Raw genomic sequence first — 57,671 nt, 5'->3', positions numbered from 1 at the left:
CTTGAAATGGATGGACCTGACGAGGCCGGCGATTTCGCTCGTCACGTCGACACCGCGCACGGCCACCAGGGTGCCCACGGAGGACAGATGCGGCTGCCAGTCGACCTTGCGGACGATGGTCGCCGACACCGTCTGCGGCGTGGGCTTGGGCGAACTGGCCATGAGCTGGCGGATGTGCAGGAAAAATCCCAGCGCCAGCAGGGCAATCAACAGCACCACCGCCCCCAGCATGATGAGCATGCGCTTATTGCGTTTCGTCATGGATGCGCTCCCCGTTTATTCCGGCGTCCAAAAGTCAATCCGTGCCTGCCGCCACCGGCAAGGTGGTCGTGGCGGGAACGTTGTCCAGCGCGGGACGGTTCCACCAGCCGCCGCCCAGCGCCTGGAACAGCGCTGCGCTATCGGCATAGCGGGCCGCCTGCGCCTGTACCAGGCCCACCCTGGCCTGCTGGTAAGTGCGCTGGGCGTCCAGCAAGGACAGGTAACTGATGGCGCCCAGCTTGAATTGCTGCGTACTCAGCGCCAGCGATTCGCTGGCCATGGCCTCCACCTCGGCTTGCTGCTGCAAGGCGGCGGCATCGGCCTCAAGCGCGCGCAGGCTATCCGCCACATTCTGGAAAGCGCCCAGCACGGTGGCGCGGTAATCGGCCGCCGCCCCCTCGTAGGCGGCGACGGCGGCACGCCGCCCCGCCCGCAGCGCACCGCCATTGAAGATGGGCTGGGCCAGCCCGGCCGCCACGCCCCACACGGAAGAACCGCCATGCAGCAGCGCGGGAAAACTGGTGGCCAGCGCACCCACATTGCCCGTCAAGGTGAACTGGGGATACATGGCTGCCGTGGCGACGCCGATCTGCGCGCTGGCCTGCTGCAGCAGCGCTTCGCTGGCGCGGATGTCGGGGCGCTGGCGCACCAGGGCCGACGGCAGGGAAACGGGCAAGTCCCGCGGCAAGCGCAGCGATGCCAGGTCGAATTCAGGCATGCCGGGCTCGCTGGGCAAGCGGCCCGCATACACGGACAGCTGGTGGCGCGTCAGGGCCAGGGCTTTTTCCAGCGGCGGCACGCTGGCCCGCGTCTGCGCCACCGTGTTGCGCTGGATCAGCACCGTGGCGCGGCTGATGGCGCCGAAACGCAATTGCTGTTCGATCAGGTCCAGCTGTTTCTGTTGCGCATCGAGTATCTCGCCGGTGGCTTGCAGCTGGGCGCGCAACGATGCTTCGCGGATGGCCGCCGTCACCAGGTTGGCCGTCAGGGCCACATACACCGCTTCCAGCTGATACTGCCGATAGTCAACCAGGGCTTGCAAGCCTTCCAGCTGGCGCTTGTTGCCGCCAAACACATCCAGCGCATACGACACATTCACCGAGGCATTGTACAAATTGAGGACGCCGCCCACGCCCTCCAGGCTGCTGTTTTTCTCGCGGCTGGCGCCCAGCTGGGCGCCTACCTCGGGATACAGCAGTCTGCCGGACAGGGCGCGGTAGTTTTCATCGGCCTGGCGCAAGGCCGCCTGGGCCGACGCCAGGCCGGGATTGCGCGCGAGGGCGCCGCGCACCAGCTGGTCCAGCGCCGGCGACTGGAACAGCGACCACCATTGCGCGGGAATATCCTGGCCCGGCACGAAGCGCTGCGCCTGGCCGGCGGGACCGGGCGCCGCCACCGTTTGCGCCGGCAACGGTGCCGGCGTGTAGCGGTCGCCACCGCCGGGGGCGGCGGGACGCCGGAAGTCCGGCCCGACGGCGCAAGCGGCCAGCAGGCATACCGTAAGAATGCCGAGTATGGGCTGCCGGAGGCTGGAGAACATGGTGCTGGTCCGATACGTTGCCGTGCCACATTGCCGTTGGAAAATATCGCAAAAGTATCGCGATACCAGGCTGGCGAACCCGCCCGCCCGTTCTACGATTGTAGAGCACCAGACGTAAAAAGAGCCTTCCGAAGAAGGCTCTTTGACCTGGCACAAGGATTGCGCAGCCGAGGCTGCCTGACTTACTTTTGCAGGCTGACCGACGCCGCCTTCGGCGCGCGGCGGCCCATCACGAACAGCACGGCCTTCTTCAGCATGCGGTAGACGAAGCGCACCATCAGCAGGGTCAGCACGCATTCGAGCAAGGTCAATATCATGGCCACGGCCACGGGCATGCGCGCGGCGCGGCGGTGGAACTTGGCCACGGCGCCATCGCGGGCGATTTCGATGCTGTCATAGAAGGTCGGCACGACCAGCAGGGTCAGAATCGTCGAGGTGATGGTGCCGCCGATGATGGCGATCGCCAGTGGACGGTAGAACTCACCACCCTCGCCCAGGCCCAGCGCCACGGGGAACATGCCGGCGATCAGCGCGAACGTCGTCATCAGGATGGGACGCAGACGCATGCGGCCCGCATACATCAATGCATCCTCGCGGCCATGGCCTTCTTCTTCTCGCTTGCGCGCCGCGTCGAGCAGCAGGATGGCGTTCTTGGCGACCAGGCCCATCAGCATGATGATGCCGATAAAACTCATCAGGTTGAGGGTGTTGTTGGTAATCACCAGCGCCACCACCACGCCGATCAGACTGAGCGGCAAGGACATCATCACGGCCACGGGCGCCGTAAAGGAACCGAACTGCATGACGAGGATCAAATACATCAGGCCGATACCCATCACCAGCGCGATCAGCATTTCCGTGAACAGCTCTTGCTGGTCCTGGCCCGCGCCGCCCAGCGCCAGGCCGTAGCCGGGCGGGAAGTCGATGGAGTTGGCCAGTTTCATGGCATCGCTCGTCACTTCGCCGTTCGAACGGCCCTGCGCATTGGCCGACACGGTGATCGTGCGCTTGCCATTCTTGTGCTCGATGCCGGACGGGCCCTTGCCCATGGTAATGGTGGCGATCTGGTCCAGCGGTACCATTTGCGACGTGCCCGTCACGCTGATCGGCAGGCGCTCGATGTTCTCGGACGCCACGCGGTCGTCGGGATGCAGGCGCACGGCCACGTCGCGCGTTTCGCCCGTCGGATCGACCCAGTCGCCCACTTCCACGCCGGCAAAGGCCACGCGCAGCGATTGCGCCGCGTCATTGACGGAAATGCCCATCGAGTTGGCCAGGCCACGGTTGAGCTCGATCTGCAGCTCGTTCTTCGGGTCCTGCTCCGACAAGCCCACGTCGACGGCGCCGGGAATGGCGCGCAGCTTGTCCATGTAGGCATTCGTGATTTCCATCAGCTTGCGCGAATCCGGGCCAGTGAATTCCACCTGGATGGGCTTTTGCGAACCGTTGCTCAAGTCATCCTGCACCACGTATTCGGCGCCCACCAGGCGCGACATCTTCTCGCGCAGCTCGACGGCGATTTCCTTGGCCGAACGCTTGCGGGTGTTGCGCTTGCCGATGTCGACATACACGCGGCCGCCACCGGCATTGATGGAGCTGTTGGTATCCTTGGTTTCAGGCAAAGTACGGGCCAGCACGGCCGCCGCTTCCAGTTTCAAGCGCGAATACTCGATGCTGCTCGACGATGGCGTGCGCACATTGATCATCAGATTGCCGGAATCGGATGCCGGCAAGAAACTCGTGCCGCCATGCGTGGAGTGCAGGACGATGGCGCCCACCAGGCTGCCGAAGGCGATCACGGCCATCCAGCGGCGGTGATGCAGGGCCCAGGCGATCACGCGGCCATAGCGGTCGGCCTGGTGGTCGAACCAGTGGTTGAATTTCTCCAGCACGCGGCCGATGCCCTTTTTCGGCGCCGCATGTTCCTCGACCGGGTCGCCCCAGTAGGCCGACAGCATGGGGTCGAGCGTAAACGAGATGCCCAGGCTGACGAGCACCGAGCACGTCACCGTCAAGGCAAACGGACGGAACCATTCGCCGGAGATCCCCGGCATGAAGGCGACGGGAATGAAGACGGCGATGATGGAGAAGGTCGTAGCGGCCACGGCCATGCCGATCTCGGCCGTGCCTTCCAGCGCAGCCGTGCGGCGGTCCTTGCCCATCTGCATGTGGCGCACGATGTTTTCGCGCACGACGATGGCGTCATCGATCAGCACGCCGATGGCCAGCGACAGGCCCAGCAGGGTCATGAAGTTCAGGGTAAAGCCGCACAGCCACACGGCGATGAAGGCGGCAATCACGGACGTGGGCAGGCTCAGCGCCGTGATCAGGGTCGAACGCCACGAGTTCAGGAAGGCGTAGACGACGAAGATCGTCAGCACGGCGCCCAGCACCAGCGATTCGATCACGTTGTTCAGGCTATGCTGGGCGTTTTCACCGCCGTCGCGCGTCACTTGCAGGATCGTGCCTTTCGGCAAGGTCTTGTTGATTTCCGCTACCATGTCGCGGATCTTGTTGGCCACGCTGACGGTGGAGGCGTCGCGCACGCGGGTAATCGAAATACCCACGTTGGGCTTGCCGCTGCGCATGCTCAGGCTGTTGACTTCGGCAAAGCCATCTTCGATGGTGGCCACTTGCGCCAGGCGCACGATTTCCTCGCCACGGCGCTTGATCACCACTTTTTCGAAGTCGGCTGGCGACTCGATGCGGCCCACGAGGCGGATGCTTTTCTCGTCCAGGGTGCCGCGCACCTTGCCCACGGGCGCGTTCGTGTTCTGGTTGCGCAAGGCGGTGACGACGTCGCTGACGGAAACATTGTATTCACGCAACTTTTCCGCCCGCAGCAGCACGGACAGTTCGCGCTTCAGCGAACCGCCCACGTTGACCAGCGCCACGCCGTCGACGGTGCGGAAGCGGTCCGACAGCACGTCTTCGGCCAGGCGCGAAATTTCCGCATGGCTTTGCGAGTTCGACGACAGCGCCAGCTGCATGATCGGTTCGGCGGCCGGGTCGATGCGCTGCAGGATGGGTTCGCGCATTTCCGTCGGCAACTTGTAGCGCACGGCGGCAATCGCATTGCGGATATTGTCGGACGCTTCGATCAAATTGGTATTGAAGGAAAACTTCAGGAAGATGCTGGCCGAACCTTCATTCGAGTCGCTGTTGACTTCGGTCACGCCGGAAATGCTTTGCAGCGACTTTTCCAGGCGGTTCACCACTTCGCGCTCGACCGTATCGGGCGATGCGCCAGGGTAAGGAATGCTGACGACGATGAACGGCACTTCGACGTCCGGATTCTGGTTGACGCGCAATTTCTTGAGCGCCAGCAAACCGACGCACATCATGGCCAGGATCAGGACGATGGTGGCGGTGGGCCGCTTGATACTGAAATCGGAAAGGAACATGGCTTAGTTTCCTTTACCGGCAACGGCGGTGCTGCTGCTGGCCACGGCGGCGGCTGGCACGGCCTTGGCGGCCGTCAACTCCACTTTCTGCCCATCCTTGAAGGTCGAGCCCGGCGTGCGCAGCACGGTGTCGCCGCTGGCCAGGCCGCTTTGCACTTCCCACTGGCCCGTGCGCACGTCGCGCGCGCCGATGCGCAGCGTGGCTTTATGCAAGGCCTTGTCCTTGACTTTCCACGTGTACGTGACGTCGCCCGCCTTCACCAGGGCCGAGTCGGGGATCATCAGCGCGCTGACGGTTTCCGTCTCGATGCGGCCTTCCGCATACAGGCCGGCCACGCGCGGCTGTTCCTTGTCGTTGAAATCGACCAGCACGGCCACCTGGCGCGTGACGGTGTTGGCGGCAGGGTCGACGCGGCGCACCTTGCCCGCGAAATCCTGTCCCGGATAACCATTGATGCGGAACAACACCGGCTGGCCCACCTTGACGACGCCGATCTTGTCGGCCGATACCAGGCCTTCCAGGCGCATGCTGGTCGGATCGATGACCTTGATCAATTCCTTGCCGATTTGCGCCGTATCGCCATTCGATACCTTGCGCTCGCTCACGATGCCGTCGAACGGCGCGCGCACGAGCGTGCGCTGCAGCTGCTGGCGCGCCTGGGCGGCGCGGCTCTTCGCGGCGGACAAGTCGCTCTGCGCATTGTTGCGGCGGATTTCCGCGTCTTCCAGCGCCTGCGTCGACGTCATGCCCGAGGCGCGCAGGGTTTTCATGCGCTGGAACATGCGTTCGGACTGTTCCAGCACCTGGCTGGCGGCGCGGCTGGCTTCTTCGGCCGAATTGAGGCTGTCGCGGATGGACGTTTCGTCCAGACGCACCAGCACGTCGCCCCGCTTGACGATTTCGCCATTTTCCTTCATGACCTGGATCACCACGGCCGATACTTCGGCGCGCAAATCCGCGTTGCGCTCGGGCTGCACGGAACCGGTGATCACGGGACCGGACGCCAGCGCATTGCTCTGGATGGTCAGCAAGTCTTCCGGGGACACCAGCAGATTGACGGCAGCGCCCGCCTGCTCCTTGGCATTCTTGCCGCCCTTGCCGGGATCTTTGGACTCTTTGCCGCAGGCGGCCAGGGCAGAAGCGATTGCCAGAACAAACAGGGTTTTGCGCAACATGGGTAATTCTCCGGATAGATAGCGCCACGACCGTCCCGATGGCCCGGATAGGGCCGGCAAGCGATGGCAGGCATTTATTTTTATTAAAACCACAAGCGCCAAAGTATCCATGAGCGCGTCTGGGCATGTCAATCGGCGGTTTCCTGTAATGCTTTAATCAATGGATGAAACGTAGTTTTTACGCCCTGAAACGCAAAACCCCGCCTTGAAGCGGGGTTTTGTGTTTCAGGAAAAAAATGCTTAGCGGGCAAACACGGAATTGATCAGGAAACCGATCGCCACGCCCGTGCACAGGCCGCCGGCGATTTCCACCAGGGTATGCCCCATGCGCTCGCGCAAGGTCTTATGTGCGGCGCTGACCGCCTCCCCCGCCAGGCGGTTGATGGCCGCCGCCTGCTTGCCCACGTGCTGGCGCAGGCTGTTGGCGTCGATGATGACGATGAAGGCCAGGGTCACGGCCACGCCGAAGGCGGGATGGCCTATGCCTTCGCGCAAGGCGATCAGGGTTGCCATACTGGAAACGACGGCGCTATGGTTGCTGGGAAAGCCGCCATTGCCGACCAGGCCGAACGCCCATTGCCGCGTGCGGACACTGTTGATCAGGAATTTGATCGGTCCGACCAGGATCCAGGTGATCAGGGGCGTGACGAGGTAAGCGATATCCACGGGGTATTCCTTCTTATATATATGTCGAGAGTGTGTAAGAAACTGCGGCAGCCGGATGGGCGCGCCGCAATTATCGCAGATCGTCCGCGCCAGCAGAACTGTCTGTTGCCGGTCTATAAAACGCCGCCCCCGGCGGCAACTAATATAAAATCATGGCATATACAACAATTGACGTATATCAACACTGAGTGCGGCGCGCACAGCGGCGCGGATAATCAAACGTCTTTCATACTTGCAACGGGGTACTCATGCGGCATTTCAGAATTTCCTTTTTAGTCACTTTTATCCTGATGGCAGTGTCGGGCTGGTGGGGTTACAGCCATGGCGGCATGTCCGGCCTGATCAATGCCCTGTGGATCACGGGCGTGCTGGGCGTCATGGAAGTGTCGCTGTCGTTCGACAATGCCGTGGTGAATGCCTCGGTCTTGCGCCACTGGAATGAATTCTGGCAAAAACTGTTCCTCACGGTAGGTATCCTCGTGGCCGTCTTCGGCATGCGGCTGCTGTTCCCGCTGGTCATCGTTTCCGTCGCCACGGGCCTGGGCCTGGTCGACGTGTGGACCATGGCCACCACCACGCCCGATGTGTATGCCAAGCACCTGACGGACAACCATGCGCAAGTGGCGGCCTTCGGCGGCGCCTTCCTGCTGCTGGTGTTCCTGAACTTCCTGTTCGACGACGAGAAAGAATTGCACTGGCTGGGCTGGGCCGAGGAAAAAGTCAACGCGCTGGGCACGGAAAGCCTGGCCGTACTGATCACCATGGGCGCCGTGGCCGCCTGCGTGGCGATGGGCCCCGCGGAAGCCAAGTACAGCGTGCTCGCCTCGGGCATCGTCGGCATCGCCGTCTACATCGGCGTGAACTGGATCAGCGGCTTGCTGGAAGAAGGCGAACCGGACTTGCAGGATGACGAGGAAGAAGGAGCCGCGCTGGCCAAAAACGGCAATGGCGGCCTGGTAAAAACGGTGGCGCGCGGCAGCATCGGCGGCTTCCTGTACCTGGAAGTGCTGGATGCCTCGTTCAGCTTTGACGGCGTGATCGGCGCGTTCGCCATCACCAACGACGTCGTCATCATCATGCTGGGCCTGGCCATCGGCGCCATGTTCGTGCGCTCGATGACGGTGTACCTGGTGCACAAGGGCACGCTGGACGAATTCGTCTACCTCGAGCACGGCGCCCACTATGCGATCGGCATCCTCGCCCTGATCATGCTGGCGTCCGTCAAGTACCATATTCCGGAGTGGTTCACGGGCCTGTCGGGCGTGGCCTTCATCCTGGTCTCGCTGTGGTCGTCCTTGCGTTATCGCAAACGGCACGCGGCACAAGCTTGAAATCGGGGGTTCCGCCCCCAATTGAGAGAGTAATGGCACGAGCGTCTCATGCGCTCATCCCATGAATGCATGATCGAGTTTAATTTTTTAAGGAGCACCACATGGCAATCAGTTTGCAAAAAGGCGGCAACGTCAACCTGAGCAAGGAAGCACCGAACCTGAAGAAGATCATCGTCGGCCTCGGCTGGGATCCTCGTTCGACGGACGGCGCCACCTTCGACCTTGACGGTAGCGCTTTCCTCCTGAAAAGCGACGGCAAAGTCCGTGGCGACTCTGACTTCATCTTCTACAACAACCTGAAGTCGACCGACGGCTCCGTCGTGCACACGGGCGACAACACGACGGGCGAAGGCGAAGGCGACGATGAACGCATCGAAATCGACCTGACCCGCGTGCCGGCCGACATCGACCGTATCAGCATCACCGTCACCATCCACGACGCCGACGCCCGCCGCCAGAACTTCGGCATGGTTTCGAAAGCCTTCATCCGCTGCCTGAACGCGGAAGGCGAAAAAGAAATCGCCCGCTACGACCTGTCCGAAGACAGCTCGACGGAAACGGCGATGATCTTTGGCGAAATCTACCGCTACAACGGCGAATGGAAATTCAAGGCCATCGGCCAGGGATTCAACGGCGGCCTGGGCCCCCTCGCCCGTTCTTTCGGCGTCAACGCTTGATTTTTTTCATGAGCTAAACGCAGCCGCCTGAATATCCTCAGGCGGCTTTTTTTTGGAGATTTATCATGCCAGTATTTAGTGTCACGGGCGACGTCGATCCCTTCCTCCACGTCAGCATGAAGCAGGGCGAAACCATCTATTGCGAATCCGATGCGATGGTGATGATGGAAACGGCGCTCGATTTGAAGGGCAAAATGACGGGCGGCCTGGGCAGCGCCATCATGCGCCGCTTCGCCAACGGCGAATCGTTCTTCCAGCAGCATATCGAAGCGGTGCGCGGCAGCGGCGACTGCCTGCTCTCGCCCACCCTGCCGGGCGCCATCGAAGTGGTCGACGTGGGCGCGCGCCAGTACCTGCTCAACGACGGCGCCTTTGTCGCCGCCACCTCGGGCACGGAAATGAAGGTGCGCACGCAAAGCATCGGCAACGCGCTGTTCGCGCAGTCGGGCGGCTTCTTCGTCATGGAGACGGCCGGCACGGGGCAAGTGGTGGTGTCGGGCTTCGGCTCCATGTTCCAGCTCGACGTCGAACCGGGCAAGGACGTCGTGATCGACAATTCCCACGTGGTGTGCTGGGACAATAGCCTGAAATACGAGATTTCCGTGACCACGGGCGGCGGTGCCAGCGGCGGCGGCATCGGCGGCTTCCTCGGCAATATCGTCAACAGCGTGACCAGCGGCGAAGGCATCGTGCTGCGCTTTTCCGGCTCGGGCAAGGTGTTCATCTGCTCGCGCAACCGCGATGCATTCCTCAAATGGACGGCCAGCGGCAAGGCCGGCTGATTCCCTCTCTATAAGGCCAGGTTAAGTTTTTCTGGCTACACTGCCCGCGCGCGCACCTGCGCGCCGCTTCCCCCTATTTCCACCCGGTCCCCGTACATGCAAAGAGTCTGGTTCAACAAAACATTTTCCTCGGTCGGCACGGCCATGCGCCTGATCCGCGAAGCCGATATTGCCGCGACCAATGGCGCGCCGCGCTATCACATCGTGTGCAGCAATACGAATGCGCATGCGGCCGCCTTTTTGTCGGCCCACGAATATGTGGTCGAACCGTCGGGACTGACGGGCCACAATTATGTCGAGTGGTGCCTGGAATTTTGCCGCGAGCGCGATATCACGATTTTCTGGCCCGGCAAGGAAGCGGGCCTGATCGGCAGCGCCAGCGCGCGCTTCGCCGCCATCGGCACGCGCGTGCTCAGCGTGGCCAGCGAAGAGACACTGACCTTGATGCACGACAAGGCGCGCTTCTGCGAAGGCCTCGACCTGCCCATGGCGCGCCCGGCCGACTACCGCGCCGTGACCACCATCGCGGAATACGACGCCGCCTACGCCGAACTGCGCCCGCTGCATCGCAAGCTGTGCATCAAACCGTCCGAATCCGTGTATGCGCTGGGCTTTGCCATACTCGATGAAGAGCGCACCAGCGCCCAGTTGCTGCTGGCCGGCGCCGCGTATCAGATCAATGCGCAAGAGCTGCGCAACGGCCTGGCGCAGATGGGTACATTTAAAACCCTGCTGCTGATGGAATACCTCGATGGCCACGAATACAGCGCCGACTGCGTCGCCGACCAGGGCAAGCTCATTTGCGCCGTGCCGCGCAAGAAGCTGCATGGGGGCGGCAGCGGCCAGCTGATCGAACTGCGCGACGACTTGCTGGCCGCCTGCGACAAGCTGGCGCGCGACTACCGCCTGAACGGCGTCTTCAACATCCAGTTCCGCGAAGGCGCGAACGGCCTGGCTTTGTTGGAAATCAACCCGCGCATGTCGGGCGGCATCGGCATGGCGTGTGTGGCCGGCCCCAACCTGCCCTACCTGGCGCTGGCCGGCTTCGACCAGGGCTTTGACAAGCTCGCCGTGCCCGCCATCCGCGAAGGCATGCGCGTGGGCGAAGCCGCCTGCGCCGTGGAGCTGCCATGAACCTCGTCAAGCAGCAGATGCCCACGGGCGAGCTGACCCTGAAAGTGGACGAGGCGCGCTTTCCGCTGGACTGGCTGATCGGCTTTGCCGCGCGCGCCAACGCCAAGCGGGGCTTTTTGTTCCTGTCCAAGGTGCTGGGCAAGCACTGGCCCGTCACGCCGCGCGCCATGCAAGCCATCCACGACGACCTGGCCGCGCAAATCCCCCCCAGCCTGCCCGGTCCCGTCGTCTTCATCGCCATGGCGGAAACAGCCGTCGGCCTGGGCCAGGGCGTGTTCGAGGCGTGGCTGCGCGCCAACCCGAATGGAAAAGCGCTGTTTTTGCACAGCTCGCGCTACCGCGTGGGCACGGTGCCCTTCTTCGAATTCGAGGAATCGCACAGCCACGCCCCGCGCCAGTTTTTGCATTTGTCCGACGCGGCCAGCGCGCTGTTTTCCACGGCGCGCAGCCTGGTGCTGATCGATGATGAAGCATCGACCGGCAACACCTTCGCCAACCTGGTGCAGGTGTGCCGCGCGCGCTATCCGCAGCTGGAAAAGCTGCACCTGGGCGTGATCACCAATTTCATGGGCCAGGCCGCCAACGCGGGCTTGAGTGAGCGTTTCGGCCTGCCCACCACCATCGGCGCGGCGCTGTCCGGCCAGTACGCCTTCCAGGCAGGCGCTGCGCCTGCTCCCGTGGCGGCCAGCGCGCAGCGCTTCGAGGCGAATGCGGAACGGGGCGCCAGCCCCGCCTTCGGGCGCATCGGCGTGGGACGCGCCCTGGTGCCGCCGCAAGGCCTGGCGGTGCAGCTGGCGCAGGAAATCGGCGCCAGCGACTCCGTGCTGGTGCTGGGCACGGGCGAATTCATGCACCCGTCGTTTTTGCTGGCGCGCGAGCTCGAAGCGCTGGGCAAGAACGTGGTGGTGCAATCGACCACGCGCTCGCCCATTTTGTCGTGGGGCTCCGTCGGCCATATCGTCCACTGCGACGACAATTACGGCGAAGGCATCGCCAATTACCTGTACAACGTGGCGCCTGGCCAGTACCAGCACGTGTTCATCTGCCATGAAACCCCGGCCAGCCCGGCCCTCATGCAACTCGCCGGCCAGTTGAATGGCCGCCTGTTCCACTTTCAGTCAGAGACCCAAATTGAAGAAATTCCTGTTTGTTGATCTGGACGACACACTGTTCCAGACCCCGAAAAAATGCCCCGGCGAGACCGACCTGCAGCCGGCCGCCTATCTGAAAAATGGCGACGCCTGCTCGTTTACGACGGCACGCCAGCGCGCCTTCTTTGATTTCGCGCAAAGCGGCATGACCCTGATCCCCGCCACGGCGAGGAATGGCGACGCCTTCCGCCGCGTCGACCTGCCGTTTACCAGCTACAGCGTGCTCGATTACGGCGGCATCGTGCTGCAGCCGGGCGGCGCGCTCGACGCGGGCTGGCTGGCCCTGATGCAAAACGACATGCAGACGGCCTTGCCCGGCCTGCGGGACGCCATGCGCATCATCGACGATTTTCAAATCAAGACGGGCATGCCCTCGCGCGCGCGCCTGATCGAAGACTACAACACGCCGTTCTACATCGTCGTCAAGGACCATGAAGCACGCGGCGAACGCCTGGCCGACATCGAAGAGCAAGTGCTGCAGCAGTGGATCGCCACGGAAGGCAGCGACTACTTCATCCACCGCAACGGCAACAACCTGGCCGTGCTGCCAAAAACCCTGAACAAGGCGCGCGCCGTGGCTTACCTGCGCGCGGAACTGGAAGCCGAACATGGCCCCATCGTCAGCTTCGGCATGGGCGACAGCCGCTCGGACGCGCGCTTCATGGCCGCCTGCGACTACGCCATCATCCCCAACGGCACCCAGCTGGCGGCACTCACGGTGGCGGCGCTATGACGCAAGACACGCAGCATTTCAGCGGCAGCTACCGCCAGGAAGACGTGGAGTTTCTGCTCACGCCGATGGCGCTCGAACCGATTCTCGATTTGGCAGAAAAAGAGCGTTTGATCCAGTCGGGCCAGCGCCACTACAGTGAAATGCTGTCGCCGGAGTCCCTGCCCTCGCCCGCCTACCTGGCCCTGTTCCAGAGCGCGTTCGCGGCCAACCGCCTGCAGATGGCGCGCGACTGCCTGCGCCTGGCCGCCCTGATTGCGGCGCGCCGCACTGGCCCCATCACTTTGGTGTCGCTGGCGCGCGCCGGCACGCCCGTGGGCGTCATCCTGGGCCACTTGCTGCGCCAGGTATTCCAGCGCGCATGCAGCCACTATTCCGTCTCCATCATCCGCGACCGCGGCATCGATGCGAACGCCTTGAAGCACATCCTGGCGCAGGGCCATGCAGCTGAATCCCTCGTCTTCGTCGACGGCTGGACGGGCAAGGGCGTGATTTCGCGCGAACTGCGCCAGACGGTCCACGATTTCAACGCGGCCAATGGCACGGCGATAGACGGCGGCCTGTTCGTGCTGTCCGACCTGGCCGGCACGGCCGCCTGCGCCGCCTCGGCCAGCGACTACCTGATCCCGTCGAGCATCTTGAATGCCACCGTTTCGGGCCTGGTCAGCCGCTCCGTGCTCAACGAAGCCATCGGCCCCGGCGACTTCCACGGCTGCGTGTACTACGCGCAGTTCGAGCAGCACGACCAGTCGCGCGCTTTCGCCGACGGCCTGGTGGCCGACGCCATGGCGATTGCCGCCAGCAGCGGCATCCCGCTGGCCGAAGCGAGCGATGCGCCAGCCATGGCGGCCCGCTCGCAAGCCTACATGGCGGCCGCGCAGCAGCAATACGGCATCAGCGACATCAATCTGATCAAGCCAGGCATCGGCGAAGCGACGCGCGTGCTGCTGCGCCGCGTGCCCGAGCGCCTGATCGTGCGCGACACGAATGCGCCGGACGTGGCACATTTGCTGCTTCTGGCGCAGGAAAAAGCCATACCCGTTACAGTAGAACCGGCACTGCCTTACCAGGCGGTCGCCCTTATCAGGAGCGCAGTCGATGGATAACAACTCCCTACACCCACAAAGTGAGCATAAAGCGGCGCTGGGCGCCTCCATGTATGTGCCGACCACGCACAAGGACTTGCTGGCGATCGCCAATGGCGACAAATTCAGTCATTTGCGTTCGGTCATCCTTTGCACCGAAGACGCCATCGCGGAACGCGACCTCAGTTACGCGCTGTTCAACCTGTCGCTGGCGCTGCAAAACATGGCCGACGAATCGGATACCTTGCGCTTCGTGCGCGTGCGTAACCTTGAGGTGCTGGCGCGCGTGCTGGCCATGCCGGGCGCCGACAAGTTGAGCGGCTTCGTGCTGCCGAAATCGACGCGCCACAACTTCGCCGCGTATTTCGACCTCGTGCGCCACACGCATCATTTGCTGATGCCGACCTTGGAAACGGCGGAAGTGTTCGACGACGAGGAAATGAAGCAGTTCCGCATCATTTTGTCGGCGCCGGAAGTGCGGCGCCGCATCCTGGCCCTGCGCATCGGCGGCAACGATTTATTGGCCCTGCTGGGCCTGCGCCGCCCCACCAGCGGCACCATCTACCAGACGCCGCTGGGGCAGGTCATCGGCCGCCTGGTGACGATCTTCAAGCCGCACGGATTCCAGTTGACGGCGCCCGTCTTCGAGCACCTGTCGCAGGGCAGCTGGCTCGACGCCGAAGTGGCGCAGGACATGGCGCACGGCATGATCGCCAAGACGGCCATCCACCCTGACCAGGTGCCGCAGATCGAGCGCCACTACCAGGTGGCGCAGTCGGACATCGAGCTGGCGCTGCGCATCATCGACCCGGACAGCCCGGCCGTGTTCCGCATGCAGGAATCGATGTGCGAAGTGGCCACGCACAGCAGCTGGGCCCTGCGCATCATCGAGCAGGCGCGCCTGTTCGGCATCCGCCACGCGGCCGACAACGCCGCCGCGCACCTGCCGACTATCTCATTGACTCAACTCTCAAGCGACGAAGGGATTGCACGACCATGACCAATTTCACACGCGGACAAAAAGGCAAACTGGCTGACCTGGGCTTGAATGGCCCGTTTGCCGTCACGCTCGATATCGTATCGGGTTCGATGGAAGTGGACGTCAGCTGCTTCGGCGTCGATGCGGCCGGCAAGCTGTCGGACGACCGCTACATGGTGTTCTACAACCAGAAAAGCGCGCCGGACAACGCCGTCACGGTGGACTTGAACGGCCCCCGCTCCACCTTCCAAGTGGACCTCTCCCGCCTGCCCGCCTCGATCGACAAGCTGGTCTTCACGGCGGCGACGGAACAGGGCAGCATGCGCGCGCTGGGCAATTCCAGCATGGCGCTGGGCCAGGCAGCCACGTTTGCCTTCACGGGCACGGACTTCCAGGATGAGAAAGCCGTCATCATCGGTGAACTGTATCGCCGCGACGGCAGCTGGCGCTTCGGCGCCGTGGGCCAGGGTTTCGCGGGCGGCCTGGCGGCGCTGCTGAAGCACTTCGGCGGCAGCGAGGCAGCGCAATCTTCTCCGTCGCCGGCTCCCGTGCCTGCGCCGGCGCCAGCGGCCCCGCCGCCGGCGAATAAAATCTCGCTCTCAAAAATTCGCCTGGAAAAGCGCGGCGACAAGATCTCGCTCGACAAGCGCGACAGCGGCGGCTATGGCCGCATCCGCGTCAACCTGAACTGGAACCAGAACGCGTCGCAAGGCCAGGCGCCCGCCTCGAAACTGGACACGGGCTTCCTCGGCAAGCTGTTCAACAAACCGGCCGGCCGTTCGGGCGGCATCGACCTCGACATCGGCTGCCTGTTCGAAATGAGCAATGGCGCCAAGAGCGCCGTGCAGGCGCTGGGCAACAGCTGGGGCGCCTACGACCGCCCGCCGTACATCCACCTGGAAGGCGACGACCGCACGGGCAGCGTCAGCAGCGGCGAAAACATCTTCATCAACGGCACCCATTTCGACCAGATCAAGCGCGTGCTCGTCTACGCCTTCATCTACGAGGGCGTGCCGAACTGGGCCGCCACGGATGGCGTCGTGACGATCGAGATCCCGGGCCAGCCGACGGTGGAAGTGCGCCTCGACAGCGACAGCCAGCACGCCATGTGCGCCATCGCCATGCTGGAAAACCACGGCGGCAACCTGCAGGTGACAAAATTGGTGGAATACTTCGGCGGCCAAGGTAAAATCACGGCGCACCAGGCCATGGATGAAAGATATAACTTTGGCCTGAACTGGAAAGCCGGCCGGAAAGACTAACTCTTTCTCCAACTAAACAAATCACCCCTTAACATGACCCCTACGACCAAAAAAGTCACCTTCGCCTTCGCCATCTTCCTCGTGGGCGGCTTCCTGCTGCTGGCAGCCTACACGTGGATGGCCCTGAGCTTCTCGTACTCGGAAGGCGAACGGGCGGGCTACCTGCAAAAGTTCTCCAAGCGGGGCTGGATTTGCAAGACGTGGGAAGGGGAATTGCTGCTGACGGCGCTGCCCGGCACCATCCCGGAAAAATTCCAGTTCAGCGTGCGCGACGAGGAAGTGGCGAAGCAGTTGACGGCCGCGGCCGGCAAGCGCATCCTCGTCACCTACAGCCAGCACAAGGGCGTGCCCACGCAATGCTTCGGCGAGACGGAATATTTTGCCGATAAAGTCGTCCTGAGTCAGTAATACCGTCATTCCAGCAGCATCGCGCCGGCCAGCCACACTCGCGCCGGCGCCCCTCCCCGCTCTCCAGCCGCATGGCGCGCCTCACACATTCCCGCTTTCTTATACACTATCGCAATTAGTTCTGACTGGAACTGTTCATTGCTGTAGTAAAAACACGCGATGCTTGCGCTAGCGCAGTACGTCCAGCCAGCCCGCCGTTAGCGAGCATCACCACGACCGGAAATACCATGCGCATACGCCCCGCCGCCCTGGCCTTGCTGGCCGCCTCGCTCCCCCTGTCCGCCCAGGCACAGGACATCTCCGGCATGGCCGGTGCCCTGAAAGTCAGTTCGACCAAGGAGCGCACCTTTGTCGCCGCCGTCAGCTACACGCAGCCGGTGGGCGACTACAACGCCATGAGCCTGTCCTACATCAATGAGGGCCATCCGCAAGACCATCACCGCGACGGCATGGCGGGCCAGTTCTGGCTGCGCACGAAAAAGGTGGAGCAGGGGCTGATGCTGGGCGCCGGCGCGGGCCGCTATTTTTTCTTCGATACGGCCAGGACCGACGACGGCCTGCACAATTTCGACAATGACCATGGCTGGGGTTCCATCGTCAGCCTGCAGGCGCGCTGGCAGTTCGACAACCGCTGGTATGCGCAGGCACAGCTCAACCGCATCAAGCCCGACGGCAAGGACAACACCACGCACCTGCTGATCGGCGCGGGCTACCGCTATGACGGCGTGCCGGGCGCCAAGCTGCACTTGCAGAACTGGGCGCACGACGACACCTTGACCTTATCGACAGGCCACACCATCGTCAACAGCTTGCGCTCGGAGTCCTCGCGCCCGTTCACGCTGGAATACCGGCGCGCGGCGGGAAAATACGTGGACTGGACCGTCACCGCCCTCGATGAAGGCGACACGGACCTGGCGCACCGGCGCGGCGTGGCCGCCCAGCTGTGGCTGATCCGCTCGCTCAATGAAAAGGTGGAATTCGGCATGGGCGGCGGCCCCTACCTGGCATGGGATGGACGCGACACCCAGGGCCACAGCACGCGCCTGACGGGCTTGCTGTCAGCCGTGGCCCGCTACCACGTCGACCGCCGCTGGGTGGCGCACGTGGCGTGGAACCGGGTCATCACCGATTATCACCGCGATGCGGATGTGATTTTGGTGGGGGTGGGACGGAAGTTTTGATGGGAATACGGACGCAACCCAAACCTGGGACTGGGGTCGGACCCTGAGGGTCCGACCCCGGCTGTTATCGGGTTTTCAGGCTCTCAGCGCGAACGCCAGACGGCGCCAGCTTCGTTAGGCTGCGTCAGGCGCTCGATCACTTCGCGCGTCAGACTGGCCGAACTCACCTGTTCGGCTTTCGCGCGGGCGGCGCTCAAGGAGCTGGAAAAGACGGTTTGCGGCTGCTCCAGGCTGGCGCGCAGGGCCGCCAGTTCGCGCTCCTGCTGCTGCGCGCGCTCCGTATCCCGTTCCAGCAACTGCTGCTTGGCCTCGGCCATCGCGCGCGTCGTGTCGGCCGCCTTGCGCTGCAGGGCCGCATGTGCCTGGGCACTGGCCAGCAAGGCTTGCTGCGCGTCGAGTTTCTCGCTGGCGGCCTGCTGCGCAGCCAGTTCCAGCTGTTCGCGCTGGCGCATGGCGTCGAGCGCCTGCTGTTCCATGCCGGCGCGCGCTTCGGCAGCCGCCGTCGCCTGCTTTTCCGCTTCCAGGCGGCCGGCGATGGCGTTCGACGCGCGTTCCTCGGCGGCCGTCGTCTGGCGCTGCTGCACCAGTTTTTGCGCGATCAGCGCCAGCGACTCGCGCTCGGCCGCGACGAAATCGCGCTCGGATGCCAGCAGCGCTTCGGCAGCTTGCGCCTTGTCTTCTTCCACGCGGGCGCGCTCGCTATGCACTTGTCCCAGTTCCACGGCCAGGCGCGCCTGCGCCTGCACGGCTTGCGCGGCAGCGGCCTTTTTTTCGCCTTCGACCAGCGCCTGGTCCATCAGGATGCGGATGGCGTCGGCTTCCTTTTGCGCCGCTTCCCGCAAAGCCTGTTCGGCGGCGTGCTGGCCGCGCAGCAGTTCCGCTTGCGCGCCTTCGGCGGCGATGCGCTCCTGCGCCGCGTTGCACGCCAGCGCTTCCGCTTCCAGTTTTTCTTTCAGGGCGGCGATGGCGGCCTGTTCGGCAGTCAGGCGCTCCTGCTCCGCCTGCTGCAACTGCTCCGCCTGCCGTGCTTTTTCCTGCGCCAGTTGCGCTGCCTGCGCCTGCGCGGCCAAAGTCGCCTTGCCGGCATCGACTTCGGCCTGCTCGGCTTCGTTCTGGCTGGCGGCCAGTTCCGACGCCTGGCGCGCCAGTCCGGCGCGTTCCTGCGCCAGGCTGGCGGCGCGCTGCTGTTCTTCCAGTTCGCGGGCTGCCGCCACGGCGGCTGCCTGCTCGGCCGCTTCGCGGGCCTTGGTCTGTTCCAGTGCGGCCGTTTCCGCTTCCAGCTTGGCGTGGCCGGCGATTTCCGCGTCCTGTTCGGCGGTCACGCGGGCCAGCGCCACGGCGCGCAGCTGGCGGTCCACCTCGATGCGCGCCTCGGTGGCTGCCAGGATGCGCACGTCGGCATCGCGGCGCGCCTGCGCGCTGGCCACGGCGACCATTTCCAGGCGCTCGCGGTGGATGGCCGCGTCGCGCAATTCCTTTTCCGTCTGCAGGCGCAAACGCAGCGATTGCGCCGCATGGCGCTCCGATTCCGCCTGCGCCAGGGCGATGGCTTCGCGTTCCTGCTCCAGGTGCGCCAGCGCGCGCGCTTCTTCCAGGGCGCGCACTTCGGCGGCGGCGCGGTTGAAGGCCGATTCCAGCGCGATCTGGTCGGCGCGCTCGCGCTGCACCGTCAAGTCCAGCGCTTCGCTTTCCGCTTCGGCCAGCATCTGCGCCGTCTGGCGCGCGCCGTGGGCGTGGCGCTCGCGTTCGCGGGCCAGCACGGCGACACGGGCGTCCGCCGAGGCGATGCCCACCATTTCTTCCTTGGCCGCCTGCACGGCGGCGACGCGCTCGACGGCCTGCAGGCGCGCCTGCTCCGTCTGCACCTGCAATTCCTCGGCGGCGCGGGCGGCCTGCTCGGCCAGTTCCGACTGCACCGCCACCTGCTCGCTGGCGCGCAAGCGGCTTTCCTGCTCGGCGCGGGCGCGCTGTTCGGCGGCCAGGCGGATTTCATTATCGGATTCCACGCGGGCGCGCAGTTCGGCCGTTTCCTGCTTGACGGCTTCCAGGCGGGCCACGCTGGCTTGCGCGGCGGCGCGCATGGTGTCCAGGCGTTCGCGGTTGGCGGCAATCGCCTCTTCGGCGGCCTGCGCATTCTGCTGCGCGGCGGCGGCGGCGGCCGCGTCGATGGCGGCGCGGTCCTCGGCCAGCGAGCGCACGCGCGCCTCGGCCAGCGCGCGGCTCTCGGCGGCGCAGGTGGCCTTCGCTTCCGCTTCCACGCGGGCAATCGCCTCGTGGATGGCTTTCAATTCCATTTTCTGGCGTTCGGCGGCGGGCGCCTTGATGTCGGCTTCGGCTGACGGCTCGGCTTGCGGTTCGGGCGTGATGGCGACAGCCGGCGCTTCCGCCTTGCGCTCCAGGTCCTTGAAATCATGCAGCGAAACGATGCTGTCCTGGTCGAACTCATCGTCGGCGGAATACGCGACGGTGAGGGAGGCGGCCTGGCGCTGATTTTGCTGTGCTTGCATGATTTCTCGCTTATTCGGGTTAATTCCGTTGCTTATGGGAATTTATTACCACCATTATCGAACAGGCATGCACAAATCAGCGCGGCAAGAAGAAGGACGTTTACCGCCCTTTTCCCACGTTTAGGTCAAATGGGCCAGAGCGGCGCTTCGTCCATCAAGGCCACCTGCTCGCGCAGTTCCAGGATGCGGTCCTGCCAGTAGCGCTGCGTGTTAAACCACGGGAAGGCGACGGGGAAGGCGGGATCGTCCCAGCGGCGCGCCAGCCAGGCCGAATAATGGATCAGGCGCAGGGTGCGCAGCGCTTCGACCAGGTACAGCTGGCGCGGGTCGAAGTCGCAGAAATCCTCGTAGCCGGCCAGGATGTCGCTCATCTGGCGCACCTGGTCGCCGCGTTCGCCCGACAGCATCATCCACAGGTCCTGGATGGCCGGACCCATGCGGCTATCGTCGAAATCGACGAAATGGGGGCCGGCGTCCGTCCACAGCACGTTGCCGCCATGGCAATCGCCGTGCGTGCGCAGCACGGCCACGTCGCCCGCGCGGTCATAGCAGCGCTTGACGCCGTCGAGCGCCTGCTGCGCCACGCTGGAATAGGCGGCCAGCAGTTCGGGCGGCAAAAAATTACCTTCTAGCAAGAATTCGCGCGGTTCGACGCCAAACGTCTGGTGATCGAGGGCCGGGCGTTCCTTGTAGGCGGACAGCGCGCCGACGGCGTGGATGCGGCCGATGAAGCGCCCTATCCATTCCAGGGTCGCCGGGTCGTCCAGCTCGGGCGCGCGGCCGCCGTGGCGGGGGAAGACGGCAAAGCGGAAGCCCTGGTACTGGTGCAGGGTGCTGCCGTTGATGGCCAGCGCCGGCACCACCTGGATTTCGCGCTCGACCAGTTCGGACACGAACGCGTGTTCTTCCAGGATGGCGGCGTCGCTCCAGCGTTCGGGACGGTAAAACTTGGCCACCAGGGGCGCGCTATCCTCGATGCCCACCTGGTAGACGCGGTTTTCATAGCTGTTCAGCGCCAGCAGGCGGCCGTCGCCGCGCAAGCCCACGCTGTCGAGGGCGTCGAGCACGCAATCGGGGCTCAGTGCGGAAAAGGGATGGACGGGCCGGTCGTCCTCGTGCGGCTGGTTTTCATTGTGCATAAGCGACATTGTAAGGCGCGCGCGGGCCGCCGGTGCAAACACTTCGGTGATGAAGCGCCGCAAGGCGTATACTGGCGGCTTACATTCAATCAAAGAGCAAGCCATGCAACTCGAACAGCCATTATCAGAAAAAGAATTCGACGAATTAGACCAATTCCTGTTGTCGGACCGGTGCTCCGAAGACGCCATGACCATGGATATGCTGCACGGCTATCTGACGGCCGTCGCCATCGGCCCGGAACCGATCATGCCGGCCGAGTGGTTGCCGCGCGTGTGGGGCGAAGATGCCGAAGATGCGCCGAAATTCAAGAACAGCAAGGAAGAAGAGCGCATCGTCAACCTGATCATGCGCTTTATGAACGAAGTGCTGGTGACGTTTGAAGTGGCGCCGAAGGAATTCGAAGCCCTGTTCGTCGAACACGACTACGAGGGCCAGACCCTGATCGACGCCGAAGCCTGGTGCTGGGGCTTCTGGGACGGCATGGAACTGCGTCCGGGTTCGTGGAACGAAATCTGGGATTCCGAAGTGGCCGAACTGATGCAGCCGATCTACCTGCTGGGCGCCGACGAAATCAAGGAAGAAGAGCTGAAACTGGTGGAAGACCCGGTCAAGGCGCACAAGCTGGCGCAGGAACTGGAAGCGAACCTGCCGGCCATCCACCGTTTCTGGGTGCCGCGCCGCAAGGCTCCCGTGCAAACCATGAAGCGCGAAGAGCCGAAAGTGGGCCGCAACGACGACTGCCCTTGCGGCAGCGGCAAGAAGTTCAAGAAATGCTGCGGCGCCGAGCCGGCAGCCGAGTAATACCGCAATAGCATCCCCGCTGCGCCGGCGTCCTGCCGGCGCAGCGCTGGCGCTGGCCCCCGGGCTATAATCGCCGCATGAAACTCCCCGACCTGAACCTGCTCGTCGCCCTCGACATCCTGCTCGAGGAAGGCAGCGCCGTGGCCGCGGCGCGGCGCATGAACCTGAGCGCGCCGGCCATGAGCCGCACCCTGGCGCGCATCCGCGACGCCATCGGCGACCCCGTCTTCGTGCGCTCCGGGCGCGGCCTGGCGCCCACCCCGCGCGCGCTGGAATTGCGCGAGCAGGTGCGCGGCGTGGTGGAGCAGGCGCACGCCATCTTCACTTCCGGCCGCGAAGTGGACTTGCGCACGCTGGAACGCACCTTCAGCCTGTGCGCCAACGACGTGTTTGTCGGCGCGTATGGCGGCAAGCTGCGCGACCTGCTGGCCAGCCATGCGCCGCACACGGTGCTGCGCTTCGTGCCCGAAGGCGATGGCGCCACGGAAAACGACGCCCTGCACGCGGGCCGCATCGACCTGTACATCAGCGCGCGGCGCGCCTTTGCGCCCGACATCAAGCTGCAGCAGCTGTTTAGCAGCGGCTTTGTCGGCATTGCCCGCAGCGACCACCCGATCTTCGACGGCCCCGTCAACCTGGACAGCTTTACCGAATACGAGCATATCAGCGTCTCGCGGCGCGGCCTGGCGCGCGGCCCGTTCGACACGGCCCTGGCCGAGCGGGGCTACATGCGCCGGGTTTCGCTGATCAGCCCCAACTTCCAGTCCGCCATCTTCGCCGTGGCCGATTCGCGTCTGCTGCTGCCGCTGATGCCCACGCCCCTGCTGCCCATCGTCGAGCGCCTGGGATTGAAACTGCGCACCTTCCAGCTGCCGATTCCCGTCGACAGCGTCGAGGTGATGCAGGCCTGGCACCCGCGCCTCGACCACGACCATGCGCACCGCTGGCTGCGCCGCATGATCAAGGAGCTATGCGGCAGCGCACTCCCTGGCACCTGAATAATTGCGCCAGACGCAATTCAGACTTCATTAATTATCAATTTTCACAAGATTAACGGCTACCTATACTGCGTGGACTGATTCTCATCCACGGAGTTCCCTGTGTCCGCTGTACTGCTACCCGGCGCCGTCCCGACGGCGCCGCCTCCCCCTACACCGCCCATTTTCGGTCTGCGCCTGGCCACGGGCCTGGCCGGCGTGCTGCTGGCCGTGCTGGTGTCCGGCCTGAATGAAAACATCACCAAGGTCGCGCTGGCCGACATCCGCGGCGCCATGGGCATCGCGCGCGACGACGCCAGCTGGCTCGTCGCCCTGTATGCGGCCGCGTCGGTGTCGGCCATGGCATTTGCGCCGTGGTGCTCCGTCACCTTCTCGCTGCGCCGCCTGACGGCCGCCGCCATCATCGTCTGCATGGCCGCCGGCGTGCTGTGTCCGTTCGCGCCGAACCTGTCCGTGCTGATCGTCCTGCGCGTGGTGCAGGGCGCGGCCGGCGGCGCCCTGCCGCCCATGCTGATGACGGTGGCGCTGCGCTTCCTGCCGCCGAACATCAAGCTGTATGGCCTGGGCGGCTATGCGCTGAGCGCCACCTTCGGCCCCAGCCTGGGCACGCCGCTGGCCGCCTTCTGGACCGAGTACCTGGGCTGGCGATGGGCCTTCTGGCAAGTCGTCCCGGGCAGCATCGTCGCGCTGCTGATGGTGTCCTGGGGCTTGCCGCAAGACCCGCTGCGCCTCGAACGTTTCCGTCAATTCGACTGGCGCGGCCTGCTGCTGGGCCTGCCCGCCATCAGCATGCTGGTGGTGGGATTGCTGCAGGGCGAGCGCCTGGCGTGGTTCGCCTCGCCCCTGATCTGCGTGCTGCTGGGCGGCGGCCTTCTGCTGCTGGTATTGTTCTTTATCAATGAATGGTCGCATCCGCTGCCGTTCTTCAAGCTGCAGCTGCTGTCGCGGCGGAACCTCAGCCATGCCCTGCTGACCCTGGGCGGCGTGCTGTTCGTGCTGCTGGCCGTGATCCTGATTCCCTCGTCCTACCTGGCGCAGGTGCACGCCTACCGCCCGCTGCAGACGGCGCCCGTGATGCTGATGGTGGCGCTGCCGCAGCTGGTCGCCCTGCCGCTGGTGGCCGCCCTGTGCAATCTGCGCGCCGTCGACTGCCGCTGGGTGCTGGCCATCGGCCTGGCCCTGCTGGCCCTGTCCTGCGTGCTGGGCGCGCGCATGTCGCCGGACTGGATACGCACGCATTTCTACCTGCTGCAGGCGGTGCAGATCTTTGCGCAACCGATGGCCGTGATTCCCTTGCTGCTGCTGGCCACCACGGGCCTGGCGCCGCAGGACGGCCCTTTCGCCTCGGCCTGGTTCAACACCATCAAGGGCATGTCGGCCGTCGTCGCCACCGGCGTGCTCGACGCGCTGATCACGCGCCGCAACCATTTTCATTCGACGGTGCTCAGCGAGCGCCTGGGCAACCTGCCCGGCGCCGTGGACATGGCGGGTTTGGGTCCTGGCTTGAGCGCGCGCATGCATGCGCAAGTCGTCACCCTGACCTCGTCCGACCTGTACCTCACCGTGGCCGCCATCGCGCTGGCCATGATTGTGATCATTCCCATCCTGCCGACGCGCGTCTATCCGCCGCGCGCAGCCTGACTTTTATTTCAAGAAAGAGCATCCCCATGCAAACAACCATACTGCGCTCACGCGCATTTCTTCTCGGCCTGGCCCTGCTGGCCTGCGCCCTCGCCTTTTGTGCCTGGCAACTGCTGTTTTCGCCCAGCGAAGAACAAGGCACCGACGACGCCTTCGTCAGCGCCGACTACACCGTGCTCTCCCCCAAGGTGGGCGGCATCGTGCGGGAAGTGCTGGTGGAAGACAACCAGACTGTCAAGGCGGGTCAGCTGCTGGCGCGCATCGACGACCGCGACTACCAGGCCGCCGCCGCCTCGGCCCGCGCCGAGGTAGCCGGCGCCGAAGCGCAGCTGGCGAATGCCCGCGCCACCTTGCAGCGCCAGCAATCGGTGATCGAGCAAGCCACGACCCTGGTGGACGCCAATCAGGCGGAAGACAAGCTGGCGCAGCAGGAACTGGCCCGCTCAACGCACCTGGCCGGCCAGGGCGCGGGCAGCGTGCAAAACGCGCAGCAGGCGCAATCGCGCTTCGACGTGAGCCGCGCGCGCCTGGCGCAAAACCGCGCCGCCCTCGTCGCCACCCGCAAGCAGACGGACATTTTGCAGGCGCAGCAAGGCGCGGCCGAAGCGGCCCTGCTGCGCGCCCGCGCCAGCCTGCAGCGGGCCGAACTTGATTTGTCGCATACGCAGCTGCGCGCCCCCATCGACGGCATCGTGGGACGCCGCGCCGTGCGCGTCGGCGCCCTGGTGGCGCCCGGCGCCAGCCTGATGGCCGTGGTGCCCCTGAACCGCAGCTTCGTCGTCGCCAACCTGCAGGAAACGCAGCTGACGCACGTGCGCCAGGGGCAGCGCGCCAGCATCGCCGTCGACGCCTATCCGGGCGTGCTCCTGCGCGGCACGGTGCACAGCATCGCGCCCGCCACGGGCGTGACGTTTGCCGCCATCGCGCCGGAAAACGCCACCGGCAACTTCACCAAGGTGGTGCAGCGCATCCCCGTCAGGATCGCGCTCGATCCGGGCCAGGATGACGGCAGCCGCCTGCGCGTGGGCATGTCGGCCGAAGTGCGCATTAGTACAGCTGCGGCCATGCGCCGTCCAGAAGTGCAACAGGTGAGCGCGCGATGAAAGCACTGATCATTTTCACGGCCCTGGGCCTGGCCGGCTGCGCCAGCGTGGGCAGCGACTTCCAGCCTCCGCACCATAATCTGGGACAGCAATGGCGCCAGGCGCAGGATGCCCGTTTCGCCGCCCGGCAGGTCGCCGTCCTCGAACAGCGCTGGTGGGACGGCTTTGGCGATACCACCCTGTCTTCCCTGCTGCAGCGCGCCGCCGGCACCAACCTCGACGTGCTGGCGGCCGGCAGCCGGCTGGAGCAAAGCCGCGCCGCACGGGGCGTGGCGGGCGCCGCGCAAGGCCCCTCGCTGGGCGCAAATGGCAGCATCAGCCGCGCGCGCAACAGCGAACAAGGCTTGAGCGACCCGTCGCGCAACAACGGCCAGTCCGCCTACAGCCTGTGGCAAGGCAACCTTGATGCGGCCTGGGAGCTGGACCTGTGGGGCCGCGTGCGGCGCGAAGTGGAAGCGGCTGACGCGCATGTCGGCGTGGCGCTGGAAACGCAGCGCGGCGTGCTGCTGGCCGTGCTGGCCGAGACGGCGCGCGACTACATCGAATTGCGCGGCGCGCAGCAGACCCTGGCCATCACGCAGCAGCTGCTCGATATCGCCCGCCATACCCTGAATCTGACCCGCATCCGCCTGCGCGAAGGCGTGGCAACACAGCTCGACGAAGCCGAGGCGGCGGCCCACGTGGCCACCATCGAAGCGCGCCTGCCGCCGCTGCAGCAGCGCGAAGCGCGCCTGGGCAATGCCCTCGCCCTCTTGCTGGCGCTGCCGCCGCAAGGCTTGCGGGCGGAACTGGCGGCGGGCAAGGACATCCCCGCCGTGGCCATGCAGGTGCAGCTGGGCGTGCCCAGCGGCCTGGCCGGGCGGCGTCCCGACATCCGCCGCGCCGAAGCGCAGCTGCACGCGGCCACGGCCGCCATCGGCGTGGCGCAAGGCGATTTTTATCCGCGCATCACGCTGTCGGGCAGCATCGGCCTGCAGGCGATGCAGCTGTCCGACATCGGCTGGGACGCCAAACGCTTTGCCTTCGGCCCCGGCTTCAGCGTGCCCCTGTTCGACGGCGGCCGCCTGCGCGGCAAGCTGCAATTGCGCGAGGCACAGCAGCAGGAAGCGGCCATCGCCTACCGCCAGACGGTGCTGGCCGCCTGGCACGAGGTGGAAGATGCCTTATCTGGCTACCAGGCCAACGAACGGCGCCAGGCCAGCCTCGATGAAGCCGTCAAACAGGGACGCCGCGCGCTGGGCAGCGCGGAACTGCAGTACCGCCAGGGCGGCACGGACTTGCTCAACGTGCTGCATGTGCAAAACACCTTATTGAACAACGAAGCGGCGCTGGTCGACAGCCGCGCCACCGCCTCGCTGTCGCTGGTCCAGGTCTACAAGGCGCTGGGCGGCGGCTGGCAAGCATTTTCAACCACCTCGCAAGGAAGCACGCCATGAAACCGAATCCCGCACATTTTTCCATCCACGACGTCAGCGACTTTCCCGTCGTGCGCTTTCGCCCTGAAACGGCCGTCACCGGCTATGCCCCGCTGTGGGAAAACGATATGGACGCCCTGCTGCGCCACGGCGAACCGTTCGTCATGCTGTTCGAAGCAGAGCGCAGCGACGAAGCGCACGTCGACCGCAAGCGGCGCGGCCTGTGGCTCAAGCATAACAAGGTGGCGCTGGCCGCCATTTGCCGGGGCCTGGTGTCGGTCGAGGCGGACGCGCAGCAGCGCGCGCGCCTGCAGGCGCTGGCGGCCGGCGCCATGAAAGCCTTCGGCATCGTGCAGGAGGTGACGGCCACGCGCGAACAGGCCGATGCCCTGATGGTCTGGCTGCTGGGCAGCGGCCAGATGGCGCGGCCGCGCGCGGCGGACGTGTGGTGAGCGAGTAAATAAATGTGCCGGTCAGGCGGCCCTGCGTATGGCGCTTCTGGCGGGGATGACGCACACGTCGCCGTCGCTGCTGGTCGCCGTCGTCAGGGCGATGCCGTACAGCGCGGCCAGGGCTGGCACGGCGCCGGCATCGCTGGCGATATCGGCCACCAGCTGGCCCGCACGCACCAGCAGCAGCCGCTCGAAGCCCAGCAAGGCGTGGTTGATGTCGTGCAGGATGGCGACGACGGCGTGGCCGCGCGCGGCGCAAAACTGCTGCAGGCTTTCCAGCAGGTCGAATTGCAGGCCGGGATCGAGCGCCGCCAGCGGTTCGTCGACGAGTATCAAGCCATCCTGCACATCCCACATCTGCGCGAAGATGCGCGCCAGCTGCACCCTGGCCTGCTCGCCGCCGGACAGGGTGTCCAGGCGCCGCCCCAGCAAATGCGCGGCGTGCGCCAGGGCGGCCGCCTCCTGCACGATCCGCTCCAGCTGCGGGTCGGCCAGGCGCGCCACCCGTCCCAGGCCGATCACCAGCTCGCACTGCAGTCCGAAGGCCACGTTCGAGCCTTGCGGCAGGACGGCGCGGCGCAGGGCCAGTTCGGCCAGCGGCCACTGCGCCAGCGGCCGTCCCGCGAGCGCCACCTGGCCCGCCTGCGGCCGCAGTTCGCGCGCCATCAGTTTCAACAGGGTCGACTTGCCCGCGCCGCTGGGGCCGAGGATGGCGATGCGCTCGCCGGGCGCCACCCGCACATTGAAGGGGCCGAAATACTGCTGGCCCAGTTGCGTGGTGGCGAACGTGAGTTCCAATAAAGGCGTCATGCCCATCCTTTCAGGCCGTGCCGTGGCGGAAGCGCCGCAACAGCATCAGGAAAAATGGCCCGCCCAGCAAGGCCGTAAAAATGCCGACGGGGACTTCCGCGGGAATGGCCACCGTGCGCGCCAGGGTGTCGGCCGACAGCAGCAGCAAGCCGCCCATCAGCATCGCCAGCGGCAGTACCTTGCGCTGGTCGGCCCCCAGCCAGGTGCGCACCAGGTGCGGCGCGATCAGGCCAATAAAACCGATGCCGCCGCACCAGGCGACGGCAAACCCCGTCAGCACGGCCACCAGCACGATCACCTGCGTGCGCAAGCGGCTCACGTCGACGCCCACGTGCAGCGCCTGCGCCTCGCCCAGCGCCAGCGCGTTCAGGGAACGCATCAGGAAACGCGTGGCCCACAGCGCGCCGGCCAGCACCAGCAGCAGCGCCGCCACCTGGCGCCAGCTGCCGGCCGACAGCGAACCGAGGGTCCAGAAAGTCAGGGTGCGTAATTGATCGTCGCTGGCCAGGTAGATGCACAGTCCCATGACGGCCACCGTGATGGCGTTCAGCGCCACGCCCGTCAGCAGCAGGCCGACGATGGAACCGGGCGTGGCCCAGCGGGCGACCCGGTCGAGCAACACGCAGATGAGCATGGCGCCGGCAAACGCGGCGGCCGGCAGCAGCCACACGCGCAGTTCGGGCGCCACGTGCAGGCTGGCCGCGAAGACGATGGTGGCCGCGCCCGCGCAGGCGGCGCCGCTGCTCACGCCCAGCAGGCCCGGATCGGCCAGCGGATTGCGGAACAGCCCTTGCGTCAAGCCGCCGGCCAGCGCCAGCGCGGCGCCGATCAGGATGGCGAACAGCGCGCGCGGCAAACGGATATGCCACAGCACGTAGGCGCCGCCGGACAGCGCCTCCTCGCCAGACTGAAGCGGCGCCAACCAGTCGGCCAAGGCGACAGGAACGGCGCCGGCCTGCACGGCGACAAGCAAGCCGCCAGCCAGGGCGGCGGCCAGCAGCCCGCCAGCGCCCCAGCGAGGCCAGCGCCAGGGCGCGGCGGAGACCAGGGAGGCCACGTTCATGCGGCCATGGCTTTGGCGAAAGCGGCGTCGAGTTCCGCCAGCGCCTGCGGCATGCGCGGGCCAAAGCCCAGCAGCAGCATGGCTTCCTGCGAGACGATGCGGTGCTTGCGCCCGGCCGGCGTCTGCGCCAGGCCTGGCAGGTTCAAGATGCCGTCCACGCCGCCCGAGGCTTGCAAGCCCTGGTCGGTGACGAGCACGATGTCGGGCCGCGCGGCGATCACGGCTTCGGGCGTCAGCGGCTTGTAGCCGGCAAATCCACCCTGCCCGCCCATCACGTTGACCGCGCCCGCATACGCGAGCATGGCGTCGGCGCCCGTCTCGCGCCCGCCCACCATCACCTGGTTCGGCGCATGGGCGAGGATGAACAGCACGCGCACGGGCGCATGCTGGCGCTGCTGCACCGTGGCCAGGGCGCCGCTCCACTGCTGCTGCAAGGTGTGCGCCAGGCGCGCGGCGGGCTCGGCGCGGCCCGTGATGCGGCCCACCTGCTTTACCCGTTCCAGCAAGCCTTCGAATCGGTTGTTCGCGCTGAGCACCGCTACCGGCACGCCCGCGTCGCGCACCTGGCGCAGCACCGCTTGCGGCCCCGCTTCCTCGGTGGCGATCAGCTGCGTGGGCGCCAGCGACAGCACGCCTTCGGCCGACAGGGTGCGCGCATAGCCGACCTGCGGCAGCTGCCGCGCCACGGCCGGATACAGCGATGTGGTGTCGACGCCCACCAGTTCGCCCTGCGCTTCGAGCGCATAGACGATTTCCGTCAGGGCGCCGCCCACGCTGACGATGCGCCGCGCCTTGGCCAGCGGCTTGCCCGCGTCGGTCACTGCCGCCAGCACCTGCATCGGTGCGGCCAGGGCCAATGCTCCCGCCCCCATCTTTTTCAGCGCGATGCGGCGCGCCACGCTGGCGGCGATCATGCGGCGCATAATTCGCCCTCCTGCGCCACTCTGTCGACGATATGGCGCCATTCGCACAATTCATGCACGCCCGGCTTGCGTTCGCCGAAGAACATGACGATGGTGTCGCCCTTCGCGTCGAACAGTTCCACCGACGTCACCAGGCCGTCGACCGTGGGCTTTTTCACCACCCAGGCGCTGGCGATATGGTCTTCGCGCAAATGCAGGTTGAAGCGCTGGTCGAGGACATTGATCCATGGCCCCATCACGGCGATCTTGTGCACGGGCCCCGAATGGATCTGGATCATGCCGGCATTGCCGACGAAGGCCATGATGGACACCCTTTCGAGGGCGGCATCGTTGAGCAGGTCGAGCACGCAGGATTTGTCGATCTGCTGCACGAAGCGCGCTTCGGCCAGGCGCAGGCCCTGCAGGCGCGAGACCGCATATTTTTTCAGCAAAGTGAAGAATTCGTGCGTGTCGCGCAAGTCGGCCCAGGCGGCGCGAAAACCGGCCACGTCGATCTGCGCATCGGGCAATTCGGCCGGCGCCGGCAGCGGTGCCGTCACGGCGATGCCGGCCGCCTGGTTCGCGTCGGCAAAGCGCGCCACCAGCGCGTCGTAGGCGGCAATATCGCTTTGCGGCTTGAGGAAAATCTTGTGCACGGCGTGGCCGGCCGCATCAAAGAACTGCAGGCTGCGCTGCACTTCCTTCTCACCCCCTTTTTCGTTCACCTCGCGCACGGCAAAGCCATGCGCCCACTGGCGGTAAAACACGCGCAGGTCGATGTCGCCACCGAGCACCAGGCCCACATGGTTGTTGTGGCTGGCTTTTCGGTAGACACCCGTCTTTTCATGCACGCACGAAGCGTTGCGCGTCAGGGCCATGACTTCGCCCAGCGGTTCCAGCGCGGCAATGATGGCGGGCCAGTCGGCCTGCAGGCGCGCGGCGCCCAGCAAGGCGCCATTGGCCAGCGACAGGCCCGCATGCGCGGCGATCAGCTCGCCCTCGGCCATGCCCAGTTCCTCGGCGATGTCGCGGTGGCGGGCCTTCTTTTCGCGGCGCAGGCGGGCAAATTCGCTGGCGACCAGCTCGGTTTTGCAAATAGGGGGCATGCTCGTCACGGTGTCTCCTTTCAAGGCGAACACTGGCTGGCATGGGCTGGCTGGTGGTGGGGGAATCTTGAAGTTAATTATAAATGAGAATCATTCGCAATCAAGACTTATTTGCGTGTGCCTGAGCGCGGGCAAAAAAAAAGCGCCGCGCCAGGAAACCCGTCGCGGCGCCAAAGGAGACCGATCGATACAACTGATCAGTGTTGAGAAAATGTCAGCGTTGAATTCAGGCGCTGGCCTGTACCGCCGGCATGGCCGCCGCCTTGGGCGCGGGGCGCTGCGCCAGCAAGACCACGGCGGCCAGCACCATGGCGCCGCCCAGCAATTGCGTGCCGCTGACGGATTCCTTCAACAGGGTCACGCCGAAGGCCATCGTGATGACGGGTTCAAAGGTGGAAATGATCGAAGCCTTGGCCGCGCCGATCTGCGCCACGCCGGCAAAGAAGGCGGCGATCGCGATGGCCGTCGAGAACAGGGCGATGGCGCTGACGGCCAGCCAGCCCGTCGCCGTGCCCGGCAAGGAAACGCCTTGCCACAGCGCAATTGCACTGTTCGACAGCCCGGCCGTGCCCAAAATCACCACGCAAGCGGCCAATGGGTGAATATTCTCGCGGCTTTTCGACAGGCTGTTGCCGAACAGGATGTACACGGCGTACACGCCGGCGGCCATCAAGGCCAGGGCGATGCCGATGGGCTGGCCCTGCAGCTTGCCGCCCAGGGTGATCGCCATGCCGGCAATGGCCAGCGCCATCAGCACCAGCATGCGCCGGTCCAGCTTTTCCCAGCCCAGCGCCAGCGCCAGGATCGTCACCAGCACGGGATACACGTACAGCAGCATGCCGCACAGGCCGCTGCTGGCATACATGAGGGCATTGAAATAGCCTTGCGACTGGGCCGTGTACATCAAGCCCATCAGCATATAGCCGGCCAGCAGGCGGCCGCGCGGCAAGCGCCAGCCACCGAGCCACACGAGCGGCAGCAACAGCATGGCAGCAATGACGAAACGCAAGGCCAGCATGGTCGACGGGTTGACCCCGGACGCATAGGCCGCCTTGGCAAACACGGCGGAACTGCCGAAACCGGCGGCCGACAGCAACACCAGCGCAACAGCGCGGCGATCAGACATGACTAAACCTCTTTGAGTACGCCTGGGCAAACCTGCTGCGTAGCGCGACGGTTTTCCAGGCGTTGTAACGTTGTAAATATAAATGCCCTGCCAGGCCGGGAGATGTGCATGCGTGAATCCTATTGCGGGTCATTTCACGCATAAGCGGCATCATATTCGCTTGCGCAAAATGAAACAAACCAATATTCTTCACGGATAGGCCAAATTTTACTGAGGCTCAATTCCCTGGAAGACTGTCATGTCACGTCCCTTGCCACCGCTCGCCGCCCTGCACGCCTTCGAGGCGGCCGCCCGCCATGAAGGCTTCCAGCGCGCGGGCGAAGAATTGCACGTCTCGGCCGGCGCCATCGGCCATCACGTCAAACAGCTGGAAGCGTGGCTCGGCATCGTGCTGTTCCAGCGCCTGCCGCGCGGCGTGGTGCTCACCAGCGCCGGCCAGCGCTATGCGGCTTCGCTGGGGCCGATCCTCAACCAGCTGGCCGACGTCTCCGAGCAGGCGCGGCGCCAGGGCGACGACAAGGTCGTCACTGTGACGGCCACCAGCTCGCTCGTCTCGCGCTGGCTGATGCCGCGTCTGGGCCGGCTGCGCGACCGCTACCCGCAGATCGAACTGCGCGTGCTGGCGTCGATGCACCCCGTCGACCTGGCGCGCGATGGCGTGGACGTGGCCATCCGACTGGGACCGGGCCGCTATCCGGGCCTGAAGGTGGATTTATTGATGGAAGAATGGTTTTCCGCCGTCTGCAGCCCCGGTTTCCGCGCCAACGCGGCCAGCCTGCGCCAGCCCGCCGACCTGCTGCGCTATCCGCTGCTGCACGACGAGCCGGAAGTGCACCTGCCCGGCGAAATCGACTGGACGCGCTGGCTGCACAGCTGCGGCGTGCATTACAGCGGCAATAGCGGCAACAGCGGCGCGCGCTTTTCGCACACGTATCTATGCCTGGACGCGGCCGCCAGCGGCCAGGGCGTGGCCATCGCCGCCAGCCCCCTGATCGGCGACGACCTGCGCTCGGGCCGCCTGGTGCGCGTCTTCGGGCACGCCGTGCGCGGCCCCCACTGCTATTATTTGCTGCGCTCGCCCCAGGCGGAAACGCGGCCCCTCGTGCACGCCTTCTGCGAATGGCTGATCGCCGAGGCGCGCGCCGACCAGGAAACCGTCTGGCCTACCGTGGAGACAGCATGACGAGCAGGGAAATGGCGCGCAGCGCCCAATTCAGTATCCAGCACGAATACGAACATGCCGGCGTGACAGCGGCAGATGGCCGGCACGCCAGCCTGGGCGAATTCTATGGCGACCCGGCCGTGGCCTTGATCGATATCAATGAGCAATGGTGCGCCGTGGCGGGCGAAGGATTGGTGCTGTGCCGGCTGGGACAGCCGTTCGGCCAGTGCGCGGCATATTTCCGCCAGCCGGGCGAAACCGTGTGGATCACGGACTTGCGGCAAACGGGAGCGTTTGCGCTGGAGTGGCAGGGCGAGGATGGCGTTTGGGCCGCCCTCGCCTTTGGAACATGCGAAAAATTATAACTTGATGAAATGCTCGCGGTAGTACTTGAGCTCTTCGATCGACTCGAGGATATCGGCCAGGGCCGTGTGCTTCTGGTGTTTCTTGAAACCGGTGGCGATTTCCGGCTTCCAGCGCTTGCACAGCTCTTTCAATGTCGATACGTCAACATTGCGGTAGTGGAAGAATGCTTCCAGCTTCGGCATGCCGCGTACCATGAAGCGGCGGTCCTGGCCGATGGTGTTGCCGCACATGGGCGACTTGCCTGCCGGCACGTATTTCTTCAGGAACGCGATCAGTTCCGCTTCCGCCTGCGCTTCCGTCACGGTCGACGCCTTCACCTTGTCGATCAGGCCCGAACGGCCGTGCGTGCCCTTGTTCCAGGCGTCCATCTTGTTCAGGGTTTCATCCGACTGGTGAATCACGAACACGGGGCCTTCGGCCAGCAGGTTCAAGTGCATGTCCGTCACCACCACCGCCACCTCGATGATGCGGTCGGTATCGGGCTCCAGGCCCGTCATTTCCATGTCGACCCAGACCAGGTTCATCTCGTTGGGACGTGCCGGGACGGCAGGTGCGGGGGTGGATGCGGTTAAGTCGGTCGCTTGTGACATAATTCTCTCTTGGCCTAATCAAACTAAATAATCAGCCATTTTCTCACAGGCACAGAATGTATTCACTCGCGTTTTCGATTTTGTTTGTATCCGTCCTCGTTTTGACCCTGGCCGTGCGCTTCTGGCTCGCTTCGCGGCAGATTCGCCACGTGCTGGCGCACCGCGCGGCTGTCCCGCCAGAATTCGCGGAAAAAATCCCGCTGGCCGCGCACCAGAAGGCGGCCGACTATACGGTGGCGAAGACCAAGTTCGGCCTGCTGACCCTGCTGGTCAACTATGCCGTGCTGATCGGTTTTACCCTGCTGGGCGGCCTGCAATGGCTGGCGCTGCACCTGAATGAATGGATGGGAGCGGATTCTCCCATGCTGTACCAGATCGGCCTGATCGCCGCCTTTGCCGTCATTTCCGGCCTGATCGACCTGCCCTTCGACTATTACCGCCAGTTTGTGCTGGAACAACGTTTCGGCTTCAACACCATGGCGCGCAAGCTGTTCTTCATGGACATGCTCAAGGGCGTGGGCCTGGGCGCGGCCATCGGCTTGCCGCTGATCTGGGTCGTGCTGACCCTGATGGCGAAAAGTGGCGGCCTGTGGTGGCTGTACGCGTGGTTCGTCTGGAGCGGCTTCCAGCTGCTGATGATGGTGCTGTTTCCCACAGTTATCGCTCCCCTGTTCAACAAATTCACGCCGCTGGCCGACGAATCCTTGAAAAGCCGCATCGAAGGCTTGATGCAGCGCGTCGGTTTCGCCTCGAAAGGCTTGTTCGTCATGGATGGCTCCAAGCGCAGCGCCCACGGCAATGCGTATTTCTCGGGTTTTGGCGCCAACAAGCGCATCGTCTTCTTCGACACCCTGCTGTCGCGCCTGGCGCCGCAGGAAATCGAGGCCGTGCTGGCGCATGAACTGGGCCACTTCAAGCTCAAGCACATCGTCAAGCGCATCGCCATGATGTTCGTCATTTCGCTGGGCTTTCTGGCGCTGCTGGGCTTCCTGAAGACGCAGCCCTGGTTTTACGCGGGCCTGGGGGTCGATCCCGTGACGCTGGCACTCACCGGCCAGCCGACGGACGCGCTGGCCCTGCTGCTGTTCATGCTGGCCTTGCCCGTCTTCACTTTCCTGCTGGGACCGTTGACCTCGCTCAGCTCGCGCAAGCACGAATTCGAAGCCGACGCCTTTGCCGCCACGCACACGCAGGCGGACGACCTGGTCTCGGCCCTCGTCAAAATGTATGAAGACAATGCGTCGACCCTGACGCCCGACCCGCTGCACTCGGCCTTCTACGACTCGCACCCGCCGGCCAGCGTGCGCATCCGCCACCTGAAAGGGGCTACGACATGAATACGCCATCCACACTGCAAGAGCTGGCCCAACTGTCCTGCGCGCCGCGCCAGCACGCGCTGGGCGACACCGGCGTCGCCACCCTGCTCGCCCTGCTGCCCCAGTGGACGCTGCAAAATGGCAAGCTGTGCCGCGACTACGGCTTCAAGAATTACTACCAGACCCTGGCGTTCGTGAACGCCCTGGCCTATATGACCCATACGCAAGACCACCATCCGGAGCTCATCATTACTTACAAAACCTGCGCCGTGCGCTACGACACGCACTCGGTCAACCAGGGCGCCGGCGGCCTGTCCGAAAACGACTTCATCTGCGCCGCCAAGGCCGACCTCATCTACCAGAGCAGCCAGGTGGCCCCATGAGCGAAGGCAAGTTGACGGGTATCATCATCGCCGCCCACGGCCGCCACTACCTGGCCGATGTGGACGGCGCCAAGCTGCAATGCGTGACGCGCGGCAAGAAAACCAATGTGGCCGTGGGCGACATCGTGCACCTGACGCGCACTTCCAACGACCAGGCCGTCATCGACCGCATCGAGGAACGCAAGACCCTGCTGTACCGCTCGGACCAGTACAAATCGAAGTTGCTGGCCGCCAACCTGACGCAGCTGTTCATCGTCGTGGCGACGGAACCGGGCTTTGCCGACGACCTGATCTCGCGCTCGCTGGTGGCGGCCGACGCGGCCGGCATCGAGGCGCGCATCATCCTCAACAAGACGGACGTGACCGCTTCGCTGGAGCGGGCCCGCGAACGCCTGCTGCCGTATTCCTCGATGGGCTATCCCGTCGATGAAGTGTCGGCGCGGGCCGAACCGGAACACGCCGTGGCCACCCTGGCGCCGCTGCTGGCGGGCCAGTCGTCGATCCTGATCGGCCAGTCGGGCATGGGCAAGTCATCCTTGATCAACCTGCTGGTGCCGGACGCCGATATCGCCGTGCGCGAAATCTCGGCCGCGCTCGACACGGGCAAGCACACGACGACCTTTACGCGCCTGTACAAGCTCGACGAACTGGGCGCCAACAGTTCCATCATCGATTCGCCCGGCTTCCAGGAATTCGGCCTGTACCATTTGAGCGAAGGCATGCTGGAGCGGGCCTTCCGCGAATTCCAGCCCTATCTGGGCGGTTGCAAGTTTTATAACTGCCGCCACCTGATCGAGCCGCAATGCGCGATCCTGCAAGCCTTGTCTGAAGGCAAGATCGCCAAGATGCGCCATACCCTGTACGGCCAGTTGCTGCACGAATCAGCGCAAACGCTGTATTGAACGTGCATGGCGTCCGCCATCAGGGCGGGCGCCATACCGACAAAAACATTACCACAGCGAATTTGGCAGAATTAAATTCTGCCGTACAGCCCGCTTTCCCCTATTCATTCCAAAACTGCCCGTCGGCCTATTTCGCATTTCAGCGCCGGATTCCTGCGTTTCGTCGCTTCACGCTGGCATGGCGCCAGCCCACTTGCTACCTTGGCACTGTCCCCGCCAGCGAACCTGCTGGAGACAACATCGGTCTAACTCCAACCAGCATCTCGATAACAAGGTGAAATCATGAAAGCATCGTTCTCGCGTACCCTCGCCCTCGGCAGCGCCGCCCTCGTCCTCGGCCTGTCTTGCCTCAGCGCCAGCGCGCTGGAAATCGGCGAACAGGACAAGGTTCAAATTTCCGGCAAGGTCTATAAACTTGCCCCGCAGGAATTCAGCCAGTACGGCAATAGCTACCAGCTCGACACGGGCGACACCCTGCTGCTGCGCCAGCAAGTCAACCGCTATTTCACGCACATCAAGGGGCAGCCCGAAATAGAACTGTTCGGCCGCGCGCCGGGCGTCTTTGAAACGGCCAGCGGCACGCGCATGGAATTTCGCGCCGATGGCGACGTCATCGCCATTACCGGCCTGAACCAGATTCCGGGCGCCATGGCCAAGGCTGGCGAAACGGCCAGCACCGTGCACTTCGCCGGCCGCTAAACAAGCAGCACGGCGCAAGCGTCACGGCGACCGGCCGGCAAGCCATTGCCCCGCCGGCTTTGCGCAGCCTGAAAGGGCGCGCGCAAAAAAATACTGTCGAGTCGGCCAAACAACTGTATCCGAATGCAGCTTACAATGCGATCCAATAAGGTGTCACTGGCCGCAGGCCAACACCATCGCCTTGCGGGAGATTTCGGATGGAAATGTTCGCACTCGAACATGACATTACACAGTGGGAAGACACACTGCGGCCATTGCGCGGCCTGGAGCGCCTGCCCTTGCTGATGCTGCTGGCATGGCACTTGCGCCAGCGCAACTGCCCGCAAGCGCTGCACCATGCAGCCGAAGCGGCGGCCTTGCTGCCCCAGGCCCAACTGCCTGCGCACGCCCTGGCCATCGCGCAGGCGCGCCTGCAGCTGGTGCAAGCGGAAGTTGCATGGCTGCAAGGTGCGCTCGATGCGGCCGAAAACCTGGCCATGGCGGCGCATGCCGTCCTGTGCGCGCAAGGCGATGGCGCCGGTTGCGCCGACGCCCACTGGCTGCTGTCCTCGATTGCCGTCGACCGGGGCGACCATGCCCGCTGCGATGCAGAGCTGCTGGCCGCTGCCGGGCAAGCGCGCAGCGCCGGCGATGCGATGCGCGCCAGCCTGGCCGATGCGGCCACGGCGCGCTGGGCCGTCTTGCGCGATGCGCCGGCCGCGCAAGCGCGCTGGGGCGGCCACTTCCAGCTTGACGGCGCCAGCGGCAAGCTGCCCGCGCCGCTGGCTGCCTGGGTGCACGACTTCCGCGGCTTGCTGGCGCACACCTCGCGCGACCTGGGCACGGCCGCCGGCCACTACATGCAAAGCTATGAGGCGGCGCTGGAAAGCGGCCAGTTGCGCGGCGCCATCACGGCCGCCATCAATATCGGCGACTGTTTCTCCAGCCTTAACGACAACGAATCGGCCCTCGAATGGATGCAGTGCGCGCTGGATCTGGCGCGCCCCACCGGCTGGCCGCGCAGCATCGGCGCCTGCCAGACGCATACGGCCGAGACCATGCGCAAGCTGGGGCGCCTGGCCGCCGCCGAAGACTTGCTGCGCGAAGCGCTGCTGATCCTGGCCCCCGTGGCGGGTGCGCGCACCTATGCCAACGCCCTGTTCCACCTGGGCGAACTGAGCCTGGACAAGGGCGATTACGACACGGCGCTCGACGCCTTCAGCCGGCTGGCGCAGCGCGCCGAAGCGCTGGGCCAGGCCGATTTCCGCAGCATGGCGCAGCGCGGCAGCGCCCACGCGCTGTCCTACCTGGACCGTCCGGACGAGGCGCTGCAGGCGGCCGAACGGGCTTGCCAGCTTGCCACGGCGCAAGGCGACGCCATGCACCAGGTAGCGGCGCTGCGCGTGCTGTCCATGCTGCATGCGCGCCACGACCTGCCGCCGCCGGCAGGCATGCTGGAACGCAATCCGGCCCTGCATTTCCTGCACCAGGCGCTGCAGGTGGCCGCCTCCATCGACGGCTATGTGCCGCCCGGCGAACTGCTCGATGCGCTGGCGCGCGAATACGCGCATGCGGGCGACTATGCGCGCGCCTACGATATCGCCCTCGATGCGGGCGTGGCGCGCGAAAAAAGCCACACCCAGCAGGCCAGCAACCGCGCTACCGCCATGCAGGTCTACCACCAGACGGAACATGCGCGCTCGGAAGGCTATCACCACCGCGAACTGGCCGCTTCCGAGGCGCGCCGCGCCGAAGTGCTGCAACAGACCAGCGACACGCTGGAACGGCTGTCGGCCATCGGCCAGGAAATCACCACCCACCTCGACGCCAGCGCCGTGTTCCAGGTGCTCGACCGCCACGTGCATGCCTTGCTGCCAGTCAACACCTTCGCCGTCTACATGCTCGATCCCGCCGGCACGGCGCTGCGCCGCGCGCACGGCATGGAAGCGGGCCGGCCCCTGCCCGACAACGCCATTCCGCTGAGCAACCCACGCGCCTATTCCGTGCGCTGCCTGCTGGGCCGGAGCGAAGTGTATATCGCCCAGGTACCGCCCAAGCGCCATGCCTACACGGTGCCAGGCACCCTGCATAACCAGAGCGTGCTGTACGTGCCCTTGACGGTGGGCGAACGCGTGCTGGGCGTGATGACGGTGCAGGCTTGCCATGCCCATGCCTATGGCGAACGCGAGCGGCTGATCTTCCGCACCCTGTGCGCGTACGGCGCCATCGCGCTCGACAATGCCAGCGCCTACCGGCAGTTGCAAGATGCCCAGGCGCAACTGGTGTCGCAGGAAAAACTGGCCGCCCTCGGTTCCCTGATGGCCGGCGTGGCGCATGAACTGAATACCCCGATCGGCAACAGCCTGTTGATCGCCAGCACCATGCAGCAAAAGACGGAAGACGTGGAACGCCTGATGAACGGCCCCGGCCTGCGCCGCTCCGACCTGGCCGCCTACATCGAGGATGCGGGCAAGGCGTCGGCGCTGGTGATGCGCGGCCTGCACAGCGCGGCCGACCTGGTCAACAGCTTCAAGCAGGTGGCCGTCGACCGCACCACCGAGCAGCGGCGCCAGTTTGATCTGCAACAAGTCAGCAATGAAATCATCGCCACCGTCATGAACCGCATCCGCAGCTCGGGCCACCGCATCGAGACGCAGATCGATTTCGGCATCGCCATGGACAGCTATCCGGGCCCGTTCGGCCAGGTGATCACCAATCTGATCAACAATGCCCTGCTGCACGCCTTCGCCCCCGCGCCCAACGACGGCGCCGCCGGCACGGGCTGCATGCGCCTGTCCGCCACGCTCGATGGCGCGCGCGTGCAGATCGTCTTCGCCGACAATGGCGGCGGCATCGCGGAACAGCATCTGTCGCGCATCTTCGACCCCTTCTTTACCACCAAGCTGGGCCAGGGCGGCAGCGGCCTGGGTCTGTCGATCAGCTACAACATCGTCACGGCCTTGCTGGGCGGCACCATCCATGTGGCCAGCAACCCCGCCGGCACGCGCTTCACGCTCGATCTGCCCCTGGTGGCGCCTCGGATCGATGCGGCCACCCCGGCCAACATCTATTGAGCCGGCAAGACCCTGGCTGGACGCGGCCACTTGTCTACACAAGTACCCGTCCGGCCAGTCTTTCCAATCTAAAAGCAAAACCCTTATAATTGAATGGCTGAAGTCCCTGCCATTGCATGATTTACAACTTGGCAAACCGCATCGACCCGCGCGACAAACCGGCGCGGGCACCGATCAACACAGCAGCGCGCCGGGCGAGGCAGTCATCAGACGAGATGTTGTACGCTGATGCAACCCGGCGGGAAAGGCACGCCGCCGGCGGCCTGCGCATCTTCAAGTGGTCATTATGTCGACAAAAAAACCGATCAAGCACTACCTCCAGTTCTCCGATTTCACGTTGGAAGAGTATGAATATGTGATCGAACGCGCCCATCTGATCAAGCGCAAGTTCAAGAATTACGAAATCTACCATCCACTGATCGACCGCACCCTGGTGATGGTCTTTGAAAAGAACTCCACCCGCACGCGCCTGTCGTTCGAAGCCGGCATGCACCAGCTGGGCGGCGCCGCCATCTACCTGAACACGCGCGATTCCCAGCTGGGCCGCGGCGAGCCGGTGGAAGACGCGGGCCAGGTCATGTCGCGCATGTGCGACATCATCATGGTGCGCACCTTCGGCCAGGAAATCATCGAGCGTTTCGCCGCCAATTCGCGCGTGCCCGTGATCAATGGCCTGACGAATGAACACCACCCGTGCCAGGTCTTTGCCGACATCTTCACCTACATCGAACACCGCGGCTCGATCGCCGGCAAGGTCGTCGCCTGGATCGGCGACGCCAACAACATGCTGTACTCGTGGCTGCAGGCGGCCGAAGTGTTCGGCTTCCACGTCAACGTGTCGACGCCGAAGGGCTACGATATTGACCTGGCGCAAGTCAAGACCGAGCGCTACACCTTCTTCGCCAACCCATCGGACGCCTGCGAGGGCGCGCACCTGGTCAACACGGACGTGTGGACCAGCATGGGCTACGAAGCGGAAAACGCGGCCCGCATCGCCGCCTTCGACGGCTGGATCGTCGATGGCGCGAAGATGGCCCGCGCCGCGCCCGACGCCCTGTTCATGCACTGCCTGCCCGCCCACCGCGGCGAGGAAGTGGCCGCCGAAGTGATCGACGGCCCGCAATCGGTCGTGTGGGACGAGGCGGAAAACCGCCTGCACGTGCAAAAAGCCCTGATCGAATACCTGTTACTGGGTAAAATCAACTAATTCGCCAGGCACTGCAACCATTCTGGCAGCATCGCAATACATACATCGACAACGACAACTGGAAGCAATATGAGCGACATTAAAAAAGTAGTCCTGGCCTATTCCGGCGGACTCGACACCTCCGTCATCCTGAAATGGCTGCAAGATAACTACCAGTGCGAAATCGTCACCTTCACGGCTGACCTGGGCCAGGGCGAAGAACTGGAACCGGCGCGCGCCAAGGCCATCAAATTCGGCATCAAGCCGGAAAACATCCATATCGAAGACGTGCGCGAGGAATTCGTGCGCGATTTCGTCTTCCCGATGTTCCGCGCCAACACCGTCTACGAAGGCGAATATCTGCTGGGCACCTCGATCGCCCGTCCGCTGATCGCCAAGCGCCTGATCGAAATCGCCAACGCCACCGGCGCCGACGCCATCTCGCACGGCGCGACCGGCAAGGGCAACGACCAGGTGCGTTTCGAACTGGGCGCCTACGCCTTGAAGCCAGGCGTGAAAATCATCGCCCCATGGCGCGAATGGGATCTGCTGTCGCGCGAAAAGCTGCTGAAGTACGCGGAAGACGCCGGCATCGAAATCGACATGAAGCACAAGAACGGCGGCGCGCCGTACTCGATGGATGCCAACTTGCTGCACATCAGCTTTGAAGGCCGCCACCTGGAAAACCCGAGCGCCGAGGCGGAAGAAACCATGTGGCGCTGGACCGTCAGCCCTGAAAAGGCGCCGGACGAAGCGGAATACCTGGACATCGAATACGAAAAAGGCGACATCGTCGCCATCAACGGCGTGCGCATGTCGCCCGCCACCGTGCTGGCCGAACTGAACAAAGTCGGCGGCAAGCATGGCGTGGGACGCCTGGACCTGGTGGAAAACCGCTACGTCGGCATGAAATCGCGCGGCTGCTATGAAACCCCGGGCGGCACCATCATGCTCAAGGCCCACCGCGCCATCGAATCGATCACCCTGGACCGCGAAGTGGCCCACCTGAAAGATGACCTGATGCCGCGCTACGCGTCGATGATCTACAACGGCTACTGGTGGGCGCCCGAGCGCGTGGCCCTGCAAACCCTGATCGACCACACGCAGGAAACCGTGAACGGCTGGGTACGCATCAAGTTGTACAAAGGCAATGTCATCGTCGTCTCGCGCGATTCGAAGACCGATTCCCTGTTCGACATGAACATCGCCACCTTCGACGAAGACGGCGGCGCCTACAACCAGGCCGATGCCGGCGGCTTCATCAAGCTGAACGCCTTGCGCATGCGCATCGCCGCCATCGCCCGCGAAAAGCGCGGCCAGAAGTAATTGCTTGCAGGGAGGCACCGCCTCCCGCGCCAGCTCAAGCCGCCCACGGGCGGCTTTTTTACGTTTGAAACGCACTCGTCCGCGATTTACGGCCCTGCACGCACCCCATTTTGCTGTCCGCATGGCAAAATGCTACAGTGCAATTGTGCTGACCTTCCCGCCTTCGGAGCCCTCCCATGTTCAAAGACCTGAGTATCAAGAATAAACTGTACCTGGGCTTCGGCTCCATCGTGGCCATCATCCTGATCCTGCTGGGCGTGGCCTACAACAGTTTTTCGCGGCTGTCGGAAGCCAATGCATGGGACCGCCATACGATGGAAGTGCTGGTCGAGATCGACAAGATCCACAATTCCATCCTGCAAATCCAGGTGGAGGCGCGCGGTTTCATTCTGACCGGCAACGAAGCCTCGCTGACGCCGGAAACCGATGAAACGGGGGTGCTGAGCCAGCACACGCAAAAAGCCATCGCCATGACGGTCGACAACAAGGTGCAGTCGGAACGCTTCCGCAAGATCGACCAGCTGACCAGCACCTGGGTCAAGGAGTGGATCCATCCCCTGATCGAGAAGCGCCGCGCGCTGGGCAATGCGCCGGGCGCGACGGAATCGGTGGCGCGCACCATGCCGCCGACCGGCTATCCGGCTGTCGCGCAAGCGAACAAGCTGCTCGACGAAGTGGCGGCGGAAGAATCGCGCCTGCTGGCCGAACGCACGGCCACCACGGCAAAATTGCAGGAAACCATGCTGCTGACCCTGGCCCTGGGCGGCCTGCTGTGCGTGGTGCTGGCGCTGGGCATTTCCTACCTGCTGGGCCGTTCCATCCTCGGCCCGCTGAACAGCCTGACGGACGCCGTCGGCCGCATCGCCGGCGGCGAGCAAGGCGCGCGCGCCGCCATCCTCTCGCGCGACGAGCTGGGCAAGGTAACGGAAGAGTTCAACCGCATGGCGCAAACCATCCAGGATAACCAGGCCAATGAACTGGCCGCGACGAACAGCTTGCGGGCCAAGGTCGATTCCCTGCTGGAAGTGGTCTCAAAAGCCGCCTCGGGCGACCTGACGGGCAAGGTCGGCATCACGGGCAGCGACGCCATCGGCCAGCTGGGCAACGGCCTGGCAAAGATGTTCGAAAACCTGCGCAGCCTGCTCAACAATGTGCAAAAGGCCGGCATCCAGGTGACGACCTCGGCCACGGAAATCGCCGCCTCGGCTCGCCAGCAGGAAGCCACGGGCATTGAGCAAGCGCAAACCAGCGTGGAAATTCTCAGCACCACCAAGGAAATTTCGGCCAACACGAGCCAGTTGCTCAAAACCATGGAAGACGCCACCGCCGTGGCCGACTACACGACGAATGCGACGGCCGAAGCGCAAAACAACCTCAAGCGCATGGATTCGACCATGCAGCACATGGTTTCGGCCACCGATTCCATCAACGCCAAGCTGGCCGCCCTGTCGGAAAAGGCCAGCAATATCAACAGCGTCCTGATCACCATCACGAAAGTGGCCGACCAGACCAACATCCTGTCGCTGAACGCCGCCATCGAGGCGGAAAAGGCGGGCGAGGCGGGCCGCGGCTTCTCCGTCGTGGCGACGGAAATCCGCCGCCTGGCCGACCAGACCTCGGTGTCCACCTGGGATATCGAGCAAATGTTGAAGGAAATGCAATCTGCCGTGTCGGCCAGCGTGATGGGCATGGATAAGTTCTCGGAGGAAATTCGCCGCAGCGTGGGCGAAGTGCGGCAAGTGGCGGAGCAACTGTCGTCCGTGATGGACCAGGTGCAAAAACTCACGCCGCAATTCGATGCCGTGCTGCAAGGCATGCAGTCGCAGGCGATCGGCGCGTCGCAGATCTCCGACACCATGATGCAGCTCAACGATGCCACCCAGCAAACGGTGGAATCCTTGAAAGCCACCAGCGAGGCGGTGCACCAGCTGCAATATGCGGCCGGCGACCTGCAGTCGAGCGTGTCGACCTTCGCCGTCACCATCTGATCCCATGAAAGTACTGCTCTTTCACATCGGACGCGACCGCTACGGCCTGCCCCTGGCCGGCATCGTGCGCGTCTTGCCGCTGCTGGAGCTGAAGCAGTTGCCGCTCACGCCCGATTACGTGGCCGGCCTGATGGACTTGCACGGCACGCCCGTGCCCGTGATCGACCTGTCGCGCCTGGCGGGGCTGCCGGCCGCCGCCGCGCAGTTCGACACGCGCATCGTCATCGTCGACTACCGCGCGCCTGGCGGCGCAACCGCACACGCGCTGGGCTTGCTCGCTTCGCAGGTGCGCGGCATCGCCGACCTCGATGCGGAACAGCTCGAGGATAGCGGCGTGGCGACGGCGCCATTCCTGGGCCAGGTGGCCAGCGATGCCGACGGCATCGTGCAACTGGTCGAACTCGAACACCTGCTGCCGCCCGACGTGCGCGCGCTGCTGTTTCAAGACGCGAGCGCGGCATGACGGCGCAAGCCCTGCTGCGCCGCGCGACCGGCCTGTCCGTCTCCAGAACCGTGGCCGAGCGGGCCGTCAACCAGCGCATGGAGCAGACGGGCTTTACGGATAGCGCAGCCTATCTGCAGGCGCTCACGCCGGCCGAAATGACCCAATTGATCGAACTGGTGGTGGTGCCCGAATCGTGGCTGTTCCGCGACCCGCAGGCGTTCTACGCCACCGTCGAACTGGTGCAGGAACGCTGGGCGCGCGGACGCGCCACGCGCATCCTGTCGATCCCGTGCGCGGGCGGCGAGGAACCGTATTCGATGGCCATGGCGCTGCGCGACGGCGGCGTGCCGAAACAGGCGTTCAGCATCGACGCCTATGACCTGAGCCCCGGCTGCATCGAGCGGGCGCAGGCCGGCGTGTATGGCCGCAACGCCTTCCGGGCGCAGGACGTGGCCTTCCGCGAACGCTATTTCACGCACGTGGCCGACGACGCCTACCGCATCATCGACGCCCTGCGCGAGCAAGTCACCTTCAGGCAGGGCAACCTGCTGCAATTCGATACGGCCACCTACAGCCGCCATTACGACGTCATCTTCTGCCGCAACCTCTTGATTTACTTCGACAAACCGACCACGCGCGCCGCCATCGCCAATCTGTCGGCCCTACTGGCCGATGACGGCATGCTGCTGGCCGGCTATGCGGAAGTGCCCTCGTTCTGCCAGAACGGCTTTGCGACGCTGCAGTTCCGCCAGGCCTTCGCCCTGAAAAAGGACACGGCGGCGCCAGCCAGTCCCGTGCAGCTGGCACCGCTGCCGGCCGCGCGCCCCCTGCGCAGCGTGCCGCCCGCGCCCAGGCGCGCTGCCGTAGCAGCCCCCTCTTCCGTCGCGCCCGTCCCACCGGCGCCGCGCACGCGCCCCGTGTCCGTGCCGCCGGCGCCGGCCGCGCCAGCCGATTTGCTGGCCGAGGCGCGCCTGCTGGCCGACCGTGGCCAGCTGCGCGAAGCGGGCGAAAAATGCCACGCCCACCTGGCGAAAGTGCCCGAGGCGGCGGAAGCGTATTTCATGCTGGGCATCATCAATGAACTGGCCGGCAAGATGGACCTGGCCGACGATTACTGGCGCCGCTGCATCTACCTGCAGCCCGACCATTACGAGGCGCTGTGCCATTTGTCCCTGCTGGCCGAACGCAATGGCAACCACACGGCCGCCGCCACCCTGAAGGCGCGCGCGGCGCGCATCTACCAGCGCCGCCAGGCGTCCAACTAAGGGGCACGCATGACAACCATCATCGCCAGCGAGACTCTGGAAACCATCGACGACTGCTGGAACCATATCGGCGTGGTCGGCGACCAGAGCTGTCCCAAACTGCCCGCCAACGTCCATTGCCGCAACTGCGAGGTGTATGCGGGCGCCGCGCAGCGCAACCTGCAGCGCCCCGTGGATGCGCACTACCAGCGCGACTGGGCCAGCCACTTCCGCCAGCTCGACGCGGGCGGCGAAGTGCGCGACAGCTCGGCGCTGGTGTTTCGCATCGGCCGCGAATGGCTGGCGCTGCCCACGCAGGTGTTCGATTCCGTGGCGCCGCAAGCCAGGCCGCACGTGCTGCCGCACCGCGGCGGGCGCGGCCTGGCCGGCATCGTCAATATCGGCGGCAAGCTGTATCCATGCATGTCGCTGGCACACCTGCTGGGCATCGACGAACAGGGCGCGCCAGCGGCCCGCGGCCGCCACACCTTTGCGCGCCTGCTGTTGCTGCGCTGGGAAGAGCAGGCCTATGCGCTGCCCGTGGCCGACCTGCACGGCATCGTGCGCTACGCCTCTGCCAAGGTGCAGGCGCCGGCGGCGACCATCAACAAGGGCCTGTCGCGCTATCTGTCCGGTGTCATCACCGAGGGCGACATGCGCATCGGCTGCCTCGACACGGCGCTGATCGGCTTTCAACTTGCGAGACTATTACGATGAGCCAGGACCAGCACGGCGACCTGAGTGCCTTTTCCATGCTGGATCTGTTCCGCATGGAGGCGGACAGCCAGACCCAGATTCTGACCGACGGCTTGCTGGCCATGGAGCGCCATGCGGGCGACGCGGCCGCCGTCGAATCGATGATGCGCGCGGCGCACTCGATCAAGGGCGCCGCCGCCATCGTCGGCCTGCAAGTGGTGGTGCAACTGGCGCACGGCATGGAAGACAGTTTTGTTGCCGCCCAGCATGGGCGCCTGAAACTCACGCCGGAGCGGGTCGACGTGCTGCTGTCGGGCGTCGACCTGATCGTGCAGCTGTCGCGCCTGGACGACGCGGGCGCCGAAGCGTGGCTGGCCGCGAATGCGGCGCAGATCGACCAGACCCTGAACGCCATCGCCGGCATCGCCGACCTGCCGGAGCTGCCGGCCCTGCCTGCGGCCCCGCCACCGGTGCCGGCGGCTGCGGCTGCGGCTGCGCCACTGCAGGTGGAAGTTGCCGAACAGCAAGTTCCCGTGGCCAGCGGCCTGGCCGGCGAGGAAGTGGAACCGGCCGCCGCGCCTGCGCCCCGCACGGGTGCCGCACCGGCCAAGGCGCCGGCGCAAAACTTCGACAAACTGCTGTCGCTGGCCAGCGAATCGCGCATCAATGCGCACCAGATGCACCCGTTCATCGGCGCCCTGCAGCGTTTCAAGCGCAACCAGAGCAGCCTGTTTTCCGCCATCGAGCACCTGCATGAAGCCATTTCCCGTTCGGGCGATGCGGGACTGATGGAAAAGTCGCTGCTGGCACTGCAAAAGACGCAGCCGCTGAAGCAGTTCATGCTCGAGCACATCGCCGACATCGAAACCTATGAACGGCGCCTGCTGGCCGTCTCGCAAGGCATGGTCGACGAAGTGCTGGCCCTGCGCATGCGCCCTTTCCGCGACGGCATCCACGCGTTTCCCCGCATGGTGCGCGACCTGGCGCGCAGCCTGGGCAAGGAAGTGCAGCTGGAAATCGAGGGCGAAGACACCCTGGTCGACCGCGACATCCTGGCAAAGATCGAAAGCCCGCTGAACCACATGCTGAGGAATGCCATCGACCATGGCATGGAAGGCCCGTACGAGCGCATCGACGCGGGCAAGGAGGCGCTGGGCACGATACGCATGGAAGCGCGCCACCGCGCCGGCATGCTGAGCATCGAGATCAGCGACGACGGGCGCGGCGTCGACCTAGAAAAAATCCGCCAGTCCGTCATCGAGCGCAAGATGGCCAGCCCCGCCATGGCCGCCGCGCTGTCGCCGGGCGAGCTGCTGGAATTCCTGTTCCTGCCCGCCTTCAGCCTGAAAGCGACGGCCAACCAGCTGTCCGGACGCGGCGTGGGCCTCGATATCGTGCACGAGACGATACGCCAGCAAAACGGCACGGTGCGCCTGGAATCGGAGCCGGGACGGGGCTTCCGCGCCCTGATTACCCTGCCGCTGACGCAATCGATCGTGCGCGCGCTGGTGATCGACATCCACGGCGAAGCCTACGCCATCCCCATCGTCAAGGTGGAAAGCGTGGTGCGCGTGCCGCAAGCGGCCATCCATACGCTGGAAAACAAGCAGTTCTTTGAGCTCAAGGGCGAGCATCTGGGGCTCGTGTCTGCCGCGCAGGTGCTGGAGCTGGGCGAAGCGGCCAGCCAGGCCGAAGACTTGCCCGTGGTGGTGATCGGGCGCGGCAAGCAAAGCTATGCGCTGGTGGTGGACGCCATCCGCGGCGAGCAAAGCCTGGCGGTGCAGGCCATCGATCCGATCTTCGGCAAGATGCGCGACATTTCCGCCGCCGCCCTGCTCGACGACGGCGAGCCGGTGCTGATACTCGACGTGCCCGATCTGCTGCTGTCGATCGACAAGCTGCTGCACGAGGGCGGCCTGCACCAGCTGGCGCAGGCTGGCCACGCGCAGCAGCGCCGCGCCAAGCGCATCCTCGTCGTCGACGATTCGCTGACGGTGCGCGAAATGGAGCGCAAGCTGCTGCTGGCGCGCGGTTTCGAGGTCGACGTGGCCATCGACGGCATCGACGGCTGGAACGTGGTGCGCAGCGGCGAATACGACCTGGTGATCACCGACGTGGACATGCCGCGCATGGATGGCATCGAACTGGTCTCGCTGATCAAGAAGGACCTGCACCTGCACAAGCTGCCGGTGATGATCGTCTCGTACAAGGACCGCCCGGAAGACCGCGCGCGCGGCCTGTCCGCCGGCGCCGATTATTATCTGACCAAGGGCAGCTTCCACGACGAGACCTTGCTCGACGCAGTAGCCGACCTGATAGGAGATGCCCGCTTATGAGTTGTACTTCATGAAAATTGCCATTGCCAACGATGTCGCCATGGCCGCCGAAGCCCTGCGCCGGGTGGTGGCCAGCACGCAGGAACACCAGGTGCTGTGGATTGCCCGCACCGGACTCGAAGCCGTGCGCATGTGCGAAGGCAACCGCCCCGACCTGATCCTGATGGACCTGAACATGCCGGAGATGGATGGCGTGGAAGCGACGCGCCTGATCATGGAGCAAAGCCCGTGCGCCATCCTGGTGGTCACGGGCCGCCCGCAAGACAATGTCAACCAGGTTTTCCGCGCGCTGGGCGCGGGCGCGCTCGACGTCACCGCCACGCCGGTGCTGCAGGGACAAGTGGGCGGCGACAGCGAACTATTGGCCAAGATCAAAACCATCGGCAAGCTGATACGCCACAGCGCCGAGGCACCTCCGCCGCGCCAGGCCGTGGCCAATGGCGGCGAACGGGGCGATGGCCAGGTATCGACCCTGGTGGCCATCGGCGCCTCGACGGGCGGGCCATCGGCCGTGGCCAAGGTGCTGTCCGGCTGGACGGCGCCGCCCGGCTGCGCCATCGTCGTGGTGCAGCATATCGATGAAACCTTCGCCTCGCACTTCGCCAAGTGGCTCGATGACCAGCTCAGCATGCCCGTGCGCGTGATCGCCGAAGGCGACGAACTGGTATCGGGCACGGTACTGATCGCCAAGACCAACGACCACCTGCTGCTAGATCAAAATTATCGTTTGGGTTACGATGCAGCACCGCGCGAGTATGTTTACCGCCCGTCCGTCGATGTATTCTTCAACTGCGTGGCGCAGCACTGGCGCGGCGACGCCATCGGCGTATTGCTCACAGGCATGGGACGCGACGGCGGCGATGGCTTGCTGGCCATGCGCCGCGCCGGCAAGACGACGATTGCGCAAGACCAGGCCAGCAGTGCCGTGTACGGCATGCCGCGCGCGGCAGCCGAACTTGATGCGGCGCAGTACATCCTGCCCCTGGATAGAATAGGCGCCAGCCTGCGCAGCCGCCTGGGCGCCAAACTCAACAATGGGTGGGAGCCCTCCCCTAACATCTGAAAAGAATGCAATGCCAGAATTCTCCTCGAGCTTCATCCAGCACGAACCCGCATTGACCGAATTCAAGGTCAGCGTCCTGCTGGTGGACGACCAGTTGATCATTGCCGAGGCAGTCCGGCGCATGCTCAGCGACCAGCAGGATATCGAATTTCATTATGTGACCGACGCCACGCAGGCGCTGGACACGGCGCTGCGCTTGCAGCCGACCGTCATCCTGCAAGACCTGGTGATGCCGGGTATCGACGGTTTCGCCCTGATCCAGCTGTACCGCGAAAACGAGGCGCTGGCGCACGTGCCGGTGATCGTGATGTCGGCCAAGGACGACCCGAAACTGAAGGCGCACAGCTTTGCCGTCGGCGCCAACGATTACGTGGTGAAACTGCCGGACCGCCTGGAGTTGCTGGCGCGCATACGCTATCACTCGGCAGCCCACATCAGCCGCTTGCAGCGCGACCAGGCCTTTCGTTTCCTGCGAGAAAGCCAAAAAAACCTGGCGGACGCGAATATTGAATTACAGAAACTGGCCGCCCTCGATGGCTTGACGGGCATCGCCAACCGCCGCCGCTTCGATGAAACCCTGCAATTCGAATGGCAGCGGGGCCAGCGCGACAAAACACCGCTGAGCCTGCTATTCTGCGACATCGACCATTTCAAAAGCTATAACGATCACTTTGGCCACCTGGCTGGCGACTTGTGCCTCAAAAAGGTCGCCGCCGTGCTGACGGAACATTTGAAACGCCCGGCCGACCTGGCCGCCCGCTACGGTGGCGAAGAATTCGCCCTGATCCTGCCGGAAACGGAAGCGGCCGGCGCGCTGCTGATCGCCGAAGCATGCCGGCGCCATCTGGAAGGCTTGCAGATCGAGAACCCGGCGGCCAGCACGGGCATCGTCACCATCTCGATCGGCGTGGCCACCGTCGTGCCATCGCCCGACTCGACGGTCGAGCAACTGATCAACCGCGCCGACCAGGCCCTGTACGCGGCCAAGCGCGGCGGACGCAACAGCGTGCTGAGCGCTGATGACGTCGAAGACTGATTTTTAACAGCAAGGAAAGTGAAGCATGAGCACACAACTGGACAATGTCAGCGTCGTCAAGAAGTCGAATATCTACTTTGATGGCAAATGCGTGTCGCACAACGTCATCCTGGCCGACGGCACGAAAAAAAGCGTGGGCGTGATTTTCCCGTCATCGTTGCGCTTCAACACGGGCGCGCCGGAAATCATGGAAGTCGTCGGCGGCGTGTGCAAGGTGCGCCTGGCCGACGCGACGGAGTGGAACAGCTATGGCGCGGGCCAGGAATTCAAGGTTCCGGGCAATAGCTATTTTGATATTGAAACGGTGGAGACGCTCGATTACGTCTGCCATTTCGCTTAATTAGACAAACACAGGCTCGGGCGACAGGCGCACGCCATATTTCGCCTCTACATCATCCTGTATCGCTTCCGCCAGCCGGGTAATGTCCGCGCCACGAGCGCCGCCATTATTCACCAGAACCAGCGCCTGCTTGGGATACACTCCCGCGGGCCCCAGGTTTTTCCCCTTCCAGCCGCACTGATCGATCAGCCAGCCGGCCGCCAGCTTTTCCGTGCCATCGGGCTGCACATGGTGCACCAAGGCAGGAAAACGTTCCAACAAGGCAAGACATTGCTCGCGTGACACCACCGGATTCTTGAAGAAGCTGCCCGCATTGCCGATCACGGCCGGGTCGGGCAATTTTCTGCGGCGGATCGCCATCACCGTCTCGGCCACCTGTTGCGGCGTCGGTTCGGCAAGATTACGCTCGGCCACGGCCTGCGCCAGTTCCGCATAGCGCAAGTTCGGCTGCCACTGGGCCGGCAAGGCAAACGTTACTTCCAGCACGATCAGCTCGCGCCCGTCCGCCTGCTTGAAGATGCTGTCGCGGTAGGCGAAGCGGCAGGCGTCGCGGTCCATGTCGAAGACGATGCCGCTGGCGCTGTGCATGACGCTCACGCTATGCAGATAATCCTTGATTTCGACGCCATACGCGCCAATATTCTGGATAGGCGCCGCGCCCACCGTGCCGGGGATCAGCGACAGGTTTTCCAGCCCGCCCACGCCTTGCGCCAGTGTCCATTGCACGAAATCGTGCCAGTTCTCGCCGGCCGCGGCCGTGACGAGTATCGTGTCGAAATCGGCCTGCGCCAGGCGCATGCCGCGCGTGGCCATGTGCAGGACGGCGCCGGGAAAGTCGCCCGTCAGCACGATGTTGCTGCCGCCGCCCAGGATCAGGCGCGGCATGGCGGACAGGGCGGGATCTTGCAGCGCCGCCTGCAATTCGGCCTGCGAAGTGATGCGTACGTAGGCGGCCGCATTGGCCGTGATGCCGAAGGTATTCAGGCGCTGGAGGTTGTAATTGTGTTCGATGGTGAGCTCTGGATGCATGGGATAGGGAAATTTTGCTCGATTATAGAGCGAAAGCGACAAAAAACCACCTCAGGACAAGGGCGACTTGCCCGTTGTCCGTTAAAATGTCGCATCTTTAACAGGGCCATCCCATGGCGCAGAATCAGCCGCCAAGGCCCAGCGCGCCGAGCGCGCGCTCGCTTTAACAAGAAAAGGAACAGACCATGCCGTCATTTGATGTAGTCTCCGAAGCCGATATGATCGAAGTCAAGAATGCCGTCGAGCAATCCAACAAGGAGATCACGACCCGCTTCGACTTCAAGGGCAGTGACGCCCGCGTCGAACACAAGGAAAACGAATTGACCGCGTTTGCGGACTCGGAATTCCAGCTCAGCCAGGTACGCGACGTGCTGACGAATAAATTGACCAAACGCAAGGTCGATGTGCGCTTCCTCGACGAAGGCGACATCAAGAAGATCGGCGGCGACAAGGTCAAGCAGATCATCAAGATCAAGAATGGCATCGAATCGGATGATGCCAAGAAAATCGTGCGCGTCATCAAGGACAGCAAGATGAAAGTGCAAGCGAGCATCCAGGGTGAAGCCGTGCGCGTCACGGGCGCCAAGCGCGACGACCTGCAGGCGGCCATGGCCATGCTGCGCAAGGACGTGCCCGACATGCCGCTGGAATTTAATAATTTCCGCGATTAATTTCGATGATGCGCACGCTCCGGCCTGCGCTTGCGCCCGCATGGTGGCAAGCTCTGCCTCGGAGAGCCCGCCCGCTTGGGGTAGAATTGAAGCTGCGCACAGCTACATGCGCCCGCGCGCCTGACCGGCAGCGGGTTTGACCGTACATCTGGCTCAGTGATAACCACGGTAGTCTAAGGATAGCAATGAAACGTGTTGATGATTTCCGCCTGCGATTTGGCAAAAAAGAATATGTGCCCATCATGATAGGCGGAATGGGCGTGGATATTTCCACGTCGGAGCTGGCCCTGGAAGCGGCCCGGCTGAACGGTATCGGGCATATCTCCGATGCCATGGTGGAAGACGTGTCGGATCGCCGGTTCGACACCACCTTCGTCAAAGACAAGACGAAACTGTACAAATTCAACATCAATAACAGCGACAAGGCCGTGGTGCAATTCGACCTGGGCCGCCTGGCGGAAGCGCAGCGCCTGCATATCGGCCGCACCATGGAAGCGAAAAAAGGCGATGGCTTGATCTTCGTCAATTGCATGGAAAAGCTGACCATGAACGGCCCCCGCGAAACCTTGCGCGTGCGCCTGAATGCGGCGCTGGACGCGGGCATCGACGGCATCACCCTGTCCGCCGGCCTGCACTTCGGTTCGTTCGCCCTGATGGCCGACCATCCCCGTTTCCGTGACGCCAAGCTGGGCATCATCGTCTCGTCCGTGCGCGCCTTGCAGATTTTCCTGCGCAAGAACGCCAAGCTGGACCGTTTGCCCGACTTCATCATCGTCGAAGGACCATTGGCCGGCGGCCACCTGGGTTTCGGCATGGACTGGGCCAATTACGACCTGCACACGATCACGGCGGAACTGCTGGCCTACCTGAAGGCGGAACAGCTGGACATCCCACTGATCGCCGCGGGCGGCATCTTCACGGGCAGCGACGCCGTCTCCTTCCTGGAAGCGGGCGCGGCCGGCGTGCAAGTGGCGACGCGCTTTACCGTCACCAAGGAATGCGGCTTGCCAAACAAGGTCAAGCAGGAATACTACAAAGCCTCGGAAGAAGACATCATCGTCAACGGCGTCTCGCCGACCGGCTACCCGATGCGCATGCTGAAGAACACGCCCGCCATCGGCGCCGGCATCCGTCCAGGTTGCGAATCGTATGGCTACCTGCTCGACGCGACGGGCAACTGCGCGTACATCAACTCGTACAACCGCGAAGTTGCCGCCCATCCGGAACAAAAAACCGTCGTCGTGATGGACAAGACTTGCCTGTGCACCCACATGCGCAACTTCAACTGCTGGACTTGCGGCCACTACACGTATCGCCTGAAGGACACCACGCATAAGCTGGACAATGGCGAATACCAGATCCTGACGGCCGAACACGTCTTCAAGGACTACCAGTTCAGCGTCGACAACCAGATCGCCCTGCCGGAAAAAGAAATCCAGGTAGCAAGCTGAATCTTGCCAGCCTGACATAAAAATGGCGCAGCCTGCGAAGGCTGCGCCATTTTTTTATGCGGGGAACATTTCCAGCAATTGCCGCTCGATCACGTCAAACTGTGGCCGCAGCAGCACGTCTTCCTGCAGGCAAGCTTCCTGCACGGCCTGCAAGACGGGCAAGGGGGCAGCGCAATGCGCGATCAACTCGCCCAGCAACACGCCAAAGGCGCGCGCCTCTATGCCCTGCAGCAAGTCCCCTTGCGACGAGCCGGGCGCAAACATGGACGCCGCGCCGAAGTCGCCCAGCAGGCAGGCGCCGCCGTCCGCATGCAGGATGTTGTGCGCATACAGGTCGCCATGCACGATGCCGCGCCCATGCAGCTGGCACACGGCCGAGGCGATGCCCTGGGCAATGGCCAGCGCTTGCGCTGCGTCAAAGCGCACACCCTCGGCATACACGTCGCGCGTGCACGACGCCAGACTGGGCGGTCCGGCCAGGTTGCGGAAGGCCGTATCGATCAGCGGCATGACGAGCCCGGATGCCCCCTGCGGATGCGCATCAAGCGTTCCCAGGATGGGGATCAGGCCCGGATGGGCACCGGCGCTGACACAGGCCGCCATTTCGCTGCGCGGCAAGCCATCGCTGGTCATCGCCCCCTTGAATACTTTGACGGCGACATCCGTGCAGCCATCGAGGCGGGCACGGGAAATCACGCCCGAGGCCCCCTCCCCCAGCTGCTGCGCCAGTTGCAGGCGCGGCCAGGCCACGCCCGCCGTCCCGGCGCCGCTCAGGGCCGCCAGTTCACGCGCTTGCGTGAAGGGATTACCCGCATACGCGAGCCAGCTCAGGCGTGGCAAGGACAGCAGGCAGTCGGGCAGCGCAGTGAAACGGTTGGCGGCGATGCGCACCAGTTCCAGCTGGCGGCAGTTCGCCAGAGAAGCAGGCAAGTGACTCAAGCAATTGCCTGCCAGCATGAGTTTCTGCAATTGCCCACACTTGCCCAGTTCGTCCGGCAAGGCCTCGATGGCATTATCGGTCAGGGTCAGCCAGCGCAGCCTGGATGGCAAGGCTGCGGCCGGCACGTGGCGTATCCGGTTCGCCTTGAAGCCGATCATTTCCAGTGCAGGACAGGAACCGAGCACGGCCGGCAAGGTAGTGAACAGATTATCCGAGCAAAAAATGATGCGCAACTGGTGCAGGCGCGGTAAATCGTCGGGCAGCGTGGACAGCGCATTGCCGGACAGGTCGAGGATTTCCAGGCTGTCGGCCAGGTCGAAGATCTCACGGGGGAAGTCCGCCAAGCCGCAGGACAGTGTCAGGCGGCGCAGGCCGGCCAGTTGGCCAGCACGTAATTGCTCCAATGTATGCACAGCAGACAAGATATCCCTTTCAAAAACCCGGCAAGCGCTGGCGTAGATAAAATCAGCGGACGAAAAAAAACCCGACCATTGCTGATCGGGTTTTTCTCTAGGTGGAACAGCCGGGGGCTGTTTCACCAAATAACAAGCCTGACGATAACCTACTTTCACACTGGTTGCAGCACTATCATCGGCGCAAAGTTGTTTCACGGTCCTG

The 57,671-nt window shown here is 64.4% G+C and carries 51 protein-coding genes (1 of these 51 running past the window's edge); 36 read left to right on the top strand and 15 right to left on the bottom strand.

Features of this window, described 5'->3' with window-relative positions; genetic code table 11:
• The 5 genes from AC07X6_RS23810 to AC07X6_RS23790 all read right to left on the bottom strand — a co-directional run.
• A protein-coding gene (locus AC07X6_RS23810; protein WP_494792587.1) for an efflux RND transporter periplasmic adaptor subunit crosses the window boundary here: on the bottom strand, nt 1-261 show its start. Its footprint begins 912 nt before the window's first position; the window shows 261 of its 1,173 coding nt (coding positions 1-261); it begins with the start codon at nt 259-261; the stop codon falls past the left edge of the window.
• Nucleotides 262-295: 34 nt separating this feature from the next.
• Nucleotides 296-1,801 carry an efflux transporter outer membrane subunit gene (locus AC07X6_RS23805; protein ID WP_494792586.1) on the bottom strand — a complete coding sequence of 502 codons (1,506 nt, stop codon included), beginning with the start codon at nt 1,799-1,801 and terminating at the stop codon, nt 296-298.
• A gap of 182 nt (nt 1,802-1,983) precedes the next feature.
• The gene (locus AC07X6_RS23800) at nt 1,984-5,205 is read right to left on the bottom strand and encodes an efflux RND transporter permease subunit (protein ID WP_494792585.1); all 3,222 of its coding nucleotides are present in this window, start codon (nt 5,203-5,205) and stop codon (nt 1,984-1,986) included.
• A 3-nt stretch (nt 5,206-5,208) separates the two neighbouring features.
• Entirely contained in the window at nt 5,209-6,381 is a 1,173-nt protein-coding gene (locus tag AC07X6_RS23795) for an efflux RND transporter periplasmic adaptor subunit (RefSeq protein WP_494792584.1), read from the bottom strand.
• Between the two features lie 240 nt (nt 6,382-6,621).
• Nucleotides 6,622-7,047 (bottom strand): divergent PAP2 family protein, encoded by a 426-nt coding sequence (locus AC07X6_RS23790; RefSeq protein WP_230542284.1) that lies wholly within the window; start codon nt 7,045-7,047, stop codon nt 6,622-6,624.
• A 248-nt stretch (nt 7,048-7,295) separates the two neighbouring features.
• On the opposite strand from AC07X6_RS23790, the gene AC07X6_RS23785 reads away from it, so the two are divergent.
• The 11 genes from AC07X6_RS23785 to AC07X6_RS23735 all read left to right on the top strand — a co-directional run bounded on the left by AC07X6_RS23785 (nt 7,296) and on the right by AC07X6_RS23735 (nt 17,767).
• The gene (locus AC07X6_RS23785) at nt 7,296-8,378 is read left to right on the top strand and encodes a DUF475 domain-containing protein (RefSeq protein ID WP_494792583.1); all 1,083 of its coding nucleotides are present in this window, start codon (nt 7,296-7,298) and stop codon (nt 8,376-8,378) included.
• A gap of 101 nt (nt 8,379-8,479) precedes the next feature.
• Nucleotides 8,480-9,055, top strand: coding sequence for a TerD family protein (locus tag AC07X6_RS23780; protein ID WP_046682304.1), 576 nt, complete (start codon nt 8,480-8,482; stop codon nt 9,053-9,055).
• A gap of 65 nt (nt 9,056-9,120) precedes the next feature.
• Nucleotides 9,121-9,837: a TIGR00266 family protein gene (locus AC07X6_RS23775; RefSeq protein ID WP_035826041.1), complete on the top strand. Its 717-nt coding sequence runs from the start codon at nt 9,121-9,123 to the stop codon at nt 9,835-9,837.
• A gap of 96 nt (nt 9,838-9,933) precedes the next feature.
• On the top strand, nt 9,934-10,971 hold the full coding sequence (locus tag AC07X6_RS23770; RefSeq protein ID WP_494792582.1) for an ATP-grasp domain-containing protein: 1,038 nt from the start codon (nt 9,934-9,936) through the stop codon (nt 10,969-10,971).
• Nucleotides 10,968-12,125: a phosphoribosyltransferase domain-containing protein gene (locus tag AC07X6_RS23765; RefSeq protein WP_494792581.1), complete on the top strand. Its 1,158-nt coding sequence runs from the start codon at nt 10,968-10,970 to the stop codon at nt 12,123-12,125. The genes AC07X6_RS23770 and AC07X6_RS23765 overlap by 4 nt, the downstream gene beginning before the upstream one ends.
• Entirely contained in the window at nt 12,103-12,855 is a 753-nt protein-coding gene (locus tag AC07X6_RS23760; protein WP_230542288.1) for an HAD family hydrolase, read from the top strand. Before AC07X6_RS23765 ends, AC07X6_RS23760 begins: the two co-directional genes overlap by 23 nt.
• A complete protein-coding gene (locus AC07X6_RS23755; RefSeq protein ID WP_494792580.1) occupies nt 12,852-13,958 on the top strand; it encodes a cysteine protease StiP family protein in 1,107 nt (368 codons plus the stop codon). The genes AC07X6_RS23760 and AC07X6_RS23755 overlap by 4 nt, the downstream gene beginning before the upstream one ends.
• Nucleotides 13,951-14,937 (top strand): HpcH/HpaI aldolase/citrate lyase family protein, encoded by a 987-nt coding sequence (locus AC07X6_RS23750; RefSeq protein ID WP_474290075.1) that lies wholly within the window; start codon nt 13,951-13,953, stop codon nt 14,935-14,937. Before AC07X6_RS23755 ends, AC07X6_RS23750 begins: the two co-directional genes overlap by 8 nt.
• Nucleotides 14,934-16,178, top strand: a complete 1,245-nt coding sequence (locus AC07X6_RS23745) for a TerD family protein (protein ID WP_494792579.1) — start codon at nt 14,934-14,936, stop codon at nt 16,176-16,178. The genes AC07X6_RS23750 and AC07X6_RS23745 overlap by 4 nt, the downstream gene beginning before the upstream one ends.
• A gap of 33 nt (nt 16,179-16,211) precedes the next feature.
• Nucleotides 16,212-16,586, top strand: a complete 375-nt coding sequence (locus AC07X6_RS23740) for a DUF8785 domain-containing protein (RefSeq protein ID WP_494792578.1) — start codon at nt 16,212-16,214, stop codon at nt 16,584-16,586.
• A gap of 227 nt (nt 16,587-16,813) precedes the next feature.
• Nucleotides 16,814-17,767 (top strand): hypothetical protein, encoded by a 954-nt coding sequence (locus AC07X6_RS23735; protein WP_494792577.1) that lies wholly within the window; start codon nt 16,814-16,816, stop codon nt 17,765-17,767.
• Between the two features lie 83 nt (nt 17,768-17,850).
• Here the strand turns inward: AC07X6_RS23735 and AC07X6_RS23730 are convergent, their stop codons facing one another.
• Both AC07X6_RS23730 and AC07X6_RS23725 read right to left on the bottom strand, forming a co-directional pair.
• The gene (locus AC07X6_RS23730) at nt 17,851-20,274 is read right to left on the bottom strand and encodes a coiled-coil domain-containing protein (protein WP_494792576.1); all 2,424 of its coding nucleotides are present in this window, start codon (nt 20,272-20,274) and stop codon (nt 17,851-17,853) included.
• Nucleotides 20,275-20,399: 125 nt separating this feature from the next.
• Nucleotides 20,400-21,413: a serine/threonine protein kinase gene (locus AC07X6_RS23725; protein ID WP_230542294.1), complete on the bottom strand. Its 1,014-nt coding sequence runs from the start codon at nt 21,411-21,413 to the stop codon at nt 20,400-20,402.
• 103 nt (nt 21,414-21,516) lie between these two features.
• Here AC07X6_RS23725 and AC07X6_RS23720 point away from each other — a divergent pair, with 103 nt between their 5' ends.
• From AC07X6_RS23720 to AC07X6_RS23695, 6 genes are all read left to right on the top strand, one after another.
• Nucleotides 21,517-22,215: a UPF0149 family protein gene (locus AC07X6_RS23720; protein WP_077401213.1), complete on the top strand. Its 699-nt coding sequence runs from the start codon at nt 21,517-21,519 to the stop codon at nt 22,213-22,215.
• A 77-nt stretch (nt 22,216-22,292) separates the two neighbouring features.
• Nucleotides 22,293-23,213 (top strand): LysR family transcriptional regulator, encoded by a 921-nt coding sequence (locus AC07X6_RS23715; RefSeq protein WP_494792575.1) that lies wholly within the window; start codon nt 22,293-22,295, stop codon nt 23,211-23,213.
• 102 nt (nt 23,214-23,315) lie between these two features.
• Nucleotides 23,316-24,854: an MFS transporter gene (locus tag AC07X6_RS23710; RefSeq protein ID WP_494792574.1), complete on the top strand. Its 1,539-nt coding sequence runs from the start codon at nt 23,316-23,318 to the stop codon at nt 24,852-24,854.
• A 26-nt stretch (nt 24,855-24,880) separates the two neighbouring features.
• Nucleotides 24,881-25,957, top strand: a complete 1,077-nt coding sequence (locus AC07X6_RS23705) for an HlyD family secretion protein (protein ID WP_494792573.1) — start codon at nt 24,881-24,883, stop codon at nt 25,955-25,957.
• Nucleotides 25,954-27,393, top strand: coding sequence for an efflux transporter outer membrane subunit (locus tag AC07X6_RS23700; RefSeq protein WP_494792572.1), 1,440 nt, complete (start codon nt 25,954-25,956; stop codon nt 27,391-27,393). The genes AC07X6_RS23705 and AC07X6_RS23700 overlap by 4 nt, the downstream gene beginning before the upstream one ends.
• Nucleotides 27,390-27,824, top strand: a complete 435-nt coding sequence (locus tag AC07X6_RS23695) for a hypothetical protein (protein WP_494792571.1) — start codon at nt 27,390-27,392, stop codon at nt 27,822-27,824. The genes AC07X6_RS23700 and AC07X6_RS23695 overlap by 4 nt, the downstream gene beginning before the upstream one ends.
• A 21-nt stretch (nt 27,825-27,845) precedes the next feature.
• Here the strand turns inward: AC07X6_RS23695 and AC07X6_RS23690 are convergent, their stop codons facing one another.
• The 5 genes from AC07X6_RS23690 to AC07X6_RS23670 all read right to left on the bottom strand — a co-directional run bounded on the left by AC07X6_RS23690 (nt 27,846) and on the right by AC07X6_RS23670 (nt 32,831).
• Nucleotides 27,846-28,634 carry an ATP-binding cassette domain-containing protein gene (locus AC07X6_RS23690; protein ID WP_494792570.1) on the bottom strand — a complete coding sequence of 263 codons (789 nt, stop codon included), beginning with the start codon at nt 28,632-28,634 and terminating at the stop codon, nt 27,846-27,848.
• A 10-nt stretch (nt 28,635-28,644) separates the two neighbouring features.
• Nucleotides 28,645-29,697: a FecCD family ABC transporter permease gene (locus tag AC07X6_RS23685; protein WP_494792569.1), complete on the bottom strand. Its 1,053-nt coding sequence runs from the start codon at nt 29,695-29,697 to the stop codon at nt 28,645-28,647.
• Entirely contained in the window at nt 29,694-30,620 is a 927-nt protein-coding gene (locus AC07X6_RS23680) for a heme/hemin ABC transporter substrate-binding protein (RefSeq protein WP_494792568.1), read from the bottom strand. Before AC07X6_RS23680 ends, AC07X6_RS23685 begins: the two co-directional genes overlap by 4 nt.
• Complete coding sequence (locus AC07X6_RS23675) at nt 30,608-31,705, bottom strand: hemin-degrading factor (RefSeq protein WP_494792605.1); 1,098 nt, start codon at nt 31,703-31,705, stop codon at nt 30,608-30,610. Before AC07X6_RS23675 ends, AC07X6_RS23680 begins: the two co-directional genes overlap by 13 nt.
• 226 nt (nt 31,706-31,931) lie before the next feature.
• A complete protein-coding gene (locus AC07X6_RS23670; protein WP_230505821.1) occupies nt 31,932-32,831 on the bottom strand; it encodes a DMT family transporter in 900 nt (299 codons plus the stop codon).
• Nucleotides 32,832-33,069: 238 nt separating this feature from the next.
• Here AC07X6_RS23670 and gcvA point away from each other — a divergent pair, with 238 nt between their 5' ends.
• Nucleotides 33,070-34,014, top strand: a complete 945-nt coding sequence (gene gcvA, locus AC07X6_RS23665; protein ID WP_474290063.1) for a transcriptional regulator GcvA — start codon at nt 33,070-33,072, stop codon at nt 34,012-34,014.
• Nucleotides 34,011-34,358, top strand: coding sequence for a hypothetical protein (locus AC07X6_RS23660; RefSeq protein WP_494792567.1), 348 nt, complete (start codon nt 34,011-34,013; stop codon nt 34,356-34,358). The genes gcvA and AC07X6_RS23660 overlap by 4 nt, the downstream gene beginning before the upstream one ends.
• Here AC07X6_RS23660 and orn read toward each other — a convergent pair.
• Nucleotides 34,353-34,949 (bottom strand): oligoribonuclease, encoded by a 597-nt coding sequence (orn, locus tag AC07X6_RS23655; RefSeq protein ID WP_170846480.1) that lies wholly within the window; start codon nt 34,947-34,949, stop codon nt 34,353-34,355. The two genes, AC07X6_RS23660 and orn, sit on opposite strands and share 6 nt — an antisense overlap.
• 56 nt (nt 34,950-35,005) lie before the next feature.
• On the opposite strand from orn, the gene AC07X6_RS23650 reads away from it, so the two are divergent.
• The 15 genes from AC07X6_RS23650 (at nt 35,006) to ppnP (ending at nt 52,962) form a co-directional block, all read left to right on the top strand.
• On the top strand, nt 35,006-36,286 hold the full coding sequence (locus AC07X6_RS23650) for a M48 family metallopeptidase (protein ID WP_494792566.1): 1,281 nt from the start codon (nt 35,006-35,008) through the stop codon (nt 36,284-36,286).
• On the top strand, nt 36,283-36,648 hold the full coding sequence (locus AC07X6_RS23645; RefSeq protein WP_474290061.1) for a 4a-hydroxytetrahydrobiopterin dehydratase: 366 nt from the start codon (nt 36,283-36,285) through the stop codon (nt 36,646-36,648). Before AC07X6_RS23650 ends, AC07X6_RS23645 begins: the two co-directional genes overlap by 4 nt.
• A complete protein-coding gene (gene rsgA, locus AC07X6_RS23640) occupies nt 36,645-37,550 on the top strand; it encodes a ribosome small subunit-dependent GTPase A (RefSeq protein ID WP_099665016.1) in 906 nt (301 codons plus the stop codon). The genes AC07X6_RS23645 and rsgA overlap by 4 nt, the downstream gene beginning before the upstream one ends.
• A 282-nt stretch (nt 37,551-37,832) precedes the next feature.
• Nucleotides 37,833-38,249, top strand: a complete 417-nt coding sequence (locus tag AC07X6_RS23635) for a hypothetical protein (RefSeq protein WP_230542308.1) — start codon at nt 37,833-37,835, stop codon at nt 38,247-38,249.
• Nucleotides 38,250-38,446: 197 nt separating this feature from the next.
• Nucleotides 38,447-41,302 carry an ATP-binding protein gene (locus AC07X6_RS23630; protein ID WP_494792565.1) on the top strand — a complete coding sequence of 952 codons (2,856 nt, stop codon included), beginning with the start codon at nt 38,447-38,449 and terminating at the stop codon, nt 41,300-41,302.
• Between the two features lie 286 nt (nt 41,303-41,588).
• Nucleotides 41,589-42,509: an ornithine carbamoyltransferase gene (gene argF, locus AC07X6_RS23625; RefSeq protein WP_077401165.1), complete on the top strand. Its 921-nt coding sequence runs from the start codon at nt 41,589-41,591 to the stop codon at nt 42,507-42,509.
• A 69-nt stretch (nt 42,510-42,578) separates the two neighbouring features.
• The gene (locus AC07X6_RS23620) at nt 42,579-43,814 is read left to right on the top strand and encodes an argininosuccinate synthase (protein WP_034759383.1); all 1,236 of its coding nucleotides are present in this window, start codon (nt 42,579-42,581) and stop codon (nt 43,812-43,814) included.
• A 176-nt stretch (nt 43,815-43,990) separates the two neighbouring features.
• A complete protein-coding gene (locus tag AC07X6_RS23615) occupies nt 43,991-45,802 on the top strand; it encodes a methyl-accepting chemotaxis protein (protein WP_230542310.1) in 1,812 nt (603 codons plus the stop codon).
• Between the two features lie 4 nt (nt 45,803-45,806).
• Complete coding sequence (locus AC07X6_RS23610) at nt 45,807-46,265, top strand: chemotaxis protein CheW (RefSeq protein WP_474290058.1); 459 nt, start codon at nt 45,807-45,809, stop codon at nt 46,263-46,265.
• Nucleotides 46,262-47,512, top strand: coding sequence for a CheR family methyltransferase (locus AC07X6_RS23605; protein WP_494792564.1), 1,251 nt, complete (start codon nt 46,262-46,264; stop codon nt 47,510-47,512). The genes AC07X6_RS23610 and AC07X6_RS23605 overlap by 4 nt, the downstream gene beginning before the upstream one ends.
• A gap of 9 nt (nt 47,513-47,521) precedes the next feature.
• Nucleotides 47,522-48,208 (top strand): chemotaxis protein CheW, encoded by a 687-nt coding sequence (locus tag AC07X6_RS23600; protein WP_494792563.1) that lies wholly within the window; start codon nt 47,522-47,524, stop codon nt 48,206-48,208.
• Nucleotides 48,205-50,523, top strand: coding sequence for a hybrid sensor histidine kinase/response regulator (locus AC07X6_RS23595; RefSeq protein ID WP_494792562.1), 2,319 nt, complete (start codon nt 48,205-48,207; stop codon nt 50,521-50,523). Before AC07X6_RS23600 ends, AC07X6_RS23595 begins: the two co-directional genes overlap by 4 nt.
• A gap of 10 nt (nt 50,524-50,533) precedes the next feature.
• Complete coding sequence (cheB, locus tag AC07X6_RS23590) at nt 50,534-51,586, top strand: chemotaxis-specific protein-glutamate methyltransferase CheB (protein WP_230542315.1); 1,053 nt, start codon at nt 50,534-50,536, stop codon at nt 51,584-51,586.
• Nucleotides 51,587-51,596: 10 nt separating this feature from the next.
• Complete coding sequence (locus tag AC07X6_RS23585; RefSeq protein ID WP_268994085.1) at nt 51,597-52,622, top strand: diguanylate cyclase; 1,026 nt, start codon at nt 51,597-51,599, stop codon at nt 52,620-52,622.
• A 25-nt stretch (nt 52,623-52,647) separates the two neighbouring features.
• A complete protein-coding gene (ppnP, locus tag AC07X6_RS23580) occupies nt 52,648-52,962 on the top strand; it encodes a pyrimidine/purine nucleoside phosphorylase (protein WP_474290053.1) in 315 nt (104 codons plus the stop codon).
• On the opposite strand, the gene murB is transcribed toward ppnP, so the two are convergent.
• Nucleotides 52,963-53,991, bottom strand: coding sequence for a UDP-N-acetylmuramate dehydrogenase (gene murB, locus AC07X6_RS23575; protein WP_494792561.1), 1,029 nt, complete (start codon nt 53,989-53,991; stop codon nt 52,963-52,965).
• Nucleotides 53,992-54,176: 185 nt separating this feature from the next.
• On the opposite strand from murB, the gene AC07X6_RS23570 reads away from it, so the two are divergent.
• Both AC07X6_RS23570 and AC07X6_RS23565 read left to right on the top strand, forming a co-directional pair.
• A complete protein-coding gene (locus AC07X6_RS23570; protein WP_034759416.1) occupies nt 54,177-54,662 on the top strand; it encodes a YajQ family cyclic di-GMP-binding protein in 486 nt (161 codons plus the stop codon).
• Nucleotides 54,663-54,847: 185 nt separating this feature from the next.
• A complete protein-coding gene (locus AC07X6_RS23565; RefSeq protein ID WP_230542318.1) occupies nt 54,848-56,113 on the top strand; it encodes a nitronate monooxygenase in 1,266 nt (421 codons plus the stop codon).
• A gap of 54 nt (nt 56,114-56,167) precedes the next feature.
• On the opposite strand, the gene AC07X6_RS23560 is transcribed toward AC07X6_RS23565, so the two are convergent.
• Nucleotides 56,168-57,466, bottom strand: a complete 1,299-nt coding sequence (locus AC07X6_RS23560; RefSeq protein WP_494792604.1) for a leucine-rich repeat-containing protein kinase family protein — start codon at nt 57,464-57,466, stop codon at nt 56,168-56,170.
• Nucleotides 57,467-57,671: the final 205 nt, after the last annotated feature.

The organism is Janthinobacterium sp. GW460-12-1-14-LB5, from assembly GCF_059423585.1.
This window is presented reverse-complemented; position numbering and strand designations above follow the sequence as displayed.

Bases quoted from the DNA above. Each gene is read 5' to 3' on its own strand.
- AC07X6_RS23605 (WP_494792564.1), top strand. From the start codon at position 46,262: ATGACGGCGCAAGCCCTGCTGCGCCGCGCGACCGGCCTGTCCGTCTCC.
- AC07X6_RS23695 (WP_494792571.1), top strand. From the start codon at position 27,390: ATGAAACCGAATCCCGCACATTTTTCCATCCACGACGTCAGCGACTTT.
- AC07X6_RS23720 (WP_077401213.1), top strand. From the start codon at position 21,517: ATGCAACTCGAACAGCCATTATCAGAAAAAGAATTCGACGAATTAGAC.
- gcvA (WP_474290063.1), top strand. From the start codon at position 33,070: ATGTCACGTCCCTTGCCACCGCTCGCCGCCCTGCACGCCTTCGAGGCG.
- AC07X6_RS23785 (WP_494792583.1), top strand. From the start codon at position 7,296: ATGCGGCATTTCAGAATTTCCTTTTTAGTCACTTTTATCCTGATGGCA.
- AC07X6_RS23570 (WP_034759416.1), top strand. From the start codon at position 54,177: ATGCCGTCATTTGATGTAGTCTCCGAAGCCGATATGATCGAAGTCAAG.
- AC07X6_RS23700 (WP_494792572.1), top strand. From the start codon at position 25,954: ATGAAAGCACTGATCATTTTCACGGCCCTGGGCCTGGCCGGCTGCGCC.
- AC07X6_RS23565 (WP_230542318.1), top strand. From the start codon at position 54,848: ATGAAACGTGTTGATGATTTCCGCCTGCGATTTGGCAAAAAAGAATAT.
- rsgA (WP_099665016.1), top strand. From the start codon at position 36,645: ATGAGCGAAGGCAAGTTGACGGGTATCATCATCGCCGCCCACGGCCGC.
- AC07X6_RS23595 (WP_494792562.1), top strand. From the start codon at position 48,205: ATGAGCCAGGACCAGCACGGCGACCTGAGTGCCTTTTCCATGCTGGAT.
- AC07X6_RS23680 (WP_494792568.1), bottom strand. From the start codon at position 30,620: ATGCGCCGCATGATCGCCGCCAGCGTGGCGCGCCGCATCGCGCTGAAA.
- AC07X6_RS23630 (WP_494792565.1), top strand. From the start codon at position 38,447: ATGGAAATGTTCGCACTCGAACATGACATTACACAGTGGGAAGACACA.
- AC07X6_RS23670 (WP_230505821.1), bottom strand. From the start codon at position 32,831: ATGTCTGATCGCCGCGCTGTTGCGCTGGTGTTGCTGTCGGCCGCCGGT.
- AC07X6_RS23620 (WP_034759383.1), top strand. From the start codon at position 42,579: ATGAGCGACATTAAAAAAGTAGTCCTGGCCTATTCCGGCGGACTCGAC.
- AC07X6_RS23800 (WP_494792585.1), bottom strand. From the start codon at position 5,205: ATGTTCCTTTCCGATTTCAGTATCAAGCGGCCCACCGCCACCATCGTC.
- AC07X6_RS23675 (WP_494792605.1), bottom strand. From the start codon at position 31,705: ATGCCCCCTATTTGCAAAACCGAGCTGGTCGCCAGCGAATTTGCCCGC.
- AC07X6_RS23600 (WP_494792563.1), top strand. From the start codon at position 47,522: ATGACAACCATCATCGCCAGCGAGACTCTGGAAACCATCGACGACTGC.
- ppnP (WP_474290053.1), top strand. From the start codon at position 52,648: ATGAGCACACAACTGGACAATGTCAGCGTCGTCAAGAAGTCGAATATC.
- AC07X6_RS23615 (WP_230542310.1), top strand. From the start codon at position 43,991: ATGTTCAAAGACCTGAGTATCAAGAATAAACTGTACCTGGGCTTCGGC.
- AC07X6_RS23715 (WP_494792575.1), top strand. From the start codon at position 22,293: ATGAAACTCCCCGACCTGAACCTGCTCGTCGCCCTCGACATCCTGCTC.
- cheB (WP_230542315.1), top strand. From the start codon at position 50,534: ATGAAAATTGCCATTGCCAACGATGTCGCCATGGCCGCCGAAGCCCTG.
- AC07X6_RS23685 (WP_494792569.1), bottom strand. From the start codon at position 29,697: ATGAACGTGGCCTCCCTGGTCTCCGCCGCGCCCTGGCGCTGGCCTCGC.
- AC07X6_RS23740 (WP_494792578.1), top strand. From the start codon at position 16,212: ATGACCCCTACGACCAAAAAAGTCACCTTCGCCTTCGCCATCTTCCTC.
- AC07X6_RS23730 (WP_494792576.1), bottom strand. From the start codon at position 20,274: ATGCAAGCACAGCAAAATCAGCGCCAGGCCGCCTCCCTCACCGTCGCG.
- AC07X6_RS23745 (WP_494792579.1), top strand. From the start codon at position 14,934: ATGACCAATTTCACACGCGGACAAAAAGGCAAACTGGCTGACCTGGGC.
- AC07X6_RS23585 (WP_268994085.1), top strand. From the start codon at position 51,597: ATGCCAGAATTCTCCTCGAGCTTCATCCAGCACGAACCCGCATTGACC.
- AC07X6_RS23660 (WP_494792567.1), top strand. From the start codon at position 34,011: ATGACGAGCAGGGAAATGGCGCGCAGCGCCCAATTCAGTATCCAGCAC.
- AC07X6_RS23765 (WP_494792581.1), top strand. From the start codon at position 10,968: ATGAACCTCGTCAAGCAGCAGATGCCCACGGGCGAGCTGACCCTGAAA.
- AC07X6_RS23635 (WP_230542308.1), top strand. From the start codon at position 37,833: ATGAAAGCATCGTTCTCGCGTACCCTCGCCCTCGGCAGCGCCGCCCTC.
- AC07X6_RS23780 (WP_046682304.1), top strand. From the start codon at position 8,480: ATGGCAATCAGTTTGCAAAAAGGCGGCAACGTCAACCTGAGCAAGGAA.
- AC07X6_RS23775 (WP_035826041.1), top strand. From the start codon at position 9,121: ATGCCAGTATTTAGTGTCACGGGCGACGTCGATCCCTTCCTCCACGTC.
- AC07X6_RS23650 (WP_494792566.1), top strand. From the start codon at position 35,006: ATGTATTCACTCGCGTTTTCGATTTTGTTTGTATCCGTCCTCGTTTTG.
- AC07X6_RS23755 (WP_494792580.1), top strand. From the start codon at position 12,852: ATGACGCAAGACACGCAGCATTTCAGCGGCAGCTACCGCCAGGAAGAC.
- AC07X6_RS23795 (WP_494792584.1), bottom strand. From the start codon at position 6,381: ATGTTGCGCAAAACCCTGTTTGTTCTGGCAATCGCTTCTGCCCTGGCC.
- AC07X6_RS23770 (WP_494792582.1), top strand. From the start codon at position 9,934: ATGCAAAGAGTCTGGTTCAACAAAACATTTTCCTCGGTCGGCACGGCC.
- AC07X6_RS23610 (WP_474290058.1), top strand. From the start codon at position 45,807: ATGAAAGTACTGCTCTTTCACATCGGACGCGACCGCTACGGCCTGCCC.
- argF (WP_077401165.1), top strand. From the start codon at position 41,589: ATGTCGACAAAAAAACCGATCAAGCACTACCTCCAGTTCTCCGATTTC.
- AC07X6_RS23645 (WP_474290061.1), top strand. From the start codon at position 36,283: ATGAATACGCCATCCACACTGCAAGAGCTGGCCCAACTGTCCTGCGCG.
- AC07X6_RS23690 (WP_494792570.1), bottom strand. From the start codon at position 28,634: ATGACGCCTTTATTGGAACTCACGTTCGCCACCACGCAACTGGGCCAG.
- AC07X6_RS23735 (WP_494792577.1), top strand. From the start codon at position 16,814: ATGCGCATACGCCCCGCCGCCCTGGCCTTGCTGGCCGCCTCGCTCCCC.
- murB (WP_494792561.1), bottom strand. From the start codon at position 53,991: ATGCATCCAGAGCTCACCATCGAACACAATTACAACCTCCAGCGCCTG.
- orn (WP_170846480.1), bottom strand. From the start codon at position 34,949: ATGTCACAAGCGACCGACTTAACCGCATCCACCCCCGCACCTGCCGTC.
- AC07X6_RS23805 (WP_494792586.1), bottom strand. From the start codon at position 1,801: ATGTTCTCCAGCCTCCGGCAGCCCATACTCGGCATTCTTACGGTATGC.
- AC07X6_RS23750 (WP_474290075.1), top strand. From the start codon at position 13,951: ATGGATAACAACTCCCTACACCCACAAAGTGAGCATAAAGCGGCGCTG.
- AC07X6_RS23725 (WP_230542294.1), bottom strand. From the start codon at position 21,413: ATGCACAATGAAAACCAGCCGCACGAGGACGACCGGCCCGTCCATCCC.
- AC07X6_RS23705 (WP_494792573.1), top strand. From the start codon at position 24,881: ATGCAAACAACCATACTGCGCTCACGCGCATTTCTTCTCGGCCTGGCC.